Source organism: Blattabacterium cuenoti, from assembly GCF_014252035.1.
Taxonomy (GTDB): Bacteria; Bacteroidota; Bacteroidia; order Flavobacteriales; family Blattabacteriaceae; genus Blattabacterium; species Blattabacterium cuenoti_Z.
On record NZ_CP059207.1, the window covers coordinates 319760 to 377430 of the forward strand.

The 57671-nt window shown below is 26.6% G+C and carries 36 protein-coding genes, 5 tRNA genes, 3 rRNA genes, 3 pseudogenes and 1 other annotated feature (1 of these 48 cut by a window edge); of the genes and pseudogenes, 19 read left to right on the top strand and 28 right to left on the bottom strand.

The features are described 5' to 3' along the window. Positions 1 to 728: pseudogene (locus H0H49_RS01515) on the bottom strand (hypothetical protein); the annotation flags it as partial. Positions 729 to 873: 145 nt separating this feature from the next. On the opposite strand from H0H49_RS01515, the pseudogene H0H49_RS01520 reads away from it, so the two are divergent. The 3 genes and pseudogenes from H0H49_RS01520 to ribB all read left to right on the top strand — a co-directional run bounded on the left by H0H49_RS01520 (position 874) and on the right by ribB (position 4468). Beyond that, positions 874 to 2696, top strand: a pseudogene (locus H0H49_RS01520) (DNA translocase FtsK 4TM domain-containing protein). Next, positions 2689 to 3819 (top strand): LptF/LptG family permease, encoded by a 1131-nt coding sequence (locus H0H49_RS01525; RefSeq protein ID WP_185864225.1) that lies wholly within the window; start codon positions 2689 to 2691, stop codon positions 3817 to 3819. Before H0H49_RS01520 ends, H0H49_RS01525 begins: the two are co-directional and overlap by 8 nt. 7 nt (positions 3820 to 3826) lie before the next feature. After that, complete coding sequence (ribB, locus tag H0H49_RS01530; RefSeq protein WP_238784929.1) at positions 3827 to 4468, top strand: 3,4-dihydroxy-2-butanone-4-phosphate synthase; 642 nt, start codon at positions 3827 to 3829, stop codon at positions 4466 to 4468. Here ribB and H0H49_RS01535 read toward each other — a convergent pair. From H0H49_RS01535 to dnaE, 11 genes are all read right to left on the bottom strand, one after another. Then, positions 4450 to 4523: transfer RNA gene (locus H0H49_RS01535), tRNA-Asp, on the bottom strand. The genes ribB and H0H49_RS01535 overlap by 19 nt on opposite strands. A gap of 16 nt (positions 4524 to 4539) precedes the next feature. Next, entirely contained in the window at positions 4540 to 4857 is a 318-nt protein-coding gene (gene trxA / locus H0H49_RS01540) for a thioredoxin (RefSeq protein WP_185864227.1), read from the bottom strand. A 49-nt stretch (positions 4858 to 4906) separates the two neighbouring features. Then, positions 4907 to 5992, bottom strand: coding sequence for a M20 family metallo-hydrolase (locus H0H49_RS01545; RefSeq protein WP_185864228.1), 1086 nt, complete (start codon positions 5990 to 5992; stop codon positions 4907 to 4909). Beyond that, the gene (argB, locus tag H0H49_RS01550) at positions 5983 to 6771 is read right to left on the bottom strand and encodes an acetylglutamate kinase (protein WP_185864748.1); all 789 of its coding nucleotides are present in this window, start codon (positions 6769 to 6771) and stop codon (positions 5983 to 5985) included. Before argB ends, H0H49_RS01545 begins: the two co-directional genes overlap by 10 nt. Next, positions 6771 to 7727 (bottom strand): Rossmann-fold NAD(P)-binding domain-containing protein, encoded by a 957-nt coding sequence (locus H0H49_RS01555; protein ID WP_185864749.1) that lies wholly within the window; start codon positions 7725 to 7727, stop codon positions 6771 to 6773. The genes argB and H0H49_RS01555 overlap by 1 nt, the downstream gene beginning before the upstream one ends. A 21-nt stretch (positions 7728 to 7748) precedes the next feature. After that, positions 7749 to 10985 carry a carbamoyl-phosphate synthase (glutamine-hydrolyzing) large subunit gene (gene carB / locus H0H49_RS01560; protein WP_185864229.1) on the bottom strand — a complete coding sequence of 1079 codons (3237 nt, stop codon included), beginning with the start codon at positions 10983 to 10985 and terminating at the stop codon, positions 7749 to 7751. A gap of 24 nt (positions 10986 to 11009) precedes the next feature. Then, complete coding sequence (carA, locus tag H0H49_RS01565; RefSeq protein WP_185864230.1) at positions 11010 to 12128, bottom strand: glutamine-hydrolyzing carbamoyl-phosphate synthase small subunit; 1119 nt, start codon at positions 12126 to 12128, stop codon at positions 11010 to 11012. After that, the gene (locus H0H49_RS01570; RefSeq protein ID WP_185864231.1) at positions 12118 to 13266 is read right to left on the bottom strand and encodes an aspartate aminotransferase family protein; all 1149 of its coding nucleotides are present in this window, start codon (positions 13264 to 13266) and stop codon (positions 12118 to 12120) included. Before H0H49_RS01570 ends, carA begins: the two co-directional genes overlap by 11 nt. A 15-nt stretch (positions 13267 to 13281) precedes the next feature. Next, positions 13282 to 14259, bottom strand: a complete 978-nt coding sequence (argC, locus tag H0H49_RS01575) for an N-acetyl-gamma-glutamyl-phosphate reductase (RefSeq protein ID WP_185864232.1) — start codon at positions 14257 to 14259, stop codon at positions 13282 to 13284. Continuing rightward, a complete protein-coding gene (locus H0H49_RS01580) occupies positions 14252 to 16042 on the bottom strand; it encodes an argininosuccinate synthase domain-containing protein (protein WP_185864233.1) in 1791 nt (596 codons plus the stop codon). Before H0H49_RS01580 ends, argC begins: the two co-directional genes overlap by 8 nt. Positions 16043 to 16185: 143 nt before the next feature. Beyond that, a complete protein-coding gene (gene dnaE / locus H0H49_RS01585) occupies positions 16186 to 20523 on the bottom strand; it encodes a DNA polymerase III subunit alpha (RefSeq protein ID WP_185864234.1) in 4338 nt (1445 codons plus the stop codon). A 182-nt stretch (positions 20524 to 20705) separates the two neighbouring features. On the opposite strand from dnaE, the gene rpsA reads away from it, so the two are divergent. Both rpsA and H0H49_RS01595 read left to right on the top strand, forming a co-directional pair. Then, on the top strand, positions 20706 to 22550 hold the full coding sequence (gene rpsA, locus H0H49_RS01590) for a 30S ribosomal protein S1 (protein ID WP_185864235.1): 1845 nt from the start codon (positions 20706 to 20708) through the stop codon (positions 22548 to 22550). A gap of 16 nt (positions 22551 to 22566) precedes the next feature. Further along, complete coding sequence (locus H0H49_RS01595; protein ID WP_185864236.1) at positions 22567 to 24285, top strand: ribonucleoside-diphosphate reductase subunit alpha; 1719 nt, start codon at positions 22567 to 22569, stop codon at positions 24283 to 24285. 9 nt (positions 24286 to 24294) lie between these two features. On the opposite strand, the gene rrf is transcribed toward H0H49_RS01595, so the two are convergent. The 5 genes from rrf to H0H49_RS01620 form a co-directional block, all read right to left on the bottom strand. After that, positions 24295 to 24406: ribosomal RNA gene (gene rrf, locus H0H49_RS01600) — 5S ribosomal RNA — on the bottom strand. Positions 24407 to 24509: 103 nt separating this feature from the next. Continuing rightward, positions 24510 to 27416, bottom strand: a 23S ribosomal RNA gene (locus tag H0H49_RS01605). A 50-nt stretch (positions 27417 to 27466) separates the two neighbouring features. Beyond that, positions 27467 to 27540 (bottom strand) — tRNA-Ala (locus H0H49_RS01610). A 23-nt stretch (positions 27541 to 27563) separates the two neighbouring features. Continuing rightward, a tRNA-Ile gene (locus tag H0H49_RS01615) sits at positions 27564 to 27637 on the bottom strand. 97 nt (positions 27638 to 27734) lie between these two features. Next, positions 27735 to 29271, bottom strand: a 16S ribosomal RNA gene (locus tag H0H49_RS01620). The 16S, 23S and 5S rRNA genes sit together here with 2 tRNA genes alongside, the layout of an rRNA operon. Positions 29272 to 29495: 224 nt before the next feature. On the opposite strand from H0H49_RS01620, the pseudogene queA (H0H49_RS03105) reads away from it, so the two are divergent. From queA (H0H49_RS03105) to topA, 4 genes and pseudogenes are all read left to right on the top strand, one after another. Next, a pseudogene (gene queA, locus H0H49_RS03105) lies at positions 29496 to 30389 on the top strand (tRNA preQ1(34) S-adenosylmethionine ribosyltransferase-isomerase QueA); the annotation flags it as partial. 16 nt (positions 30390 to 30405) lie between these two features. Further along, positions 30406 to 31272: a sequence feature (16S ribosomal RNA rRNA prediction is too short), on the bottom strand. Between the two features lie 224 nt (positions 31273 to 31496). After that, complete coding sequence (gene queA, locus H0H49_RS01630; protein WP_185864237.1) at positions 31497 to 32540, top strand: tRNA preQ1(34) S-adenosylmethionine ribosyltransferase-isomerase QueA; 1044 nt, start codon at positions 31497 to 31499, stop codon at positions 32538 to 32540. 38 nt (positions 32541 to 32578) lie between these two features. Continuing rightward, on the top strand, positions 32579 to 33556 hold the full coding sequence (locus H0H49_RS01635) for a polyprenyl synthetase family protein (protein ID WP_185864238.1): 978 nt from the start codon (positions 32579 to 32581) through the stop codon (positions 33554 to 33556). Positions 33557 to 33562: 6 nt separating this feature from the next. Continuing rightward, positions 33563 to 35689 (top strand): type I DNA topoisomerase, encoded by a 2127-nt coding sequence (gene topA, locus H0H49_RS01640; RefSeq protein WP_238784930.1) that lies wholly within the window; start codon positions 33563 to 33565, stop codon positions 35687 to 35689. Here topA and H0H49_RS01645 read toward each other — a convergent pair. Further along, complete coding sequence (locus H0H49_RS01645; RefSeq protein WP_185864239.1) at positions 35686 to 36108, bottom strand: LvrA C-terminal domain-related protein; 423 nt, start codon at positions 36106 to 36108, stop codon at positions 35686 to 35688. The genes topA and H0H49_RS01645 overlap by 4 nt on opposite strands. A gap of 229 nt (positions 36109 to 36337) precedes the next feature. Here H0H49_RS01645 and rsmI point away from each other — a divergent pair, with 229 nt between their 5' ends. Continuing rightward, the gene (gene rsmI / locus H0H49_RS01650; protein WP_185864240.1) at positions 36338 to 37006 is read left to right on the top strand and encodes a 16S rRNA (cytidine(1402)-2'-O)-methyltransferase; all 669 of its coding nucleotides are present in this window, start codon (positions 36338 to 36340) and stop codon (positions 37004 to 37006) included. A 3-nt stretch (positions 37007 to 37009) separates the two neighbouring features. On the opposite strand, the gene H0H49_RS01655 is transcribed toward rsmI, so the two are convergent. Continuing rightward, positions 37010 to 38005 carry an aspartate-semialdehyde dehydrogenase gene (locus tag H0H49_RS01655; RefSeq protein WP_185864241.1) on the bottom strand — a complete coding sequence of 332 codons (996 nt, stop codon included), beginning with the start codon at positions 38003 to 38005 and terminating at the stop codon, positions 37010 to 37012. 70 nt (positions 38006 to 38075) lie between these two features. Between H0H49_RS01655 and gmk the strand changes: the two genes are divergently transcribed. Next, positions 38076 to 38657 (top strand): guanylate kinase, encoded by a 582-nt coding sequence (gene gmk, locus H0H49_RS01660; protein ID WP_185864242.1) that lies wholly within the window; start codon positions 38076 to 38078, stop codon positions 38655 to 38657. Between the two features lie 29 nt (positions 38658 to 38686). On the opposite strand, the gene H0H49_RS01665 is transcribed toward gmk, so the two are convergent. Beyond that, positions 38687 to 38760, bottom strand: a tRNA-Asn gene (locus tag H0H49_RS01665). A gap of 16 nt (positions 38761 to 38776) precedes the next feature. After that, positions 38777 to 39232, bottom strand: coding sequence for an RpiB/LacA/LacB family sugar-phosphate isomerase (locus H0H49_RS01670; protein WP_185864243.1), 456 nt, complete (start codon positions 39230 to 39232; stop codon positions 38777 to 38779). Positions 39233 to 39349: 117 nt separating this feature from the next. On the opposite strand from H0H49_RS01670, the gene H0H49_RS01675 reads away from it, so the two are divergent. The 5 genes from H0H49_RS01675 to H0H49_RS01695 all read left to right on the top strand — a co-directional run bounded on the left by H0H49_RS01675 (position 39350) and on the right by H0H49_RS01695 (position 42635). Then, positions 39350 to 40558, top strand: coding sequence for a phosphoglycerate kinase (locus H0H49_RS01675; RefSeq protein ID WP_185864244.1), 1209 nt, complete (start codon positions 39350 to 39352; stop codon positions 40556 to 40558). Between the two features lie 70 nt (positions 40559 to 40628). Then, positions 40629 to 41246: a superoxide dismutase gene (locus H0H49_RS01680; RefSeq protein WP_185864245.1), complete on the top strand. Its 618-nt coding sequence runs from the start codon at positions 40629 to 40631 to the stop codon at positions 41244 to 41246. Between the two features lie 33 nt (positions 41247 to 41279). Continuing rightward, positions 41280 to 41639 (top strand): dihydroneopterin aldolase, encoded by a 360-nt coding sequence (gene folB, locus H0H49_RS01685; protein ID WP_185864246.1) that lies wholly within the window; start codon positions 41280 to 41282, stop codon positions 41637 to 41639. 38 nt (positions 41640 to 41677) lie between these two features. Beyond that, positions 41678 to 41748: transfer RNA gene (locus tag H0H49_RS01690), tRNA-Cys, on the top strand. 137 nt (positions 41749 to 41885) lie between these two features. Continuing rightward, on the top strand, positions 41886 to 42635 hold the full coding sequence (locus H0H49_RS01695; protein WP_185864247.1) for a uroporphyrinogen-III synthase: 750 nt from the start codon (positions 41886 to 41888) through the stop codon (positions 42633 to 42635). Between the two features lie 7 nt (positions 42636 to 42642). On the opposite strand, the gene glmS is transcribed toward H0H49_RS01695, so the two are convergent. Next, on the bottom strand, positions 42643 to 44502 hold the full coding sequence (gene glmS, locus H0H49_RS01700) for a glutamine--fructose-6-phosphate transaminase (isomerizing) (protein ID WP_185864248.1): 1860 nt from the start codon (positions 44500 to 44502) through the stop codon (positions 42643 to 42645). 42 nt (positions 44503 to 44544) lie between these two features. Then, positions 44545 to 45366, bottom strand: a complete 822-nt coding sequence (locus H0H49_RS01705; protein WP_185864249.1) for a glycogen/starch synthase — start codon at positions 45364 to 45366, stop codon at positions 44545 to 44547. A 159-nt stretch (positions 45367 to 45525) separates the two neighbouring features. Between H0H49_RS01705 and rnr the strand changes: the two genes are divergently transcribed. Further along, on the top strand, positions 45526 to 47511 hold the full coding sequence (gene rnr / locus H0H49_RS01710) for a ribonuclease R (protein ID WP_185864250.1): 1986 nt from the start codon (positions 45526 to 45528) through the stop codon (positions 47509 to 47511). A gap of 3 nt (positions 47512 to 47514) precedes the next feature. Here the strand turns inward: rnr and coaD are convergent, their stop codons facing one another. Further along, positions 47515 to 48045, bottom strand: coding sequence for a pantetheine-phosphate adenylyltransferase (gene coaD / locus H0H49_RS01715; RefSeq protein WP_185864251.1), 531 nt, complete (start codon positions 48043 to 48045; stop codon positions 47515 to 47517). A 675-nt stretch (positions 48046 to 48720) separates the two neighbouring features. Between coaD and H0H49_RS01720 the strand changes: the two genes are divergently transcribed. After that, positions 48721 to 51039, top strand: a complete 2319-nt coding sequence (locus H0H49_RS01720) for a penicillin-binding protein 1A (RefSeq protein WP_185864252.1) — start codon at positions 48721 to 48723, stop codon at positions 51037 to 51039. A gap of 11 nt (positions 51040 to 51050) precedes the next feature. After that, positions 51051 to 52007: an NAD(P)-dependent oxidoreductase gene (locus H0H49_RS01725; RefSeq protein WP_185864253.1), complete on the top strand. Its 957-nt coding sequence runs from the start codon at positions 51051 to 51053 to the stop codon at positions 52005 to 52007. Here the strand turns inward: H0H49_RS01725 and H0H49_RS01730 are convergent. The 4 genes in view from H0H49_RS01730 to cobA are tightly spaced (at most 17 nt apart) and all read right to left on the bottom strand, a layout consistent with a single transcriptional unit that may run on beyond the window. Continuing rightward, positions 51993 to 53504 carry a TSUP family transporter gene (locus H0H49_RS01730; RefSeq protein ID WP_185864254.1) on the bottom strand — a complete coding sequence of 504 codons (1512 nt, stop codon included), beginning with the start codon at positions 53502 to 53504 and terminating at the stop codon, positions 51993 to 51995. The two genes, H0H49_RS01725 and H0H49_RS01730, sit on opposite strands and share 15 nt — an antisense overlap. Before the next feature lie 17 nt (positions 53505 to 53521). Beyond that, positions 53522 to 55183 carry an NADPH-dependent assimilatory sulfite reductase hemoprotein subunit gene (locus tag H0H49_RS01735; RefSeq protein ID WP_185864255.1) on the bottom strand — a complete coding sequence of 554 codons (1662 nt, stop codon included), beginning with the start codon at positions 55181 to 55183 and terminating at the stop codon, positions 53522 to 53524. A gap of 10 nt (positions 55184 to 55193) precedes the next feature. Then, complete coding sequence (locus tag H0H49_RS01740; RefSeq protein ID WP_238784931.1) at positions 55194 to 56954, bottom strand: diflavin oxidoreductase; 1761 nt, start codon at positions 56952 to 56954, stop codon at positions 55194 to 55196. Continuing rightward, a protein-coding gene (gene cobA / locus H0H49_RS01745; RefSeq protein ID WP_185864256.1) for a uroporphyrinogen-III C-methyltransferase crosses the window boundary here: on the bottom strand, positions 56905 to 57671 show its 3' portion. 31 nt of this gene lie beyond the right edge of the window; only the last 767 of its 798 coding nucleotides appear in the window; its start codon lies beyond the right edge, outside the window; the stop codon is at positions 56905 to 56907. The genes H0H49_RS01740 and cobA overlap by 50 nt, the downstream gene beginning before the upstream one ends.

Sequence of the window (57671 nt, forward strand, 5' to 3'; positions counted from 1 at the left end):
CATTTATCTTTGTCGCATTTATCTTTGTCCCATTTATCTTTGTCCCATTTATCTTCTTCTTCTGTTATGATTAACAACTTTTTATCATCGTTGTTGTTATTATTATTATCGCTGCTGCTACTACTACCCCCACCACCACCACCTACTGTTTCATTCCCATTATTTTTTCCACTCCTATTTCTTCCACTCCTATTATTTCCATTCCTATTTTTTCCACTCCTATTTTTTCCACTCCTATTTTTTCCACTCCTATTTTTTCCACTCCTATTTTTTCCACTCCTATTTTTTCCACTCCTATTTCTTCCATTCCTATTTTTTCCATTCCTATTTTTTCCATTCCTATTTTTTCCATTCCTATTTTTTCCATTCCTATTTTTTCCACTCCTATTTTTTCCATTCCTATTATTTCCATTCCTATTATTTTTCTTCGTTTTACCTACCTTATTCGTTTTACCTACCTTATTCGTTTTACCTACCTTATTCGTTTTACCTACCTTATTCGTTTTACCTACCTTATTCGTTTTACCTACCTTATTCGTTTTACCTATTTTTTTTATTCCTGCTTCTGTTGCTGCTTCTGTTGTTGCTTCTGTTGTTGCTTCTATTGTTGCTTCTGTTGTTGCTTCTGTTGTTGCTTCTGTTGTTGCTTCTGTTGTTGTTGCATAACAACAAAATAATACCAGTAGTAATAATAATACTTTTGTTTTTTTCATTTTTTTAATATTCATAATCTAAACTTAATCTATACTATTTCATAAGATAATAAATTTTCCTTTATAAAAAACTTTTTTAAAAAAAAACAAATCATAGAATAAAAAAATTTTTTTTAAGTTTTATAATAATTTTAACTTAAAAAGTTTACTACAAAACTATATGCAAAAAAATAAAATCATTGAAACCATTTTTGGACTTTTTTTATTAGGCATAAGCATTTTTTTATTTCTTAGTTTTTCATCTTTTTTTTTTCATTGGAAAAAAGATCAAAGTCAATTAATAATTTTTGACAAAGAAATAATAGCAGAAAACTTACTAGGAAAAATTGGAGCTATTGTATCACACTGTTTTATTTACTGTGGAATTGGAATTAGTGCTTTTTTTATACCTATGTTGCTATTTTTTACAGGTATAAAAATACTTTTTGCAAAAAAAAATATATTAGAAGATAATTTTTATCAATCGATAATATATAAATTTATATTCTTCAGTATATGGATACCAATAACTTCTCATATAATATTACCAGATAAAACTGGAATATTTAGTGGAATATTTGGATTTGAAATAGGTAATTTTTTGATTTCTTTGTTTGGAAAAATTGGATTATTTATACTAATCGTGATTAGCATAAGTTTATATTATATAATTATTAAGAAAAGAAAAAAAAAAATAAAATTTTTGATAAAGTAATGAAACTAATGTTACAATTGATAAATATTTCAATTAAACATAAACCAATAAAAAATAATAATAATGATAAAAAAAATAAAATCATAATACATTCTATTCTTAGAAAGAAAGAAGATCATTCCATGATATCGGAAATGAAAAAAAATATTGAAAATAATAAAAAAAAAATAGAACAAATACTGAAACATTATAATATAATAATAGATAAAGTAGAAGCAAATATAGGCCCTTCCATTACTCTATATGAAATATATCCTCATATAGGAACAAGAATATCAAAAATAAAAAATTTAGAAAACGAAATAGCCTTAAGTTTATCCGCTGTATCTATAAGAATTATAGCACCAATACCATCAAAGGGAACCATAGGAATAGAAATTCCTAATCATAAACGTTCTATTGTGTATATGGAAGAAATTCTATTTTCAGAGGAAAGTGATAAAAAAAGTAAAGAAATGGAACTCCCTATTTCTTTAGGAAAAACAATTTTCAATGAAATTTTTATTATGGATCTAGCTAATATGCCACATTTACTGATAGCAGGATCCACTGGTCAAGGAAAATCAGTAGGTTTAAATGCTATAATTATTTTTTTGTTGTTTCAAAAAAAATCTAAAGATATAAAATTTATTTTAATCGACCCAAAAAAAGTAGAATTATCTATATATCAGAATATATCAAAATCTTACTTTGCTACACTTCCTAAGTGTATAAATCCGATTATTACAAATTTATATGATGCAAGAAATATACTGAATTCTCTATGTAAAGAGATGGATAAAAGATATGCAATTCTAGAAAGATATAAAGTTAGAAATATTAAAGAGTATAACTTGAAATTTAAATGCAAAAAAAAATATGATTTTCCTTATATAATAGTAATTATAGATGAATTTGCAGATTTGAGTCTTTCTTTTAAAAAAAAGGAAATAGAAACATATATTATACGTTTAGCACAACTTTCACGTGCAGTAGGTATTCATTTGATTATAGCAACACAACGTCCATCAGTAGATGTCATAACTGGATTAATAAAATCTAATTTTACTGCAAGAATTTCTTTTAGAGTTAGTTCTAAAATAGACTCTAGAACCATATTAGATTGCTCTGGAGCGGAAAATCTGATAGGAAATGGAGATTTATTATTTTCCAATAAAAATGAATTAATTCGATTACAATGTCCATTTATAGAATTATCAACTATTCAAAAATTTATTGAATTATATAAAAAAATTAATGGTAAAAAAAATGAATTTTTTTTACTTCCTGAACCAGATTTAGATGTTTAAAAAAATAGATATATATATAATTCGTTTATTTATAATTCCTTTTTTTTTTACTTTTTCCACAATATTTATCGTTTTTATGATTCAATTTTTTTGGAGTAAAATAGATGAATTAATAGGAAAAGACATTCATATATTGGTAATATTAGAATTGATATTTTACTTTGGAATTACTATTATTCCATTATCTATCCCTATCACAATATTATTATCTTCTATCATGACATTTGGTGAATTATCTGAAAATCAAGAGATTTTAATTATAAAATCTTCTGGTATTTCTATATTTCGCATCATGATGCCCATTTTATTTTTAACTTGTATTATTTCTGTAGTATTATATTTTTTTTCTGACTTTATTGTACCAAAAGCGAAAATAAAAGCTATCGAATTATACGAAATAGCATTATATAATCCTAATTCAAAATTAAAAGAGGGTTATTTTGTTAACTTATTTCCAGATTTTTTCATAAGAATAGATAAAAAACATGGAAAAAATATGTATAATAATGTGTTCATATTATTCTATGGAAAAAATTACGAAATTAACACAATTATTTCCAAAAAAGGAATTATAATTAATAAAAATTATAATTATTTTCAATTAAAATTGAATAATGGTATTTATTATAGAGAAACTTCAAATAAAGTTGAAACTTCCTATCAAATTATAAATTTTGACACTTTAATACAAAAATTAAAAATACCTGTAAAAAAAATCATGATGTTACGTAATCGTGAAAAAAATTTATTTCATATTATGAACACAAAGGAACTAATAGAAAAGATTAATATTATATTAAAACAAAATTATTTCCAAAAAACTTATCTAGCTAAATACCAATTAGAATTACATAAAAAATTTACATTTCCAATAACATGTATCATAATGTTTTTTATAGGTGCATCAATAGGTACTATCATTAAAAAAGGAGGAATAGGTTATCCAACTATTATAGCTATCATTATATTTATCATTTATTACATTTTACTTACTGTAACTCACAATATGGCAGAAAAATGTAAAATAAGTCCGTGGATAGGAGCATGGACTCCAAATTTATTATTTTTACCAATAAGTATATGGATTACTTATAAAACTGTAATGGATGATTTATATTATTAATAAAAAAATGGTGGTCCATTTAGATGGTATTGATGAAGCCATACAAGATGTAAGAAATGGAAAAATTATTATTGTGGTAGATGATAAAAATCGTGAAAATGAAGGGGATTTTGTAGTTTCTGCTGAAAAAATAACTCCTAAAATTGTTAATTTTCTAATAACTCATGGAAGAGGATTACTTTGTGTGTCTTTAACAGAAGAAAAATGCGATCAATTGGAGCTTCCAATGATGGTAAAAAATAATAATACGGATTCTTATTATAGAAAAACTGCTTTTACAATATCTGTAGACTTAATCGGTTATGGAGTTAGTACGGGTATATCAGTATCAGATAGAGCAAAAACTATTTTTGCATTAGTTCATGAAGTAAAACCAGAAGCATTTAATAAACCTGGACACATTTTTCCTATTCGTGCAAAAAAAGGAGGTGTTTTAGAAAGACCTGGACATACGGAAGCTGCTATAGAAATTAGCAAAATGGCAGGATGCATACCTGGAGGTGTACTCGTAGAAATACTGAACGAAAACGGATCTATGGCACGCATTCCAGAACTGATAAAAATATCCAAAAAATTTCATATAAAAATAATATCTATAGAAGATATTATAAAATATAAAAAAATAAAAAGCGGTCTGGACGGGATTTGAACCCGCGACCCCATGCGTGACAGGCATGTATTCTAACCAACTGAACTACCAGACCATTTCATTTTTTACTATTATATTAAATCATTTAATTTCTTTATGATTTCTTCTTTAGATGAAACACCAACATGAATATCTTTTTTTTCTCCATTTTTAAAAAAAATCATGGTAGGAATGCTACGTATACCATATTTAGAAGAAACTTTCGGATTATTATCTACATTTAATTTAAATACCAAAAACTTTGATTTAAATTCTTTATATATTTCTTCCAAAATAACAGATAAAGCTCTACATGGAGCACACCATGGAGCCCAAAAATCTATCAAAATTGGTTTTTTATACTCTGAAATTACCTTATCAAAGGAATCATCGTTTATTTCTTGTAACATATTCTTTTTATTTTAAGAACATCACAAATTTACCTTTTTTGTTGAAATTTCAAAATTTAAAATCCTTCAATAAAGAAATATAAGTATCTATTCCTTTTATTATTTCTGAACAGTAAATATACTCATTAGGTGTGTGAGATCGCATACTATCTCCTACTCCAATTTTAATAGTGGAAAAAGGCATAATGTTTTGATCCGATAGAGTAGGAGAACCATAAATTTTTATGCCTAAGGACTTAGCCTTTTTAACAATAGGATGTAGAGGGTCTATAAAAGAAGAATTTAAATGTGAAGAACGAGATTTTACTTCAGAAGTAATATGACTTTGTATGAATTGAATTAATTCATCATTATGATACAACTCATTAGTCCTAATATCTATCACAAAAGAACAATAATCAGGAATAACATTATGTTGTATCCCACCTTCTATTTGAGTTATATTTAAAGTAGTATAACCTAATAATTCTGATTTTCTATCAAAAGATAAATTTTTTAGAATCTCTATATCTTTCGTTGCTATATAAATAGCATTTATTCCTACATTTCTCGCAGAATGACCAGTTTTTCCTCTTGCTATGCAATCTAGCACTATTAACCCTTTTTCTGCAATGGATAATTGCATTTTTGTCGGTTCCCCCACAATTCCTAAATCAATAGGGCCTAACTCTGATAAAATTGATCTGACACCAAAAGATCCTGAAATTTCTTCCTCAGCGGTAATTGAAAGAACTAATTTATAAGGTAATTCATATAATCCACTTAAATAGATAAAAGTAGATATCAATGAAACGACAGATCCACCAGCATCATTACTTCCTAATCCAACAATTTTATCTTCTTCTTTTATAAAAAATGCATGAAAAGGATTTGTATTCCAATTCTTTCCAGGCTTCACTGTATCATGGTGAGAGTTCAATAATATAGTTTTTATTTTTCCTACTTTTGGATAATTATTATTTTCTACCCATATGTTATTAAATTTCCTATTTACAATAAATCCATATTTTTTAAGATACTTTTCTATCAAAATAGAAACTTGATTTTCTTTTTTAGATATAGAAGGTGTATTAATTAATTTTTTAAGAAGTAGTATTGCTTCTTTCTTTAATTTTTGTAATTCAATCATAGACATAAAACAGTCTTATTAAGATCATGACTTTTTAATATATGCGAAGGGAGACCAATACTTACTTTAGTTACTCCATTTTTCAAAGCAAAAAATGCATTTTCTAATTTTGGAATCATTCCATGATTGATAATTGTATGATCTTTTTTTATTTTCTGAAATAAAGAAAAATTTATCTTTTTGTAAAAAGATTCCGAATCTTTTATATTTCGTAATACACCTTTTTTTTCAAAACAAAAATGTAATTCTACTTTATAATATTTTGATAAAGAAATAGCTATACAAGAAGCTATAGTATCTGCATTTGTATTCAAAAGTATACCTTTTCCATTATGTGTCACAGAGCAGAATACAGGAATAATATCTATTTCTAATAAAAATTTTATTATATCTGTATTGATACTTTTATCTGCTATTATATCTCCAACATAACCATAATCAATATGATCGTCTTTACGAATAAAAGATTTAATACAATTTCCATCAGCTCCACTCAAACCTAAAGCATTACATTGATAAGATTGCAGTTTAGCTACTATATTTTTATTAATAATACCAGCATAAGTCATGACTACAATATCCAAAGTTTCTTTATTTGTAATTCTTCTACCTCGTACAATTTTTTTTTCTATTCCCATCTTATCAGAAAGGTCATTTACTTTTTTCCCTCCTCCATGTATCAGGATCTTATACCCTTTCAATTTGCAAAAACTTTCTAAACAAAAATTCAGAAGATTTTCATCATTAATTAAATGCCCACCAATTTTCACTACGTGAATTTTCATCATAAAGATTCTATAATTTTTTTAAAAACTATTTGTGCAGAATAAATTCTATTTTCCGATTGTTCTAGTACAATAGAATCATCACTATCTAAAACTGAATCTTCTACTACCACATTTCTTCTTACAGGTAAACAATGCATAAATTTTGCTTTATTGGTTCGTTCCATTTTATTTTTAGTTATCATCCAATCATTACTACCTACATCATCATTACATAGTATTTTACCATAATTATAGTAACTACTCCAATTCTTTGCATAGATAAAATCTGCATTTTCAAATGCCTTGTTTTGGTTTTGTATAGTCACAACTCCATCAGAAAATTTTTTGCATAGATTGTATCCTTCTGGACACGTAATAATGAAATTAACTTCCTCTATTTTTGATATCCATTGAGAAAAAGAATTTGGAACAGAATGGGGTAATGGTTTTACATGTGGGGCCCAACTTAGAACAACTTTACATTTTTTTCTAAAAAAAGACGTAAACTCCGCAATGGTGATAACATCTGCTAAAGATTGTAAAGGATGTAAAGTCGCACTTTCCATGTTAACTACCGGAACCCTAGAATAATTTAATATCTTTTTAAAAAGAACTTCATTATAATCATAATCTCTATCTGATAGACTTGGAAAAGTTCTTACTGCAAGAATATCACAATACATACTCATAACAGAAACAGCTTCTTTAATATGTTCTTGTGTTGATTTCATGACTTCTCCATCATTCATTTCAATTTTCCAAGAATCTTTATGAATATCTAAAATCCAAGTATGACATCCTAAATTAAAAGCAGCTTTTTGAGAACTTATTCTTGTCCGTAAAGATGGATTAAAAAAGACTAATCCAATTGTTTTATTATATTTAAAATTGTATGGATTTTTTTTTAAAAAAATAGCTTCTTTAATAAGATCATATACATTAACAATATCTTCTACACTAAAAAATTTTTTCATAAATTTATCATTATTCATCTATTATTTATATTCATCCCAAGATTTTATCATTAGTTTTTCTATAGATAAAGAACAAAATGCTTGTATAAAAGCCTTTGCTAAACGTGTATTAGTCAATAAAGGAATGTTAAAATCTACTGCATAACGTCTAATTGTATAATCATTATCTAATTCTGATCTACTTAAATTTTTTGGTATATTAATAATAAGATCTAATTTTCTATTCTTAATTAATTCAATAACATTTGAATATTTTTTAACATTTGGCCAATGAACTTTGATAGATGGAACGCCATTATCTGATAAAAAACTATTAGTACCTGCTGTTGCAAACAATATATATCCTTTATTATGTAAAAGTTTTATTTCTTCTAAAAGATCTAACTTAGAATCAATTGGACCGCCAGATATTAAAATATTTTTTTTAGGAATAGTATAACCTACAGAAATCATAGATTTTAAAATAGCTTCATCAAAAGTATCCCCTAAACATCCTACTTCTCCTGTAGATGACATATCTACACCCAAAACTGGATCAGCATTTTGTAAACGAGAGAAAGAAAATTGAGAAGCTTTTATTCCCATAAAATTTTTTGTAAAAAAATTAGGTTTTGTTTTTCCTTTTTTCTTTCCAAGAATAACTTGAGTTGCTAAATGAATCATGTTAAAATTAGAAACTTTAGATACGAATGGGAAACTTCTAGATGCTCTTAAATTACATTCAATAACTTTTACTTTATTCTCTTTAGATAGAAATTGAATATTAAAAGGACCTGATATATTAAAATATTTGGATATCTTTTCAGAAATAGAAAGTATTTTTTTTAACGTAGACAAATAAATATTATGTGGAGGATATACTAATGTTGCATCTCCAGAATGTACTCCTGCAAATTCTACATGTTCTGATATAGCATAAAATAATATTTTTCCATTCTGAGACACAGCATCTAATTCAATTTCTTTAGCATTTTTTATAAATTCTGTGATTACTAATGGATATTCTGCAGAAACTGATTCTTGATTTTGATGAAGATAATATTTTAGTTCTTCTTGGTTGGAAATGACATTCATATCCGCGCCTGAAAGAACATAAGAAGGTCTGACTAATATAGGAAAATCAACTTCTTTTACAAATTGATAAATTGTATCAACATTCGATAATTCTTTCCATCTAGGTTGTTCTATACCTAAATAATCCATAGCATTAGAAAATTTATATCTATTTTCTACTTGATCTATAGATAGAGGAGATGTCCCTAAAATTTTCACTTCATTTTCATGAAGTTTTAATACTAAATTATTAGGAATTTGTCCCCCCATAGATACAATTGTTCCCTTTGGTTTTTCTAATTCAACAATATCTAGTACACGTTCTAAAGTTAATTCTTCAAAATATAATCTATCACATATATCAAAATCTGTACTTACTGTTTCCGGATTATAATTAATCATTACTGATCTATAAAATTCTTTTTTTATAGTGTTTAAAGTATTTACACAACACCAATCAAATTCGACACTACTTCCTATTCTGTAAACACCTGAGCCCAATGTTATTACGGATTTTCCATCTAATTCATAAGCAATATCATGTTGAATAGAATGATATGTTAAATATAAATAATTTGTACATGCTGGATATTCAGATGCTGAAGTATCAATTTGTCTTACATAAGGAATTATATTTTTTTCTTTTCTATATTTTCTAATTTTTTTTTCTATATCATAAATATTTTTTTTATTATCACCTGTTTTATCAACAAAAATATTAGCTATTTGTATGTCTGAAAAACCTTCTTTTTTTGCTTTTAGTAATAATTCTTTTGGTATATCTATCCAATGATGAAAATATTCTATTTCTTTTTTTGTTTGAAAAATATTATCAAGTTGATATAAAAACCACGGATCTATTTTTGTTAATTCATGTATTTCTTTAATAGAAAAACCTTCTTCTAAAGCTTCTTCTAAAAAGAAAATTCTTTGGTCGGTTGGTTTTTTGAGGTACTCTTTTAATAGTTCTTTTGATCCAAGTTTTTTTTTATTTACATTTATAAATCCTTGTTTCCCTATATCCAACATACGAATCCCCTTCTGTAATGCTTCTTCAAAAGACCCCCCTATACCCATAACTTCTCCAACACTCTTCATACTACTTCCAATTCTATTGGAAACACCATAAAATTTATTTAGATCCCATCTTGGGATTTTACATACAACATAATCTAAGGAAGGTTCAAAAAAAGCAGAAGTATTTTTAGTCACATAGTTTTTTAATTCATGTAATCCATACCCTACGGATAATTTTGCTGCAACAAAAGCTAATGGATAACCAGTTGCCTTAGAAGCAAGCGCACTAGAACGAGATAGTCGTGCATTGACTTCTATTACACGATAATCTTCCGATTTATAATCTAATGCAAATTGAACGTTACATTCTCCAACTATATTAAAAATTCTAGCTATATGTATAGCTAATTTCCTTAAATTATAATATTCAGAATTTGTTAAAGTTTGCGAAGGAGCGACAACGATGCTCTCTCCTGTATGAATACCTATTGGATCAAAATTTTCCATATTACATACAGAAATACAATTATCATATATATCTCTAACTATTTCATATTCAATTTCTTTCCATCCTTCCAAATATTCCTCTACAATCACTTGAGAAGAATAAGAAAAAGATTTTCCTACTATTCTTTTCAAATCATTAATATTATTAGCTAGTCCACTTCCCAAACCACCGAGGGTGTAAGCTGATCGAACAATGATAGGAAATCCTATTTCTAATGAATAATGAACAGCATCATCTGTTGAATAAACTACAAAACTTTTTGCTGTTTTTATATTAACATCAGTTAATTTATTTCTAAATAGTTTTCTATCTTCACTATCAATAATAGATTGAATAGTAGTTCCTAAAACTTTTATTTGATACTTATTTATAATTCCTTTATTAAAAAGTTGAATTCCACAATTCAATGCTGTCTGGCCACCAAAAGACAATAATATTCCTTGTGGTTTTTCTTTATCAATAACATGTTCAATGAAAAATGAAGTTAATGGAAGAAAATACACTTTATCAGCAATATCTTTTGATGTCTGAACAGTCGCTATATTTGGATTAATTAATATTGTATAAAATCCCTCTTCTTTAAGAGCTTTTAATGCCTGTGTACCAGAATAATCAAATTCCCCTGCTTCTCCTATTTTTAATGCACCTGATCCCAGGACGAGTACTTTTTTTATTTTCATACTAATTTTGGAAAATTCTTTTAATTATTTGTTTTTAACAATTGAATTAATAAAGAAATCGAATAAAAATTCGGTATCTGTAGGCCCTCCTGAAGCTTCTGGATGAAACTGTACCGAAAAAAAAGGTTTATTATCATGAATGATTCCTTCGCAAGTATCATCATTTAAATTTTTAAAAAATATTTTCCATTCATTAGAAATATTTCTAGTATCCAATACATATCCATGATTTTGTGAAGTAATAAAACTCTTTCCAGTTTGTAAGGATATTACTGGTTGATTATGTCCTCTATGTGCATATTTTAATTTGTAAGTATCTCCTCCAGCAGCAATACCTAAAAGTTGATTTCCTAAACATATTCCAAATATAGGACGTTTTTTTTTCATAACTATACGAATATAATGTATAGGTTTTTTATAAATTTTAGGATTACCAGGACCATTAGAAAGAACTAAACCATCATATTCTTCCCTAGTAAAATCATAATCCCAAGGGACCCTTATAATAGTACAGTTTCTTCGTAAAAAACAACGTAAAATATTATTTTTCAATCCAAAATCTACAATTAGTATTTTATATTTTCCATTTCCATAAATAATTTTTTTATTTATAGATACTTTTTCAGAAAGATTATTATCTTCGTTAGGATCATAAAAAGGAATACTATCCACTTTATCCATTAATATTTTTCCTAACATAGATCCTCCATGATCTCTAAGTTTTTTAGCAATACATCTTGTATCTAAACCGTATAATCCAGGAATTCTATTTTTAGATAACCACTCAGATAAGGAAAAATTCATATTCCAATGATATGGATGACTAGAATAATAAGAAATAAGTAGACCAGAAACTTGAATTTTATCTGATTCATAAAATTTTGAAATTCCTTCTTTTTTATCATTATTACAAAAAGAAGAAGAATATGGTGGTATTCCATAATTTCCTATTATTGGATAAGTAAAAGTTAAAATTTGCCCTTTATAAGATGGATCTGTTATACTTTCTGTATAACCAGTCATAGCTGTATTAAAAACAACTTCTCCAGAAGATGATACTGGAGCTCCAAAATGAAAACCTTCATAAGTCGTACCATCTTCTAATACAAGAATCCCACTTCTCATTATTTTTTTATTTTCCATTTTTTTTTATATATGCTAAGGCATTACTTAACTTCTGAATAAATAATTTGACATGATTGATATTGATATTCATTGGAGGTAATAACCGCATTACGTATGGATTATTAGATGTTCCAACAAATACTTTTTCTTTATAAATTAAAATATTTTTTAGATCATGAATAGGAAAATCAAATTCTAATCCTAACATAAGTCCTTTTCCTCTAACTTCCTTAATATTTGGAATAATTCGTAATTTTTGTAATAGTATTTCACCCATTTTTTTTGCATTTTTAATTAAATTTTCTTTTTTGATAATTTCTAAAACAGAAATTGCAGCTGTGCAAGCTAAATGATTTCCACCAAAAGTAGTTCCTAACATTCCATAATATGGTTTAAATTTAGGATGTATTAAAACTCCTCCTATAGGGAATCCATTTCCCATTCCCTTAGCTACAGTAATTAAATCTGGTTGTATAGGGTAAAATTGATGAGAAAAAAAATGACCAGTTCTTCCGTATCCACTTTGGATTTCATCAATAATGAAAATTGTATCATATTTTTTACAAAGAGCCCATACATTACAAAAAAAATCAAATCCTGGATCTATAATACCAGATATACCTTGAATGCCTTCAATGATTAAAGCACAAATATCTCTGTTTTTTAACTTTTTTTCTAAAATATTTAAATCATTATAATCAATAAATATTGTTTCATGTTGTGCATTAAAAGGAGACACTAATTTGTAATTATCTGTAACAGAAACACTACCACTTGTTCTTCCGTGGAAAGCTCCTTTAAACGCAATAACCTTTTTTTTACCAGTATGAAAAGAAGCAATTTTTAATGCGTTTTCATTAGATTCGCTACCAGAATTACATAAGAAAAGAGAATAATTATCATATCCTGATATAGATCCAAGTAAATCAGCTAATTTATTTTTTTGAGAAATAAAAACGCTATTAGAATAATAAGATATTTTATGTATTTGTTCTATTAAAGTTTTCACATAATATGGATGGCAATGACCAACAGAAATTACAGCATGTCCACCATAAAAATCTAGATATTTATTTTCATGTATATCAAAAACATACACTCCATTACCTTTGTTTAATTCTATATCTAGTATAGAATAGACGTCAAATAATTTCATTTTCCTTTTTATTAGTTAAAAACGAACAGACTTTAATCTTAACCCACAATCTTCTTCAAGATTAAACATGATATTCATGTTTTGTATAGCTTGACCAGATGCTCCTTTAATAAGATTGTCTATAATACTTATAATAATTAATTTACTCTTTTCCTTGAAAAGATATAAAATACATTTATTAGTATTGATTACTTGTTTAACATCTATATTGATATCAGAAATATGGACAAATGGATGATTTTTATAATATTTTTTATACATGTAAATAGTTTCATCTAAAGGTGAAACTGAATGAGTATATGCAGTAGATATAATACCTCTAGAGAAATTTCCTCTGTATGGAACAAAATAAATATTTGAAGAAAAATTTTTTTGTACTATACGAATAATTTGTTCTATTTCCTGCAAATGTTGATGTTGGAAAATTTTATAAACAGATATGTTATTATTTCTCCAACTAAAATGGTTAGTATCACTATGTTTTTTACCTGAACCTGTAGACCCTGTAACAGCACTTATGTGAATGTCTTTTTGTAATAGATTATTATTGGCTAATGGTAAAATAGATAGAAGGATAGCTGTAGCAAAACATCCAGGATTTGCAATATTGTCATATTTTTTTATTGAATCTCTTTGTAATTCTGGTAGTCCATAAATAAATTTTCTTCCATTAAAAAATGATTGATCATATATCCTAAAATCTTGATTTAGGTCAATTACTTTTATTTTAGATGGTATATTACTCAATTCTTTTCTAGATCTCCCATGTCCGGAACAAAGAAAAACTACATCAATATTTTTATCTATAACAGGAGAAAATTTCATATTTTCTATTTTTTCTCCTAAAAGATCTTGATGTATCAAATGAATTAATTTTCCTGGACAGCTTCTACTAACTACATTTTTAATGTTAGATTTCGGGTGATGGATGACCAATCTTATTAATTCACCAGCAGTGTATCCAGTTCCTCCTATAATACCTATTTTAATCATTATTTTTTTTATTTAAATTATGATACATTTTCATTTGATTACTTAAAATTTTTGTAAAACCTTTAACATCTTCTGCTGTCCAAGCATGGTTCATTTCACCATATTGGGCCATATTAGGATAAGTCATCAAATCAAATTTTGATTTGATACCAACTAAATGAAATCTATAAGGATAAAGAATTATATCAACAGTTCCAGTTAATCTCTCTTGTGTACTTTTCAAAAATTTTTCAATATCTCGCATAACAGGATCTAAATATTGAGCTTCATGTAATAACATACCATACCAGTTGGATAACTGTTCTTTCCAGTAAAGTTGCCATTTAGTAAGAATATGTTTTTCTAATAAATGATGAGCCTTAATGATAATTATTGCAGCTGAAGCTTCGAAAGCTACTCTTCCTTTTATTCCTAATATTGTATCTCCTATATGTATCCCTCTTCCTATAGCAAATTTAGAAGCTATTTTTTCAATTTTTATTATATTATTTATGGCACTACTTTTTTCTTTATTAACACTTACTAATTCACCTTTTTCAAATTCTAATTTTAGATTTTCACTTTTTTTACTGCTTAATTTTGTAGGATAAGATTCTTCTGGAAAATCATGAGAAGAAGTGAGAGTTTCTTTTCCTCCTATACTAGTCCCCCAAATTCCTTTATTTATAGAATACTTATACCTATCCCAAGAAATGGATATTCCTTTATTTTTCAAATACTCAATTTCTTCTTTTCTAGATATTTTCATATCTCTTATCGGAGATAAAATTATTTTTTTTGGGCAAATTATTTTAAAAGCTACATCAAATCTAATTTGATCATTTCCAGCACCTGTACTTCCATGAGCAATAGCTTTTGCTTGAACAGATGTTGCAAAATTTGCAATTTTTATAGCTTGAAAAATTCTTTCCGAACTTACTGATAGGGGATAAGTATTATTTTTAAGTATATTTCCGAATATAAGATATTTTATACAATTTTGATAATATTCTTCTATTGCATTGATAGAACGATGTGATTTAGAACCAATACTTAAAGCTCTTTTTTCAATCTTTTTCAATTCATCATATTGAAATCCACCAGTATTAATAATAACTGTATGAACTTCGTATCCTTCCTGAATAAGAAATTTTAAACAATAAGAAGTGTCTAAGCCTCCACTATAAGCCAAAACAATTTTATCTCCTAATGATAAATATTTTCTGTATTTATTGCTTACATCATTTTTAATTTCATGATGATGATTATTATTTTTATTATTAGGATTATATAGAAGTCCTGTGCATAAACACATTTTTCTTTTGTTTCTGGTTAAAATATCAAAATTAGCGCAACTACTGCATCCTTTCCAAAATTTTTCTGATTTAGTTAATTCACTAAAAGAAACAGGTTTAAAACCTAATTCTGTATTAATTTTTATAACTGTATTACTCGTTGTAATACTAAATATTTTAGAATTTGGAAATTTTTCTCTAGATAATCTAAATATTTCAATTTTAATAATTTTAGCTAATCCTTTTTTCCTAAATTCGGGAAATACAATTAATCCAGAATTAACAACAAACTCTTCACCTTGAAAAAGATCAAGATAACTGAACCCTGCTAATTTTTCATCATAAAAAGCAATAACAGCATTTCCATGAATCATTTTTGATTTAATATATTCTGGATCCTTTTCTGCAATACCAGTCCCTCTACTTTTCGCTGCTTCTTTGATCTTATTGCAGATGAATGAAGCATACTTTGTATCCTCTTTATGAGATACTCTAACTTGTATTTTCATCTTTGTAAGAAACCACTAACTACTAAAAAAAACGCATAGCATAATAGATTGGAAGTAAAAATCATACTTCATAAGTTTACTTTTTTTTACTTAACTGTATCAAATTGCAAATTTAATAAAGTCTTTTCAATTAATTTGAATTTTTAATTCAAATAAAAATCTAAACCTTTTATATTTTCTAATTTTCTTAAAAATTTTGAATTAATATTGATACCATATTTTTTTGATTCAAAGTTTAAAAGAATACGATTTTCTTTATCGTAAAGAATAATGTATAGTTTTTGATCTCCTACCTCCTGAGAAAAAATTTCATCTATTTTTTTAATAAATACATCATTCAATTCATTAATATTAATTTTCAAAACTAGTTTTTGTATCAACTTTTTTATTACATTTTGTAATTTTTCTATATGTATAATCTTTATTATATTTTCTTTTTTATACCTATTTGATTTATCAATTGATATTGATAAATGTAATAAATTATTAATGCATAATATTGATTCATATTTAACATATTGTTTCCCGTATATTCTGAATTCTATAGAATTACTATAATCCTCTAGTGAAAATACTCCATATTGTACCCCACTTTTTACATACATTTTTTTTTCTATTTTTGATAAAATTCCACATATATAAATTTTCTTTCCAACAAGATCATATTCTTTTTTGTTTATTTTATCTAAAGATGTATTTGTAAGATATTTTATTTCGTAATAATAATCATCTAAAGGATGAGAAGAAATATAAACACCTAATACTTCTTTTTCTTTAGATAAAATATCTATTTTACTCCACATATTTTTTGTTTGAAAAGAAATAGGGTTTTTATCTAATTTTAGTGATTTATTTGTTATTTTTTTCTGTTTTTGATGTTTTGATCCAAACCGAATAATTTTCTCCAAATTACTCAATTTTGTATCACCTTCAATAATAAAATATTGATCTCTTTCTAAATTAAATCGATCCAAAGATCCAGATAATATTAAACTTTCCAAAGTTTTTTTATTCACTACTCGTAAATCAATTCTTTTCACAAAATCATAAATGGAAGCAAATGGACCTTTTTTTCTTTCTCCAAGAATTACTTTAACAGCATTTTCTCCAACTCCTTTAATACCAGTAAGTCCAAATTGAATAGAATTATTACCAGTAACCATAAAATATGAATCACTTTGGTTGATATCCGGGCTAATAACAGATATTTTCATTCTCTTACACTCTTTTATAAAAAGAGTTAATTGTTTAATATTATCCATATTATTACTTAGAACAGAAGCCATATATTCATGTGGAAAATGTGTTTTCAAATAAGCAGTTTGAAAAGCTATATATGCATAACATGTTGCATGAGATTTATTAAAAGCATAACAAGAAAAATGTTCCCAATCTTTCCATATTTTTTCTATAATTTTTTTTGGATACCCTTTTTCTATAGCTTTATGAATAAATTGATTTCTCATTTTATTTAATACGTCTTTTTGTTTTTTCCCCATAGCTTTTCTAAGTAGATCTGCATCTCCCTTACTAAAATCAGCTAGTTTCTGTGCTATTAACATAACTTGTTCCTGATATATTGTAATTCCATAAGTTTCTTCCAAAAATTCTTTCATGTCTGGTAAATCATAAGTGATATTTTCTTTTCCATGTTTTCTAGATATGAAATTAGGAATATACTGTAAAGGTCCAGGTCTGTATAATGCATTCATTGCTACTAAATCATCAAATTTATCAGGTTTTAGTTTTCGTAAGTATCTTTGCATTCCAATAGATTCATATTGAAAAATAGCAATAGTTTCTCCTTTTTGAAAAAGTTTATAAGTTTTTGTATCCTTTAGAGAAAAGGAAAATTTTTTGGTATCTATATTTTTTAATTTCACTATAATATCGATAGCATTTTTTATTATAGTTAAAGTTTTTAAACCTAAAAAATCTATTTTCAGTAAACCAACATGTTCCACCACATTATTATCAAATTGTGTTAATAATAATTCTGATTCTTTCGATACAGATACTGGAACATATTCTTTTATGTCGAATGGACTTATTATAATTCCACAAGCATGTATTCCTGTACTTCTTATCGTCCCTTCTATAATTTTTGCTTGCTGTAATACTTTTCCTTCTAATGTATCCTCATTTTTTGCAATATTTCTCAATTTTTGGATATTATTTAAATCATCTTTACTTAACCTTCCCGATATAATGTGATTCTTATTTGATAATATTGTTTTTAATGAAAACATATTTGGAACCATTTTTGCCATTTTATCTGCTACCTTCAATGGTAAATCTAAAACCCTAGCAGTATCTCTAATAGATGATTTAGCACCCATTGTAGCATATGTTATAATTTGTGCTACTTGATTTTTACCATATTTTTCAACTACCCATTCAATTATCTTATCTCTACCTTTATCGTCGAAGTCAATGTCTATGTCTGGTAAAGAAACTCTATCTGGGTTTAAAAAACGTTCAAAAAGTAAATTATATTTGATAGGATCTATATTTGTTATTCCTAAACAATAAGCTACAGCAGATCCTGCAACAGAACCTCTTCCTGGACCTACAGAAATATTCATTTTTTTAGCTTGAGAAATAAAATTATGAACAATAAGAAAATAACCAGGATATCCAGTTTTTTCTATTGTTTTTAATTCAAATAAAATTCTTTCTTCAATTTCTTTAGTTATCGTTTTATAACGTTTTTTTACTCCTCTGTAAGTTATTGTTTTCAATAAATGATTTTCTCCTCTATTTCCTCCATCAATTTTATCCATTGGATTTTCAAAAGATTTTGGAATTTGAAATTTAGGCAATAATACTTTGTGTGAAATACTATAAGATTCTATTTTTTTTACTAAATCTTCTAAAAAATCAAACGATTCCGGTATATCATGAAATATTTTTTTCATGTCTTGGGGACTTTTGAAATAAAACTCATGATTGGGTAAACCAAATCTATAATTTTTTCCTTTTCCTATAGGAGTTGATTTTTTTTCGACATTTTTTACACAAAGCAAAATATCATGAGCATTCGCTTCTTTTTTATCTAAATAAAAAGTATTATTTTGAGCGATATATTTTACGTTAAATTTTCTGGAAAATTTTAATAGTACATTATTAACATAATTTTCTTCTTCTAGTCCATGACGTAATAATTCTATGTAAAAATCTTCTTTAAAAAGATTTTTCCACCACAGAAAAATTTTTTCGGCCTTTTTTTCTCCAAAATTTAATATGTTATATGGTATTTCTGAATTTAAATCTCCAGTTAAAGCTATTAAATTTTCTTTATATTTTTCAATTAAATCTTTTCCTACTCTAGGAATACCAGCATAAAATCCTTTTATGAAACCTAAAGAACAAAGTTTTGTCAAATTTTGATATCCTTTTTTATTTTTAGATAATAAAACCTGTCTAAATCTTATATCTGGTTCTTCTTTTGTAAATTTTTTTTGTAAATAATTGTCTGATATAAAAATTTCGCAACCAATTATTCCTTTAATGTACTTTTCAGGTGAATATTTTTTATTTACATTGTGAATAGCATTTAAAAAATAATATGATCCCATCATATTTCCATAGTCTGTTATACCTACAGCAGACATATTAAATTCTATAGCTTTATTTACTAAAGATTTTATATCAATGGTTGAATTAAGAATAGAAAAATGAGTGTGATTATGAAGATGATAATACTTTTTTTTATTTAGTTCTGATGAATATTTTTTTTCATTAACTTCTGTGCTACTTTTTTTTATTTTTTCTTTTTTGTAAGAAGGAAAATATTTATCAAAATCTACCATGGAAGAAGATATTTGATAAGAGTTATTATCTTGAAATTTTTTTATTATATCGTATTTTATTCCTATATCTTTATGTGTAATTATTCCAATACGTAAAAGTTCGAAAAAACATCTGGCTGTAGCTTTTACATCGTTTCCTGCATGATGTGCATTTGGAACATTTTCTTTAAATAAAAAATTATATAATTCGGATAAAGTAGGCCATTTGAATTTTTTTTTTCTATTGCTATTATTACTACCTATAGATAACAATTTACAGTGAGGAGCAGAAATTATTTTAGTATCTAATTTTTTTTTTTTTTCAAAAGAAATTTCTATTTTTTGTCTGAAAAACTCACATTCAACAACTTTAATATCAAATTCTAAATTATGTCCAACTATACATTTAGATTTATCGATACTTTTTTTTAATTCATGAAGAACATGATTTATATTTTCTCCATATTTTTCTGCTTTTTCATTAGTTATTCCATGTATTTTAAAAGCATTAAAAGGAATATCGTAATCATTTGGTTTTATAATAAAGTTCTTAAAATCTATAATATTTCCCATTATATCATGAGTTTGCCATGCTAATTGAACTAATCTTGGCCAATTGTTAGTATTAGATATCGGAACCTTATAAGATCTGGGTAAACCAGTTGTTTCAGTATCGAAAATAAAGTACATTTTATTTTAATTAGTAGAAAAAAGTTACTGAAAAATTATTAGTTTTGTATTATCTCTTTTCTTGTAAAGAATTAATAAATAAACAATAATTACTAGTCAAAAATTAATAAAATATTAATTGTATTTTCTATAAGCATTTTTCTTAAGAAATTGTAGAAAATAAAGAAAAAATAATAAATATTATGTCTAATCAAACTGAAGAAATAAAAAAAAATAAATTCCATTTATATGAAAAAAACAATGAAAATTTAATAATAGGAAATGATTATGGAGGGAGTAATAAGAATAGTTTTGATTGGGCAAAATATGAAAATCATTCAAATGATAAAATACAACAAATAGAAAGAAAAAAAATAGAGGAAATATATGTAAAAACTTTACCTGATATTCATGAATTAGAAATATATCAGGGAATTATAACATATATAACAGATAAAAATGTTATTGTAGATATTGGATTTAAAGCAGAAGGTATTATTCCTATCAGTGAGTTTAGAAATTGTAACATTACAATTGGACTAAAAATAGAAGTAATGGTAGTTAAAATAGACTATAAAGGACAATGTATTTTATCATATTTAAAAGCGAAAACATTAAGAAATTGGCAAAAAATAAATCAAACATATGAAAAATCAGAAGTTGTATTGGGATATGTAGCCGCTAGAACTAAGGGAGGTTTAATTATAGAAATATTTGATATAGAATGTTTTTTACCAGGATCACATATTAATGTAAAACCTGTTAGGGATTATGATACATACGTAGGAAAAACAATGGAGGTTAAGGTAGTTAAAATTAACCAAAAAACAAAAAATGTAGTAGTATCACATAAGGTTTTGATAGAAAGAGACATGGAAGAGCAGAGGAAAGAAATGATATCAAAATTGGATAAGGGACAAGTTTTAGAAGGAAAGATAAAAAACATTCTTCCTTATGGTGCTTTTGTTGATTTGGGAGGAGTAGATGCATTACTTCATATTACTGATATGAGTTGGCCACATATAAATCATCCTACAGAAGTTGTTCAATTAGAACAAGAATTAAAATTTGTTGTATTAGGTGTTGATAAAGAAAAAAATAGAGTACAGTTAGGTTTAAAACAATTACAACCGCACCCTTGGAATTCTTTAGATAAAGATTTAAAGGTAGGAAGTCGTGTTAAAGGTAAAGTTACTGTTTTAGCTGATTACGGAGCTTTTGTAGAAATTATACCAGGAGTGGAGGCATTATTGCATATTAGTGAAATGTCTTGGTCTACAGATTTATCTTCTACTCAAGATTTTGTTCAAATAGGAGATGAATTAGAAGCTATCATATTAACAATAGATCGTCAAGAAAGGAAAATGTCTTTAAGTGTTAAACAATTAACGGAAGATCCTTGGACAAATATACAGAATCGGTATACTGTTGGTTCTAAACATATAGGTACCGTTAAGAAATTTACGAATTTTGGTGTTCTTTTGGAGTTAGATAAAGAAATATCTGGTATAGTCTATAATAATGATCTTTCATGGGAAAAAAAGTTGAAGCATTCTTCTGAATTTTGTAATATTAATGATAAATTAGAGATTATTATTCTTTCTATAGATCCTCAAAGTAGAAGGTTAAGTTTAGGACATAAACAACTAAAAGAAAATCCATGGAATTGTTATGAAAAAATATATTATGTTGGAAGTATACATCAAGGAGTTATATCAAATATTTTTGATAAAGGTGCTACTATTCATTTTATAGAAAAAGAAAATAATGGTGGTGGATATATTGAAGCATTTGCTCCTTTACGTTATTTAGAGAAAAAAAATGGTTCCTATCCTAAAAAAGGAGATAAAATGGATTTTAAAATTATTGAATTCAATAAAGATACTAGAAAAATTGTTGTTTCCCATGTATCTGTTTATCGTGATCGTAATAAAGATCAAAGAAAGGAACAACGAAGAGGTAGAAAATTAGAAAGATCTACTCTTGGAGATATAGCTGGATTAGCAAAATTAAAAGAAAAAATAGAAAAAGAAAGCGAAAAAAAATAGTTGCAATATAGAAGAAATGGAAACACACCCTATTGCAGAAAAAGAAGGATGGAAAGTAGATATAGATTTTCCTATTTGGGCTAATAATGAATTGTATTTAACAACAATTAAAGGTGGATATTTATTAGATGGAGAAAATCCATTTGAAGCATATAAAAGATTAGCAAAAAATGCTGCTAGAATACTTAAAAAGCCAAAAATGGAAAATAAATTTTTTAATATTCTTTGGAAAGGATGGTTAATACCATCTACACCAGTAATGGTGAATCTTGGAACAGAAAAAGGCCTTCCTATTAGTTGTTTTTCTGGAAGAATAGGAGATAGTATGTATGAAATTTATCGTAAAAATTTAGAAATGGCAATTTTAAGTAAACATGGAGGTGGCACATCGTATGATTTTAGTCTAATAAGGCCTATAGGAAGTTCTATAAAGAATGGAGCATTGGGATTTTCTGATGGAATTATTCCTTTTATAAAATCATATGATAGTACTATAGTAGCTAGTAAACAGGGAAGGACAAGAAGAGGTGCAGTTGCTATTTATTTAAATGTAGAACATAAAGAATATTCAGATTTTTTGAAAATAAGAGAACCTAAAGGTGATATTAATCGTCAATGTCATAATGTTCATCAAGGTGTTATTATATCTGATTCTTTTATGAAAAAGGTTTTAGAAAAAAATGGGGAAGAAAGAGCTTTGTGGATTAGTACTCTTAAAGAGCGTGTAAAAACTGGAGAACCATATCTATTTTTTATAGATAATGCTAATAAGAATATTCCAGAAAATTGGAAAAAATATGGATTAAAGATACATCATAGCAATCTTTGTTCCGAAATTATGTTACCTACAGATGAAAGTCATACGTTAGTATGTTGTTTATCTTCTTTAAATTTATACAAGTATATTGAATGGAAAAATACAAAAACTGTTTTTTACGCTATTTTGTTTCTTGATGCTGTTTTACAAGAATTTATTGACAAAGGTAAAAATATAAAAGGAATAGAGGATGCTGTTCGGTTTGCAGAAAAAAGTAGAGCTTTGGGGTTGGGAGCATTAGGATGGCATTCTTATTTACAATCTAAAATGATTCCTTTTATATCTGTAGAATCTGAGTTATTATCACATAATATATTTAGAAATATTCAATTAGAATCTATAGAAGCTACTAAATATTTGGCAAAAGAATATGGAGAGCCTGAATGGAATGTAGGAACAGGAAGAAGAAATTTGACTTTAATGGCTATAGCTCCTAATAGGAGTTCTGCAAAACTTGCCGGAGGGCTTTCTCAAGGTGTTGAGCCAATAGCTGCAAATATATACGTAGATGATGATGCGAAAGGTATGCATATACGAAAAAATCCTTATTTGGAAAAAATACTTATAAAAAATGGATATAATCTTCCGGAAGTTTGGGAACAAATAGCGAATGAAAAAGGATCTTGTCTTAGTTTAACATCCGCACTAAATGAAGAACAAAGAAATGTTTTTAAATGTTTCAAAGAAATTAATCAACTAGAGTTAATAAAACAAGCAAGTATACGACAAAAATATATTGATCAAGGACAAAGTATTAATCTTGCTTTTCATCAAAATACTCCTGCAAAATATATAAACAAAGTTCATATTGAAGCTTGGAAAATTGGTCTAAAAAGTCTTTATTATTACAGAAGTGAAAGTGTTATTCGTGCAGATATAAGAAAAAGTAGAGATTTATATTCAGAAAGTTTGTTATAAAATAAAAAAAATGGGCAGCGACTTACTCTTCCAGTATCAAACTAGTACCATCAGCGCTAATATGTTTAACTTCTCTGTTCGGAATGGGAAGAGGTTGTCCCATATTGCTATAACCACCCATTAATAATATAAATATAAAAGTAATAAATAAATATACTAAAAACTAAATTATAAGTTAAGTATTGCTAAAAAAAATACATAATAACCATAATATACATGAGGAATATTAAAAGCCTACGGGTAATTAGTACTACTCAGCTATGACATTACTGTCTTTACACTTATAGCCTATCAACGTTGTCATCTACAACGACCCTTAAAAGAAGCCTAATCTTGTGGTGAGTTTCGCACTTATATGCTTTCAGTGCTTATCTCTTCCGAACTTAGCTACTCAGCGATGCACCTGGCGATACAACTGATACACCAGAGGTTCGTCCAATTCGGTCCTCTCGTACTAGAATCAGCTCCACTCAAGCTTCTAACGCTCGCAATAGATAGAGACCGAACTGTCTCACGACGTTCTGAACCCAGCTCGCGTGCCACTTTAATGGGCGAACAGCCCAACCCTTGGGACCTTCTTCAGCCCCAGGATGTGACGAGCCGACATCGAGGTGCCGAACCTCCCCGTCGATGTGAGCTCTTGGGGGAGACTAGCCTGTTATCCCCGGAGTACCTTTTATCCTTTGAGCGATGGCCCTTCCATACGGAACCACCGGATCACTATGCCCTACTTTCGTACCTGATCGACTTGTATGTCTCACAGTCAAGCACCCTTATGCCATTACACTCTACACACGATTACCAAACGTGTTGAGGGTACCTTTGGGAGCCTCCGTTACCTTTTTGGAGGCGACCACCCCAGTCAAACTACCCACCACGCAATGTTCTTAATTTTTTAACTAAATTAAGTTAGATTTCAACTAAAATAAGGGTGGTATTTCAAGGTTAACTCCACATCTCCTAGCGAAGACGTTTCAAAGTTTCCCACCTATCCTACACATATTCTAATCAAAATCAATACGAAGCTATAGTAAAGGTTCACAGGGTCTTTTCGTCCCATTGCGAGTAATCGGCATCTTCACCGATATTACAATTTCACCGAGCTCACGGCTGAGACAGTTTCCAGATCGTTACACCATTCGTGCAGGTCGGAACTTACCCGACAAGGAATTTCGCTACCTTAGGACCGTTATAGTTACGGCCGCCGTTTACTGGGGCTTCAGTTAAAAGCTTTGCCGAAGCTAACTTTCTTCTTTAACCTTCCAGTACTGGGCAGGTGTCAGACCCTATACATCATTTTTCAATTTAGCAGAGTCCTATGTTTTTGATAAACAGTCGTCTGGAACTCTTCGCTGCGGCCTTCCTTAAAAAGGAAGGCTACCTTTATCCCGAAGTTACAGGTTCATTTTGCCTAGTTCCTTAGCCGTGATTCACTCGAGCACCTTAGGATACTCTCCTTAACTACCTGTGTCGGTTTTGGTACGGCTTACTCTCATCTGAAGCTTAGAGGATTTTCTTGGAAGCCCTTACCTACACTATCCACTTTCCCGAAGGATTGTGGTACTATCATAGATTAGCAAAATATACGGATTTTCCTATATATTTTATACCTAACTATTTTAACGTACACTTCCGTCCGTACGCGGTAGTTTCATTACTCCGTCCCCCCTATCGCAATAAGAGCAAGTACCGGAATATTAACCGGTTATCCATCGACTACACCTTTCGGTATCATCTTAGGAGCCGACTAACCCTCAGCTGATTAACATAGCTGAGGAATCCTTAGTTTTTCGGTGTGCAGGTTTTATGCCTGCATTATCGTTACTTATACCTACATTTTCTTTTGTAATAACTCCACTATATCTTTCGATATAACTTCTACGCTATTACAATGCTCCCCTACCAATTTATTTATCAATAAATAAATTCCATAGTTTCGGCGATATATTTATGCCCGATTATTATCCACGCTTAATCACTCGACTAGTGAGCTGTTACGCACTCTTTAAATGAATAGCTGCTTCCAAGCTAACATCCTAGCTGTCTAAGTAACTAAACTTCGTTAGATCAACTTAATATATACTTTGGGGCCTTAACTGATGGTCTGGGTTGTTCCCCTCTCGGACATGGACCTTAGCACCCATGCCCTCACTACCGTGAAACATAATAACAGCATTCGGAGTTTGTCAGGAATTAGTAGGCGATGAAGCCCCTTCATCCAATCAGTAGCTCTACCTCTGTATTACTTAACACGATGCTGCACCTAAATGCATTTCGGGGAGTACGAGCTATCTCCGAGTTTGATTGGCCTTTCACCCCTACCCACAAGTCATCCGAAAACTTTTCAACGTCAACCGGTTCGGTCCTCCACTATGTGTTACCATAGCTTCAACCTGCTCATGGGTAGATCACTCGGTTTCGCGTCTAATTCCTCCGACTATACGCCCTATTCAGACTCGCTTTCGCTACGGCTCCGTAGCAAAACTACTTAACCTTGCCGAAAAAATTAACTCGTAGGTTCATTATGCAAAAGGCACGTCGTCACTTTACTAGAAAGCTCCGACAGATTGTAAGCGTATGGTTTCAGGATCTATTTCACCCTTCTATTCGAAGTACTTTTCACCTTTCCCTCACGGTACTAGTTCACTATCGGTCTCTGAGTAGTATTTAGCCTTACCGGATGGTCCCGGTAGATTCAGACAAGATTTCACGTGTCCCGTCCTAATCAGGTTACTACATAAGGTAATTTTTCTATTTCGCGTACAGGACTATCACCTTCTATGGTAAAACTTTCCAGTTTTTTCTACTATAAAAAAATAATCCTTAATATATTGTAGACCTACTACCCCATTATAGCCTAAACTATAACGGTTTGGGCTGTTCCGATTTCGCTCGCCACTACTAACGGAATCACTATTTGTTTTCTTTTCCTCTAGGTACTTAGATGTTTCAGTTCCCTAGGTTTGCCTTACTTATGTAATATCATATGGTTAAATATGATAGGTTTCCCCATTCGGAAATCTGCGAATCAATTTGTATGTGCCAATCCTCGCAGCTTATCGCAGCTTATCACGTCCTTCTTCGCCTCTCAGAGCCAAGGCATCCACCATACGCCCTTTATTAGCTTTTTTTATTCCTCATTTTATGTATATTATGTATGTCAAAGAACTTATAAAAATTGTGGAGAATATCGGAATCGAACCGATGACCTCCTGTGTGCAAAACAGGTGCTCTAGCCAGCTGAGCTAATTCCCCTCTACATCCTCATCCTCATTATGTAGTCTCGCGCGGAATTGAACCGCGGACCTCTACATTATCAGTGTAGCGCTCTAACCGTCTGAGCTACGAGACTGATAATAATAATCAATCTCAATTTTATTTTATTAAATATATAAAAGCTTCTAGCTAATAACTCGAAATATCTTATAAATTAAGAAAAATACTCTAAAAAAAGAGATGTTCCAGCCGCACCTTCCGGTACGGCTACCTTGTTACGACTTAGCCCCAGTTATCAATTTTACCTTAAGCAGCTCCTTTTACGGTCACCGATTTCAGGTACCACCGACTTCCATGGCTTGACGGGCGGTGTGTACAAGGCCCGGGAACATATTCACCGCATCATGGCTGATATGCGATTACTAGCGATTCCAACTTCATAGAGTCGAGTTGCAGACTCCAATCCGAACTGAGATCGGCTTTTAGAGATTAGCTTCTGATCACCCAGTAGCAACCCTTTGTACCGACCATTGTAGCACGTGTGTGGCCCAAGGTATAAGAGCCGTGATGATTTGACGTTATCCCCACCTTCCTCTCGACTTGCGTCGGCAGTCTTGTTAGAGTCCCCGACATTATTCGATGGCAACTAACAACAAGGGTTGCGCTCGTTAAGGGACTTAACCCAACACCTCACGGCACGAGCTGACGACAACCATGCAGCATCTTGTACTCCGTCCGAAGACTAAACTGTTTCTAGCTTATTCGTAGTACATTTAAACCTTGGTAAGGTTCCTCGCGTATCATCGAATTAAACCACATGCTCCACCGCTTGTGCGGGCCCCCGTCAATTCCTTTGAGTTTCAGCCTTGCGGCCGTACTCCCCAGGTGGATCACTTATCACTTTCGCTTAGCCACTGAAAAAAATCCAACAACTAGTGATCATCGTTTACGGCGTGGACTACCAGGGTATCTAATCCTGTTTGCTCCCCACGCTTTCGTGCCTCAGCGTCAGTATAGACTTAGTAACCTGCTTTCGCGATTGGTGTTCTGTGTGATATCTATGCATTTCACCGCTACACCACACATTCCAGCTACTCCAGTCTCACTCAAGTCTACCAGTATCAATAGCAATTTTAACAGTTAAGCTGTAACATTTCACTACTGACTTAATAAACCGCCTACGCACCCTTTAAACCCAATAAATCCGGATAACGCTTGTGTCCTCCGTATTACCGCGGCTGCTGGCACGGAGTTTGCCGACACTTATTCGTATAGTACATTCAAAATTTCTATCACGTAGAAATCTTTATTCCTAAACAAAAGCAGTTTACAACCCATAAGGCATTCTTCCTGCACGCGGCGTGGCTGGTTCAGAGTTTCCTCCATTGACCAATATTCCTCACTGCTGCCTCCCGTAGGAGTCTGGTCCGTGTCTCAGTACCAGTGTGGGGGATCACCCTCTCAGGCCCCCTACCGATCATAGTCTTGGTAAGCTTTTACCCCACCAACTAACTAATCGGGCGCACGCCCATCTTTTGCCACATTACTGCTTTAATAATTAAACCATGCGGTTTAATTATACTATAGAATATTAATCCGAGTTTCCTCAGGCTATTTTCTAGCAAAAGGTAGGTTACGTACGTGTTACGCACCCGTACGCCGGTCGCCATCAAAATTTATGTTTCCATAAATCTTATGCTGCCCCTCGACTTGCATGTGTTAAGCCCGCCGCTAGCGTTCATCCTGAGCCAGGATCAAACTCTTCGTTGTAAAATAATAATATCAAAAAAATATCTTAATTATAAAAAACGAAGTTATCAGTACTAGAAGCTTTTTTAATCAAAGAACAATCAAGATTGCAATTATACATCTTTTTTTTATAAAAAAAAAGTTTTTATAAAAATTAAATAATAAATCATATTTAGTTTGGAAAAAAAATAATCTATTTTTATAAAAATTTTATTTAATGTGAAAAATTACATATTTATTTTTGTATGAGAACTTCAGACTTTGATTTTAACTTTTCTTCAAATATTCTTGCTAAATACCCGTCATCAGAAAGAGATGAATCTAAATTAATGATTATTAATAGAAATAACAAAAAAATTGAACATAAACTATTCAAAGATCTACACCAATATTTTGAAGAAGGTGATACTATAATTTTAAACAATACTAAAGTTTTTCCAGCTAGATTATTCGGAAATAAAGAAAAAACAGAAGCCAAAATAGAAGTTTTTTTACTAAGAGAATTAGATAAAAAAGATAGAACATGGGATGTTTTGGTAGATCCAGCGAGAAAAGTACGAGTTGGAAATAAATTAAATTTCGGGTATGGACTAACTGGAGAAGTGATAGATAATACAACTTCTAGAGGAAGAATATTACAATTACATTTTAATGGAACTCATGAAGAATTTATAAAAAAGATAAAAGAAATAGGTAAAACTCCATTACCAAAATATATTAATAGACCAACAGAAAAAAATGATGAACTACGTTATCAAACCATATATGCAAAAAAAGAAGGATCAGTTGCTGCACCAACAGCTGGATTACATTTTTCTAAGCATTTGTTAAAAAAACTAGAAATAAAAGGAATCAATATAGTGGAAATAACTCTTCACCTAGGATTAGGCAGTTTTTTACCTGTAGAAGTGGAAGATATCTCTAAACATAAAATGGATTCTGAAAAATGTTTAATAGATGAAAAAACATGTAGTATAGTAAACAATACTATACAAAAAAAAAAACGTATTTGTGCAGTTGGAACTTCATCTATGAGAGCTATAGAAAGTTCAGTTTCTTCAAATAAAAATTTGAATCCATTTATAGGATGGACTAATAAATTTATTTTTCCACCTTATAATTTTAGTATAGCTAATTCTATGATTACAAATTTTCATATGCCAAAATCTACATTACTAATGATGACTGCTGCTTTTGTTTACGGCGTGGACTACCAGGGTATCTAATCCTGTTTGCTCCCCACGCTTTCGTGCCTCAGCGTCAGTATAGACTTAGTAACCTGCTTTCGCGATTGGTGTTCTGTGTGATATCTATGCATTTCACCGCTACACCACACATTCCAGCTACTCCAGTCTCACTCAAGTCTACCAGTATCAATAGCAATTTTAACAGTTAAGCTGTAACATTTCACTACTGACTTAATAAACCGCCTACGCACCCTTTAAACCCAATAAATCCGGATAACGCTTGTGTCCTCCGTATTACCGCGGCTGCTGGCACGGAGTTTGCCGACACTTATTCGTATAGTACATTCAAAATTTCTATCACGTAGAAATCTTTATTCCTAAACAAAAGCAGTTTACAACCCATAAGGCATTCTTCCTGCACGCGGCGTGGCTGGTTCAGAGTTTCCTCCATTGACCAATATTCCTCACTGCTGCCTCCCGTAGGAGTCTGGTCCGTGTCTCAGTACCAGTGTGGGGGATCACCCTCTCAGGCCCCCTACCGATCATAGTCTTGGTAAGCTTTTACCCCACCAACTAACTAATCGGGCGCACGCCCATCTTTTGCCACATTACTGCTTTAATAATTAAACCATGCGGTTTAATTATACTATAGAATATTAATCCGAGTTTCCTCAGGCTATTTTCTAGCAAAAGGTAGGTTACGTACGTGTTACGCACCCGTACGCCGGTCGCCATCAAAATTTATGTTTCCATAAATCTTATGCTGCCCCTCGACTTGCATGTGTTAAGCCCGCCGCTAGCGTTCATCCTGAGCCAGGATCAAACTCTTCGTTGTAAAATAATAATATCAAAAAAATATCTTAATTATAAAAAACGAAGTTATCAGTACTAGAAGCTTTTTTAATCAAAGAACAATCAAGATTGCAATTATACATCTTTTTTTTATAAAAAAAAAGTTTTTATAAAAATTAAATAATAAATCATATTTAGTTTGGAAAAAAAATAATCTATTTTTATAAAAATTTTATTTAATGTGAAAAATTACATATTTATTTTTGTATGAGAACTTCAGACTTTGATTTTAACTTTTCTTCAAATATTCTTGCTAAATACCCGTCATCAGAAAGAGATGAATCTAAATTAATGATTATTAATAGAAATAACAAAAAAATTGAACATAAACTATTCAAAGATCTACACCAATATTTTGAAGAAGGTGATACTATAATTTTAAACAATACTAAAGTTTTTCCAGCTAGATTATTCGGAAATAAAGAAAAAACAGAAGCCAAAATAGAAGTTTTTTTACTAAGAGAATTAGATAAAAAAGATAGAACATGGGATGTTTTGGTAGATCCAGCGAGAAAAGTACGAGTTGGAAATAAATTAAATTTCGGGTATGGACTAACTGGAGAAGTGATAGATAATACAACTTCTAGAGGAAGAATATTACAATTACATTTTAATGGAACTCATGAAGAATTTATAAAAAAGATAAAAGAAATAGGTAAAACTCCATTACCAAAATATATTAATAGACCAACAGAAAAAAATGATGAACTACGTTATCAAACCATATATGCAAAAAAAGAAGGATCAGTTGCTGCACCAACAGCTGGATTACATTTTTCTAAGCATTTGTTAAAAAAACTAGAAATAAAAGGAATCAATATAGTGGAAATAACTCTTCACCTAGGATTAGGCAGTTTTTTACCTGTAGAAGTGGAAGATATCTCTAAACATAAAATGGATTCTGAAAAATGTTTAATAGATGAAAAAACATGTAGTATAGTAAACAATACTATACAAAAAAAAAAACGTATTTGTGCAGTTGGAACTTCATCTATGAGAGCTATAGAAAGTTCAGTTTCTTCAAATAAAAATTTGAATCCATTTATAGGATGGACTAATAAATTTATTTTTCCACCTTATAATTTTAGTATAGCTAATTCTATGATTACAAATTTTCATATGCCAAAATCTACATTACTAATGATGACTGCTGCTTTTGCAGGATTTGATTTACTGATGGAAGCATATAAAATAGCTATACAAGAAAAGTATAGATTTTATTCATATGGAGATGCAATGTTAATTTTATAAATAAAAATTATTACTTAGCATAGTATATTTTATAATATATGAAATTAGTTTTGGAAAAAATAAAAAGTACAATAAAAGAAGAAATAAAAGAATTTGAAAATCAATTTTTTAATCTTATAAAAAGTAACGTTACACTTATAGATAAAATAACACATTATATTATTCATAAAAAAGGAAAAAGAATTAGACCAATATTTGTATTTCTAATAGCTAAAATGTTAGGAAAAATACAAAAAAAAACATATCATACTGCTTGTATAATTGAATTAATACATACAGCCACACTTGTACATGATGATGTAATTGATAATAGTTTTTTTCGTCGTGGATCTTCTTCTATTAATGCTATTTGGAAAAATAAAATAGCTGTTTTAATAGGAGATTATTTTTTATCTAAAAGTCTTTTATTAGCTACTAATAATAATTATTATGATTTACTAAAAATTATTTGTAAAACAATTAAAAACATGAGTGAAGTTGAATTATTACAAATGGAAAAATCTACTATATTGAACATCAATGAAAATATTTATAATAAAATCATTTATCATAAAACAGCTAGTTTAATTGCTGATTCTTGTGAAGGCGGGGCTCGTTCAGTAAATGTAGATGAAAAAACAGCATTAAGAATGAGAAGATTGGGTGCATTTACAGGAATAGCTTTTCAAATAAAAGATGATTTATTTGACTATCAAAATCAAAAAGAAAATTTTACAGGAAAACCTGTTGGAATTGATCTTAGAGAAAAAAAAATTACACTTCCATTAATATACAGTATTCAAAAATCTACTAAAAAAGAAAAAGAATGGATATTAAATTCTATAAAAAATTATAATGAAAATAAAAGAGATGAAATAATAGCATATGTTAAAAAATATGGAGGATTAGAGTATGCAACTAAAAAAATGATTTTATTTCGTAATCATGCATTGAAAATATTAGAATTTTATCCAGAAGGAGAGATTAAAAAAACTTTGAGAATCATGATCAACTTTATCATTGATAGAGATCAATAATAATGAATGAAGAATAATTTAATGAAAAAAGAAACAAAAGAAAATTTAGTCATTGTTGAATCACCTACAAAGGCTAAAACTATACAAACTTTTTTAGGAGAAAATTATCAAGTAATACCAAGCTATGGCCATATTGTAGATTTACCGGAAAAAAAAATTGGAATTAATATAAAAGATAATTTCAAACCAAATTATATTGTTTTACCTAAAAAAAGAAAAATAGTTAAATATTTAGAGAAATTAATAAAAAATTATAATAATATTTGGTTAGCTTCTGACGAAGATCGTGAAGGAGAAGCTATTGCATATCAAATATATAAAAAATTTAATATAAAAAAATATAAAAGAATTGTTTTTCATGAAATTACTAAAAAATCAATTCTTTTTGCTATTAATCATCCAAGAACATTAAATTATGATTTAATATATGCCCAACAAGCAAGACGGATTTTAGATAGATTAGTCGGATTTCAATTATCTCCTATTTTATGGAAAAAAATTTGTAAAGGATTATCGGCTGGAAGAGTACAATCTGCAGCTTTAAGATTAATAGTAGAAAAAGAAAAAGAAATAACAGATAGGGAAAAACTTTCTTTAAAACATTTCCATATATATGGAATTTTTGAATGTAAAAAAAATGTATTTACAACGAAAATACAAAATAAAATAGATAATGAAGAAAAAATGAAAAATATTTTATTATTGTCTATTAATGCTAATTTTAGCATTCAAAAAATTGTTTCAAAATTAGAAGAAATGGCTCCATCATTACCTTTTACTACTGCTTCTTTACAACAACAATCTTTTACTAGTTTAAATTTTTCTATATCAAAAACCATGTTATTAGCACAAAAATTGTATGAAAAAGGATACATTACGTATCATCGTACAGATAGCACAAGAATCTCTGATAATATTTTATTAGAAATAGAAAAATTTATATTACGTTCATATGGGAAAAAATATTTTTTTTTGAGAAAAAATAAGTTTTCCAAAGGAAAATTTTTGCAAGAAGCACATGAATCTATACGTCCAACAACAATCATCAATATTGATAAACATTATTTAGACACATTAGAATCTGATCAAAGATCCCTTTATCAACTTATATGGAATCGTACAATTTCATCACAAATGTCCAATTCTATCATAAATAAAAAAAACATTTTTATTCAATCTTCTAATTTCAAAGAATTATTCACTTATACAATAAAAACCATTATTTTTGATGGTTTTATGGCAATAAATTCTAAAAAAGATAAAAAAGAAAAAGATTTTTTAGAAAAAATAAAAAAAGGTGATATTTTAAATAAAAAAGAAATTATATCTAAGCAAATTGTAAAAACTAGCGTTTATAGATATAGTGAAGCTTCTTTAGTAAAAGATTTAGAAAAATTAGGAATAGGTAGGCCATCTACTTACGTTCCTATAATAAATACTTTGCAAAAAAGAAACTATATCATTAAGAAAAAATTAACAAATAAAATAATAAAACAAAAAGTATTTTTTATTGATAAAAATAATATTATTGAAAAAGAGAATGAAATAGTTAAAACAGAAAAAAATAAATTTTTTCCTACAGATATAGGTACTTTAACTACTGAATTTTTAAAAATTAATTTTCAAGAAATAGCAGATTATCAGTTTACAGCAAAAATGGAAAAAGACTTAGATGATATATCAGTAGGAAAAAAATCTTGGATTATTACTATCCAAAATTTTTATGAAAAATTTATAAAAAAAATACAATATGTTGAAAAAAATGTAAAAAAAATGAATAGAGAACGATTTCTTGGCATAGATCCTATTTCTAAAAAAAAAATTTTTGTTAAAATAGCTAGGTTTGGTCCTATTATTCAAATAGGAGAATTTTATGAAAAGGAAAAACCTAAATTTTATCCTTTATTAAACTTACAAAAAATGGAAAATATTTCTCTTCAACAAGCTATTAAAATTTCAGAATTACCAAAATCATTAGGATTTTTTAATAAAGAAGAAATTTTTTTAATGATAAATAAAAAAGGTATTTATATTAAATATAAAAATATTTCAATTTCAATTGATGAAAAAATTTTTTATGAAAATTTGAATTTAGAGAAAGCTATTCATATTATCAAAAATAAATTAGATTAGCTATCAAAATATCTCTGATTCAAATAAGTAGTAGGATAAGCTTGATCATGACCTGTTCGTTTTACATGATCTAAATATTTTGGTATATATGATAAAGCTTTAACTCTATCAGATAGCGACATCCTATTCCATATATTTTCAGCCATTCTTTTTTTTCCTACTTTATATTTATAATCTGTCCAAAATCTATTAAAAGATAAATCTGCAGGTACTTCTTCTATAGAAAATGCAGCTTTTGAACTCTTCATTTTATTTATAACAGATTCGTTATAAGGTAAATATTTACCTATCCACATATAATGTGATAAAGAAAGTTTTTTAGGAAAAACAATTTCCCTTAAAAATCCATTTAAATCATATTTAAATATGATTTCTCCGGAAACTAAACGACTTCTAAATATATATTGTTTACCTATCATTCTTTACTTATTCTTATTTATTTCATCAGAGCTAATTTTTTAATCTATAATTATGAATAAAATTATTAATTATTTTATAATGAGATTTTGTAAATGTTTATTTATTATAATAATCTATGAATGAGTTATCAGTTATCATATAACAAAATAATTTATATAGATTTTTTATTAAAAATAGTATATTAACACTAAATATTTGGTTATTTATATTATTTAATAATTTAGTACAATGTTATTGTATGTAGTTCCTACTCCCATAGGGAATTTAGAAGATTTTACTTTCAGATCCTTACGAATTTTAAATGAGGTAGATTTAATTTTAACAGAAAATTATAAAATATCCAGAAAATTATTAGATTTTTACAAGATAAAAACTTGTATAAAACCTTATCATATTCACAATGAATATTATGTTGTTCATTCCATTATAAATAAATTAAAAATAGGAAGTAAAATAGCATTAATATCAAGTGCAGGAACTCCTGGTATATCTGATCCAGGTTACTTACTTATTAAACACTGTATAAATGAATCTATACCTGTAGAATGTTTACCTGGAGCAACAGCTTTGATCCCTGCTTTAGTAAGTTCTGGATTGTCTATTAATGAATTTACTTTTATTGGTTTTCTACCAAAAAAGAAAAGAAAAAAAAAACTAAAAATTTTATCTAAAGAAAATAGAACAATAGTCCTATATGAATCCCCTCATAGATTATTGAAAACATTAAATGATTTAGAATTATTTTTTGGATTTGAAAGAAATATTGCTGTATGTAAAGAAATATCAAAAATTTTTCAGAAAATAATAAGAGGAAAAATAAAAGAAATTATATTATTATACCAAAAAAAAAAAGAAAAAATTATTGGAGAATACACCATTATTATTGATAAAAAATAATATTTAATTAACGTAATTATTTTTTGTTAAATATTCTGCAATTTGAATGGCATTAGTTGCTGCACCCTTACGTAAATTATCTGCAACTATCCAAATATTTATAGATTTGGGATGTGAGTAGTCTTTACGTATTCTTCCAACAAAAACTTCATCTTTTCCTTGAGATAATATTGGCATAGGATAAATATTTTTTTTAGGTTCATCTAAAACAACTACACCTTTTGTTTTGGATAAAATTTTATGAATCATATTTATGTCAGGATTATTTTTAAATGTGATATTTACACTTTCAGAGTGTCCTCCAATAACAGGGACACGTGCAGCAGTAGCTGTTATATTTATTTTATCATCATTCATTATTTTTCTTGTTTCTTTCATTAGTTTTATTTCTTCCAAAGTATAGTTATCTTCTGAAAAAGAATCACAATGAGGTATAACATTTTTGTAAATAGAGTGTGGATATACTTTTTCTTTCACATTTTTATTATTTTCTTCTTTATTTAACTGATCTAAAGCTTTTTTACCAGTACCCGTAACTGATTGATATGTAGAAACTATTACTCTAGATACTACATATTTTATATGTAATGGATACAAAATCATAACTAATTGTATTGTGGAACAATTTGGATTAGCTATAATTTTATCTTTTTCATTAAGAGAAAAAGAATTTATTTCCGGAACTACTAATTTTTTAGTAGGATCCATTCTCCATGCAGAAGAATTATCTATAACGGTAGATCCTATTTTCTCAAATTCTGGTGCGTATTTTTTTGAAATAGTAGATCCTGCTGAAAATAAAACAATATTAGGTTTTTCCAATAAAAGATCTTCTATGCTAATTACTTTATGTTTTTTCCTATTAAAAATAAATTCTTTTCCTACAGACTTTTCTGAAGAAGAAATACATAATTTATTCAACGGAAAATTTCTTTTATCCAAAAGATCCATCATAACACGTCCTACCATCCCTGTAACACCAACTATACCTAGTTTCATAGAATTTTATAAAAATTGAATATTTCATAAATATGAAATGACAAATTTAAGAAATTAATTAAAAATAATAATGAAAAAAAAAAAAATGATCATTTTATCAGGACCTTCTGGTTCTGGTAAAACTACAATTTCAAATTATTTATTATCAAAAATACCGGACTTAAAATTTTCTATATCATGTACTACCAGAAATATTCGAAATAAAGAAAAGCATGGAAAAGATTATTATTTTATTTCTGTAAAAACATTTATTTCTAAAATAAAAAAATCCCAATTCGTAGAATGGGAAGAAGTTTATCCTAGAGTTTTTTATGGAACTTTAAAAAGTGAAATATATAGAATATGGAAAGAAAATAAACATATACTATTTGATATAGATGTTAAAGGAGGGTTGAAATTAAAACAACAATTTCCTAACAATTCTTTATCCATATTTATAATGGTTAATTCTATAAAAAAATTAAGAAAAAGATTAATTTTTAGAAATTCTGAAAATGAAGAAAAAATTAATTTACGTTTAAATAAAGCAAAAAAAGAACAAGAATATGCAAAAAAATTCGATTTTGTTATTTTAAATATTGATTTATTAAAAGCAAAAAAACAAGTTACAAAACTTGTATCTAAATTTATCCATCATAATAATAATGAATAAACAAATAATAATGCACTTAAATTTGTTTGCTCCTCAGGCTGGATTCGAACCAGCGACACCCTGATTAACAGTCAGGTGCTCTAACCAACTGAGCTACTGAGGATTATTTTTATTTAATTTTATTTTATAGGAATCTTTTCTATTCTTATTTTATGCCTTCCTCCATCAAATTTTGTTGAAATAAACGTTTCTATTATTTCTAAAACATCATTTTTACTTACAAATCTTACTGGTAAGCTAATTATGTTAGCATTATTATGTTTTTTAGCTAAAAAAGCAATTTCTTTTTTCCAAACTAATGCTGCACGAATTTTATTATATTTATTTGCTGTCATAGCAGCTCCATTACCACTACCACACATAATAATTCCAAAATTTGCCTTACCTTTTTCTATAAATTTTGCTGTAGGATGAATGAAATCTGGATAGTCTACTTTTTTTAAAACAGACTCACATTTATCAGATGGTCTATAAAATCCAAAATCTTTAATAAGATATCCTTTTTTTTCTAGAAAGTTAATAATTAAATCTTTATAAAATAATCCTGTATGATCAGACCCTATTGCTACTAACATTGTATTTTGAAAAAATAATTATCATTTGATCAATCAAATATAATACATTATTTATATAAATAAATAACAATATTATTTATGACGATAAATATATGATAAAAATTTATTTTTGTATTTATGAAAATAATAAAAACTGTTAAAGATTTTAATTTTAAAAATAAAAAAACTTTACTAAGAGTAGATTTTAATGTTCCTATAGACAAAAATCATCGAATAATAGATGATACACGTATTCAATATAGTATTCCTACTATTAAAAAAATTATTTCCGATCAAGGAAAAGTAATACTTATTACTCATTTTGGAAGACCAAAAGGAAAAAATTTAAAAAGTTTATCTCTTAATTTTTTAGTTCATATTCTATCGAAGAAATTGAAAACTCACATAAAATTTCATGATAATTGTATAGGAGATGAAACTGAAAAAAAAGTAAATGAGCTAAAAAAAGGTGAAATTTTGTTACTAGAGAATCTTAGATTTTATAAAGAAGAAGAAGAAGAAAATGAACAATTTGCTAAAAAATTAGCAAAATTAGGTGAATTTTATGTGAATGATGCTTTTTCTGTATCTCATCGTTCACATACTTCTATTAGTTTACTTCCAAAATTATTTAATAATAATAAATGTATAGGAATGCTCATGGAAAAAGAAATATTGTTTTTAAATAAATTTTTATCAGGAAAAGGTAAAAAACCAATAACCGTTTTATTAGGAGGTGCAAAAATTTATTCTAAAATAAAAGTTATTGAAAATATGATAAATTTTTCTGATTATTTAATAATAGGTGGAGGTATATCTTATCCTTTTATTAAAATAAAAGGTGGAAAAGTTGGAAATTCTATAATAAAGGATGATCAAACTATTGATCATAGATTAATACACTCTATCTTAAGTAAAGATAATAGAAATATAATTCATTTTCCAAATGATGTTATTATTGCAGATTCTTTTAATAATTCAGCAAATACAAAAATATGTAATATATATTCTATTCCAGATAAATGGATAGGATTGGATATAGGACCTAATTCTATTAAACACTTTTGTCATATTATAAAAAAATCTAAAACCATTTTATGGAATGGTCCTATGGGAGTTTTTGAATTCAAAAAATTTTCTACTGGAACTAAATCAATCGCAAAAGCAATAGCAAAATCAACAACTGAAAATGAATCATTTTCTTTAGTTGGAGGAGGCGATTCTATTGCTGCATTGAAAACAGAAGGATATGACAAAAAAATAAGTTATTTATCTACTGGAGGAGGAGCTATGTTAGAATATTTAAAAAATAAAAGTAGTATAGGTATTCAATCTATAATTATGTAATTAATTAATAACTGTAGGTATACAATATTTTTAATTATATTTGTTAAAAATAAATATACGAAGAAAAATTATGCCTTTTAAACTCCCAAAATTACCTTATTCTTATCAAGAATTAGAGCCTTATATAGATAAAAGAACTATGGATATTCATTATAATAAACACCATGGAACGTACACAAATAATTTAAATAAATCTATTGCTGGCACAAATATGGTAGATTTACCTATAGAAGAAATATTAAAACAAGAAGCTAAAAATAATATTACAATACGAAATAATGGTGGGGGTTTTTATAATCACAATATTTTTTGGGAAATATTAATACCTCATTCAAAATTCACACCTCCAAGTACTTATTTAAATGAAGTTTTTAAAAAAAATTTCCAATCTTTTCATCATTTAAAAAATGAATTTTCTAATGTAGCGTTAAAACATTTTGGATCAGGGTGGATTTGGTTATGTATAAAAGAATACAAATTAACTATTTGTTCTACAATGAATCAAGATTCTCCTATTATGTGTGGTATAGGATGCTGCGAAGGTATTCCAATCTTAGGACTAGATGTTTGGGAACATGCTTACTACTTAAATTATCAAAATCGCCGTATCGATTATATATCATCTTTTTGGAAGATTATAAATTGGAAAAAAGTAGAAGATAATTATAAAAAATTAATAATAAAATAAAGTATTATTATTTTTTATTATTATGGGATTATTATGGGTAGGATTATTTTGGAAAATATAAAACTATTTGGTTTTCATGGTTGTATGCCAGAAGAAAAATATGTAGGATCAAATTATACAATTAACATTGAAATAGAATTGGATATTTATGATGCTTCTATTACAGATGATCTATCAAAAACTATAAATTATGTTCATTTATACTCTATTATTAAAGAGGAAATGAAAATTAATTCTAAACTAATAGAAAATGTAGCTAAAAGAATAATTGATAAAATTAATTTTAAGTTTCATAAAATGATTAAATATTCCAAAATCAAATTATGTAAAGAAAATCCACCATTAAATAATAATGTAGATAGAGTATGTATTATTATAGAAAATTTTACATAATTATTAATTAAATTATTAATATTTAAAAAAAATAAACTGGCACTGTGGCCGAATGGAAAGGCAGAGGTCTGCAAAACCTTTTATAGCGGTTCGATTCCGCTCAGTGCCTTATTGAATATTATAGAATGAATAATAAATTTAGAATAAATAAAAAAAATACTAATCAAAAATTAAAATAAAATTTTACTTATATATATTTTCTATATACATTTGTGTATTAATATGTAAATCTCTTTTATATTCTTAATGAAGATAAATCATATTCTTATTTCACAAACTATTTCTGTAGGATCTAGTTCTCCATATATAGAACTTTGTAAAAATAAAAATGTGAAAATAGACTTTCGATCCTTTATAGAAATAAAAGGTGCTTCATGCAGTGAAGTTAGAAAACAAAAAATAAATTTTTCTGATTTTACTGTAGTTATTTTTATAAGTAAAAAATCTGTAGACCACTATTTTAGATTAGCTAAATCTATGAAATTCAAAGTCCCATTAACTATGAAATATATATGTCAAAATGAGGCTATCGCATACTATTTACATAAATATATCGTTTACAGAAAAAGAAAAGTTTATATTGGTAAAAAATCATTTAAAGATATAATACCTTATATAAAAAAACATCCAAAAGAAAAATTTTTTTTACCATCTTCTGATATATTAAAATCAGACATACTTCATATGTTAAATGAAGTAAATGTTTTTTGGAAAAGAGGTATTTTATACAAAACTTATTCCAGTGATTTATCAGACTTAAATATATATTATGATATATTAGTTTTTTTCAGTCCAGCAGAAATTAAATCACTGTTTGATAACTTTCCAAATTTTCATCAAAAAAATGTAAAAATAGCTACTTTTGGTAAAAATACTTTAGATGCAGCATCTAAAGCAGGATTAAAAATAGAAATTAAAGTTCCAACTCCAGAATTTCCCTCTATGGCTATGGCACTAAATAAATATATAAAAGAATCAAATAAAATAACTATTTAATTAATTATTATTCTACCGTTACAGATTTTGCTAAATTTCTTGGTTGGTCAACATTTTTTCCTCGAATACAAGCAATTTGATAAGCTAATAATTGTAATGGTATTACAGTTAATAACGGACTCAATTCTTCGGAAATTTCTGGAATTTTTATCACATAATCTGACATAATACTTGCTTGAATATCTCCTTCATTAACTATTGCAATGATTTTACCTTTTCTAGCTTTAATTTCTTGTATATTTCCTATAATTTTTTCATAACATCCCTTTTTTGTAGCTATAATAACAACAGGCATATTCTCATCAACTAAAGCTATAGGTCCATGTTTCATCTCAGCTGCAGGATATCCTTCCGCATGAATATAAGATATTTCTTTCAATTTCAAAGCTCCTTCTAAAGCTACTGGAAAATTAATCCCCCTACCGAGATAAAGAAAATTATTAACATTATGAAATACTTTTGATATATTTTTTATAATATGGATATGTCTATCTATTTTTAGAATATTATCCATTTTTTTTGGAATATTTGTAAGTTCATTCAATAATGAATGATATTTATTTTCATTTACTGTGGATCTATATTTTGCTAGTTTTAGAGATAATAAAATTAATACAGCAATTTGTGCTGTAAAAGCTTTTGTAGAGGCTACACCGATTTCTGGACCTGCATGTGTATAAATTCCTGCATTTACATTACGTGCAATGGATGATCCAACTACATTACAAATTCCAAAAACAAAAGCTCCTTTTTTTTTTGCTAATTTTAATGCAGCTAAAGTATCTGCAGTTTCTCCTGACTGTGATATTACAATGATCAAATCATTTTTATCTATAATAGGATTTCTATATCTAAATTCAGATGCATACTCAACTTCTACTGGAATTCTAGCTAGCTGTTCTAATAAGTATTCTCCAATCAAAGCAGCATGCCATGATGTTCCACATGCTACTATTGTTATAGATTTTGCATTGATAAAAATATCCTTATTAATTTCAATTCCATTGACACAAATAATTTTATCCGAAATTATTAATCTACCACGTAGAGTATATGAAATAGTTTTTGGCTGTTCATATATTTCTTTTAACATAAAATATTTATATTCGCCTTTTTCTATTTCTTTTAAATTAATTTTCAATTTATTAATAATTGGACTAAGTTTGTAATTATCTCTAATTTTTCTGAGGTCTAATTCTTTATTTTTTCTGAGAATCGCCATTTCTCCATCTTTTAGATAGATAGCATTTTTAGTATAATTAATAAAAGGAATTGGATCTGATGCTATAAAAAATTCTTTTTTATTAATTCCTAAAGCAAGAGGACTTCCCAATTTTGCTATGATAATTGTTTCTGGTTGTGACTTATCCACTATAGCAATAGAATAAGCACCTATTATTTCATTTAGTGAAATTCGTACAGCTTCTTCTAAAGATAATTTGTTTTCTTTTTTTATGTATTCTATAAGATTAACTAATACTTCTGTATCTGTTTTACTTTTGAAAGTAAAACCGTTTTCTAATAAAATAACTTTAATTGCATGATAATTTTCTATAATTCCGTTATGTATCATAATTAGTTCACTAGAATTAGATACATGCGGATGTGCATTTAAATCATTTGGAACACCATGAGTTGCCCACCTAGTATGACCTATTCCGGTAGTCCCCTTTATTTTTTTTTTATAGGAAGAAATTTTCTTTTCTAATTCATCAACTTTTCCTTTAGTTTTATATAAACTGTATCCATTTTTACAAAAAATGGCAATACCGGAACTATCATATCCTCTATATTCCAATTTTTTTAAACCATTTATAAGAATAGGATAAGCTTGTCTATCTCCTAAATAACCAATTATTCCACACATTATGTTTAAACTGATGAATTAATTATAAGTTTTTATAAATTTTTATATATCAATCTGTTCTAAAACAGTTTTTTTATAAAACTTCTCATAAACAGTTTCTATTTGTTCTATAGGATAATATTTTAATACCAAGAACTTATTTATATTTAATAAATCTTCTATTTCTTTAGGAAGAGAAATATCTCCTTTAATCATAGCATCTGAAAAATAGATACATAATTTTATAATATTAAAGTAATTAGGATTCTCTAATAATTTTAATTTATTCGTTTTAATTCCATCATTTTTTATCTTGTTCAGAATATCTTTATTTAAATAACCTTTAAATGGTTTGTTATAAATAGATACAATAATTTTTGAATTTTGATATAAAAGATCATTTTTATAAAAATTTTTTATATATAACGGAATAAAACAAGTAATCCATCCATATATATGGATAATATCAGGTTTCCAATTCAATTTCTTTACAGTTTCTAAAACTCCTTTTGTAAAAAATAAAGTTCTTTCGTCGTTATCAGTGAAAAAATTTCCGCTTTCATCTTCATATATAGCTTTTCTTTTAAAATATTCTTCATTGTCTATGAAATAGACTTGCAATCTAGCATTAGGAACAGAAGCTACTTTTATCAATAATGGTTGATCTATCTCATTAATAGTTAAATTTATACCAGATAAACGAATTACTTCATGTAACTGGTGTTTTCGTTCATTTATTACTCCAAAACGAGGCATAAATATACGTACATCATTTCCTATTGACTGCATAAATTTGGCAGCTTTTAAAACTGATAAAGATATTATATTCTCTGAAGAAAATGGAAATAAATCCGAAGAAACATATAATATACGTTTGCCTGTCATCTTAAGAGTTATTTAATATGTTGCAAAAAAAACGGATCATTGCAAAGATAATGAATAATATCCAATACCTGAACTTAAATATAAAAATATTAAATCATTTATTTTAAAAATAAAATCTTGTAGATTGTAAATTTTATTGATATGTCTTTTCATTAACTTATGAAATCAGAAAATAGAAAAAAGAAACATTCTTTTAAAAAAATTAAAAAACATAATAATTTCCTTACTGGAATTATTAATATTACACATCAAGGATTTGCTTTTGTGAAAACAAAAGAATATAAAAAAGAAATTTATATATCTAAATATAAAATAAACAAATCTCTAGAAGGAGATCTAGTAAAAATAAAATTAAAAAAATATCGTAAAAATAAACTGGAAGGAGAAGTTATAAAAATAATAAAAAGAAAAACAAATAATTTTATTGGAATACTAAAATTAAACTTTCAGTCAAAATATAATTATGGATCAGTTACTGTACATAAATTACACGTAGATATTTTAATAAAAACTAATTTAAAAAAAGAATATCACGATAATAAAGTTTTGGTTAAAATAATATCTTGGCCAAATAATTCTGAAAAACCTTTAGGAAAAATAATAAAAATATTTGGAAAACCTGGAGAATATAAAACAGAAATACAATCTTTATTAGAAGAATATGGAATCCCTACAGGATTTCCTAAAGAAGTAGAAAATGAAGCAAATAAAATATTTTTAAAAAGTAAAAATGATAATGCATCATCTATTATTAGAAAAGATATGAGAAATGTTACTACTTTTACTATAGATCCTATAGATGCAAAAGATTTTGATGATGCTATTTCAGTCAGAAAAATTAATTCTAATATTTGGGAAATAGGAATTCATATTTCCGATGTAACACATTATGTAAAAGAAGGAAGTATTTTAGACAGAGAAGCGTATTATAGAGCAACTTCTATTTATTTTGTGGGGAAAGTTATTCCAATGCTTCCAAAAATATTATCCAATAATATTTGTTCTTTACAACCAAAAGAAGAAAAATTAAGTTTTTCATTTATTTTCAATATAAATGATAAAGGAGAAATATTAAAAAATTGGTTTGGAAAAACTATTATACAATCTGATAAAAGATTTACATATGATGAAGTTCAAAAAATTATAGATGAAAAAAAAGGAGATTTTCATGAAGAAATTTATACTTTATTTCGCATATCTAAAATGTTAACAAAAAATAGGCTAAAAAATGGAGCAATTTTTCTTGAAAAAGAAGAAGTAAAATTTTGTTTAGATGAGAATAAAAATCCTATATCTTTATATTTAGAAAAATGTAATGAATCTCATAGATTAATAGAAGAATTTATGTTATTGACAAACAAAAAAATTTGTGAATTTGTGAGTAAAAATAAAAAAAATTCTACAAAAATTCCATACATCTATAGAGTCCATGATAAACCTGATTATGAAAAAATTTTTTTTCTAAAAAAAATTATCAAACCTTTAGGTTATTCTTTTGATTCAAAAAATTTAAAGAATTCTATTAATTTATTATTGAAACAATCTAAAGGTAAACCAGAACAAAATATGATAGAAAATTTAGTTTTACGCACTATGAGTAAAGCTAAATATTCTACAAATAATATAGGCCATTATGGTTTATCTTTTCTTTATTATACTCATTTTACTTCTCCTATTAGGAGGTATTCTGATATTATTGCTCATCGTTTATTATATTCATTTTTAAAAATAAGAAATAATAAAAAAAATGAAAAAAACAAAATTAAAACAACAGATTTTTATGAAAAACAGTCACAACATTGTAGTAATAGAGAGCGTTTAGCTATAGATATTGAAAGAGAATTTTCTAAATATTTGCAAGTAAAATATTTAAAAAAATTTTTAGGTAAAGAATTTGATGGAATTATAACAGGATTTACAGATTGGAGTGTATACATTGATTTATTATCTTTTCAAACAGAAGGAATGGTAAAATTACGTAATATTAAAGGAGATCATTATACTTTATCAAATACTAATTATAGTATAGTTGGGAAAAAAAACAAAAAAACTTATCAACTAGGAGATAAAATAAAAGTAAGATTATTAGATGTAAATATTGAAAAAAAACAAATTATACTTGATTGGATAGAAAAAAAATTTTAAAAATCAATTAATTCTCACAGCGTGTGGAACAAATATTGTGTAATTTCCTCTATTTTTTATAATTTCCCTTACAAAAGATGAACTAATATAAGATTTATCATAAGATGATAATAAGTAAATAGTTTCAATAAAATACGAATTCATTTTTGATAGTTTTTTGTTTATAAAGAATAAATTTTTCTCAAATTCAAAATCTAGTTGATTTCTTATTCCTCTTAATAAAAATTTTACTTTTTTTTTCATGCAAAAAGGAATCATTAAGCCATTAAATGAGTCTATTTCTATATTATTAGAATAATATTTTTCGTTAAAAGATGGACTTAAAAAAGTTTCTTTTAACCATTGTTTCCTTTTATAAAGAGGAAACATGTATTTTTTTTTAAAATTATTTCCAATAGCTATTATTATTTTATCAAATAAATTTAAAGATCTTATAATAATATCATAATGACCAATAGTTATTGGATCAAAAGATCCAGGAAATATAGCTATTTTTTTTCTATTATTTTTCACTTTATCTAAATCTAAAATCATAAATAATATAAAAAAATTTTATTTTTGTCTTTTTTTAAGAAAAATGTAAAAATCATTTTTTAATAATAATAAAAAATGTAACCTTGTATAATTGCAATTTAAAATTGATACATAAAAATATTTTCTATGAATTGTAATTGAAAAAAAACAACATTGGTTAATAGTAAAATCAAAAATATGTAGTATTAATATGTTGTAGATATACAAGGTAAAATAAAAAAATTTTTAATATATAATATCAAGTATATGAGAAAAAAGTTCGTATTACGAAATGAAATAACAATAATACATCATACATAAAAACTACGATACAAAAAAAAATTAACTAAACTGTAATTAAAATGTTGGTCTAATTATGATGAATTATATACATATTTATGTTCCCGATTTTATATTAGTAATAATGGTACTTCATATATACTAAAAAAAAGGAATTGTTGAATATATGAAAATTGATACATTTAAAAAATGTAATTTTTACATTATTTAATAATCCTAAATAAATACGAAATAAATAATAAACAAAATCATTGAAAATAATAATTAATAAAAATAAAATATATTATCTTTTATTAGAAGAATTATCAATACGAAATTATATTCAAAAAATAGAGATAATATTTTTATCTATAAAAATAATCAACTTATTGTTTTTTTATTATAAAAAAATTATACGTGCATAAAAAAGTAAATTTTTTTCGTATACTTATATTTTATTTTTGGTTTCCATTTTTTTTAGGAATTATTACTATTTTTTTAATTTTTTATGCAGCTTTTAAAGGTTATTTAGGTCCTTTACCTAACACTAAAGATATTGAAAATCCTACAATGGAAATAGGATCAGAAGTTTATGATACAAATGGTATTTTGCTAGGTAGATTTTTTTCTGAAAATAGAACTTTAGTAACTTATAATCAACTACCTAAAAATTTAATAAATGCTTTAATAGCTAAAGAAGATATTCGTTTTCATCACCATTCTGGAATTGATATAAAATCTTTTCTTAGAGCAATATTTTCATTAGGAAAAAAAGGAGGAGGTAGTACAATATCTCAACAATTAGCAAAGCTTCTATTTACAGGAGAATCAGCAAAAAATAAATTGCAAAGAATACATCAAAAACTTTTAGAATGGGTAATGGCAATTGAATTAGAAAAACGTTATACAAAAGAAGAGATTATTGCTATGTATTATAATAAATTTGATTTTTTGTATAATGCAAAAGGAGTTGAAACAGCTGCTCATACTTATTTCAATAAAAAATCATCTGACCTTGATCTTGGAGAATGTGCTACATTAGTAGGAATGTTAGAAAATCCTTCTTTATATAATCCAAAAAATTATCCTGAAAGAGCAAAAAAACAAAGAAATTTGGTTCTTTCTCAAATGAGAAAGTATAATTTTTTAAATAAACGTCAATATAAAGAACAATTAAATAAACCTATACAAATAAATTTTAAAATACAGAAAAAAGATTTTGAATTACTTACTTATTACAGTGAATTTTTAAAAAAAGAAATTCAGGATTCATTAGATGAATATGAAATAAAAACAGGAAAAAAACTAAATCTTTATTCTAGTGGATTAAAAATATATATATCTATTGATTCAAGAATGCAATATTATGCAGAAAAATCTGTGAAAAAACATCTTAGAAGTTTGCAAGTTTTATTCGATATTTCTCAAAAAAGAAATAAAAATGCGCCTTTTTCAAATATATCTAAAGAAAAAACTCAAAGAATTCTTATATCTGCTATGCATCGAACACAATTATATCAAGATTTAAAACAAAAAGGTTTTACGGAAAAATTAATTATAGAAGAATTTAAAAAACCACGATTAATAAAATTATTTACTTGGAATGGTTCAAAAAAAGTATTAATTTCTCCATGGAATTTTATTCGATATCAAAAAAGCATTATGCAAGCAGGACTTTTATCGATAGAACCATCCACTGGATATATAAAAGCATGGGTAGGTGGTATAGATTTTAATTATTTTCAATATGATCATGTTGCACAAACACAACGTCAAGTTGGTTCTGTTTTTAAACCTATATTATATGCAGCTGCAATTAATGAATTACATTATAATCCTTGTACGAAAATTTCGAATGAAAAATTTCATTTAGGAAAATGGAATCCTAGAAATTCTAATGGAAAATACGGAGGGTTCCTTACATTAAAAGATGGATTAGCTTTATCTGTTAATACTATATCTGCTCGTCTTATATCACAAATAACTCCAAAGCCAGTAATTAGATTAGCAAAAAAAATGGGAATAAAATCTTTTATACCTGAACATCCATCCATAGCATTAGGTTCGGCAGATATAACATTATATGAAATGACAGGTGCATTTAATACATTTACAAATTATGGATTTTATGTAAAACCTAGTCTTCTTTTAAAAATAGAAGATAAAAATGGAAATATTATTAAGGATAATTTTTATTATATAAATAAAAGAAAAGTTCTTAACGAAGAAGTTGCATATATCATGTTAAAAATAATGCAAGGAGTTGTTAAATATGGAACGGCTAGAAGATTACAAAGATATAATTTAATAGGAGAAATAGCAGGTAAAACAGGAACCACTAATGAAAATTCAGATGGATGGTTTATAGGAATGATACCTAATTTAACTACTGGAGTATGGGTAGGATGGGAGGATAGATTTTCTCATTTTAATAATATAAAATTAGGTCAAGGTGCTAATATGGCACTTCCAATATGGGCATATTATATGAATCATATATATAAAAACATCAAATTAATATATCACAATAAATTATTATTTCATAAACCAAAAAATTATAACAATTATTGGGATAAATGCGAAGAAATAAATGTCGAAAATAAAGAAAATAATTACATTCTAAATGAAGAAAACAAAAAAAAGGAAATTGATGAATCTTATTCAGAAAATTCAGAAGAAAATGATAATTTAGAAAATATTATAGATATTGAAAGTAATTCCGATTCAGAAAAATAAATTATAATTATATGATAAAAAGAATATTAATTTTAGAAAAAGGTCATTCTTTTATTATATATAAATTAAAAAAGAAAGGTTTTATTTGTGATGAAAATTTTTATTCTTCTCCAAAAGAAATAAATTTATCTGTATATGATGGTGTTATCTTAAGAAGTAGAATAAAAATAGATAAATATTTTATTAATAAAGCAATAAAACTAAAATTTATAGCTCGTATAGGTTCTGGAATAGAAAATATAGATATAAAATATATTAATAAAAAAGGAATTACTTTAATATCTTCTCCAGAAGGTAACAAAGATGCCGTAGCAGAACATGCTATAGGAATGCTTTTATGTATAATGAATAATATTATTGTTTCTAATAGAGAAATATTAAAAGGTAAATGGAACAGAGAAAAAAATAGAGGTACGGAAATTATGGGAAAAACAGTAGGTATTATTGGATATGGAAATACAGGTAAATCATTCGCAAAAAAAATATCAGGTTTTGATACTAAAGAAACATTGTGTTATGATATTTTACCAAATGTAGGAAATATATATGCAAAACAAGTAAATATGAATATAATATTTAAAAAATCTGATATATTAAGTTTACATGTTCCATATACTCCCATGACAAAATATATGATAAATTATAATTTCATAAAAAAATTTAATAAACCTTTTTATCTGATAAATACATCTCGTGGGAAATGCTTAATTACTAATCATATTATAAAAGCATTAAAAAATGGTAAAATATATGGGGCATGTTTAGATGTTTTAGAATATGAAAATTTTTCTTTTGAAAATATTTTTTATGAAAAAAAATACAGAAAAGATATCTTTTATCTTATTAATTCTAAAAAAATTATATTAACACCTCATATTGCCGGATATACAAAAGAATCAAAATATAAAATGGATAAAAAAATAATAGAAAAAATCATTTTTTTAAATGATAAATTAAAAAAATATTAATATAATTGAATGATATAAAATTTTTATACTCCATATTATAACCAATATTCCTATAAAAAAACATATTGTTGTTATAGGAAGCTTTCCTGATATTCTAGCAGCTATAGGAGCAGCAAATATACCTCCAAATACTAATCCGAAAACAATTTTCCAATAATTTATACCTAATAAAGAAAAAAAAGTTAAAGTACTTGAAAGTGTAACAAAAAATTCCGATAAACTTACTGATCCTATCACATATTTCGGAGTCCTACCTTTTGAAATTAAAGTACTAGTAACAAAAGGACCCCACCCACCACCTGCAAAAGAATCAAAAAAACCTCCCAAACCTGCTAAATATCCTATTTTTTTTATTTTTTTATTATTTTTATTCCAATTACATGTTCTTAATAATATTTTTATTCCTAAAAAAAAAGTATAAATAGCTAACATTGGTTTAATATAAAAAGCATAATTATCACCAAATTTAGAAAGTAAAAAGGCCCCAATAATAGAACCTAAAATACCAGGTATTAAGAGTATTTTAAATAATTTATTATTAACATTTCCCATTCTATAATGACTTAATCCAGATATTCCGCTAGAAAATATTTCTGCAGTATGTATACTAGCACTAATAGTAGATAACGGTATTCCAAAAGACATTAATATAGTTGTACAAGTAAGCCCATATCCCATCCCTATTGCTCCATCAACAAGTTGAGCAAAAAAACCAGTGAATATTAAATACAAAAAATTTTGATTAAAAAAGTATAAAAAAATAAACCGAAAATCAGTACTACTTACATTTATAAATAATGTATGTAAAAAATAACTAACTATGTTAATTAACGTAATTATAACTAATAAATAACTTACTAAGTTTTTATTTTCTAAATTTTTATTAATATATTTATTATTATTTTCTATTAACCAATTTTCAGTTATTGAATGTAATACTTTTACTTTGTGCTCAAAATCACCTTTTAATCGATTTCTAATATCATGCATGTTTATTAATATATCGTCTATTTCATTTGGTAATACATACAAAAAAAATTCTTTCAATTTTTTAGCTATAATAGGGGATTTACCATTAGTAGAAATAGCTATTTTTATATTTCCTTTTTGTACAATAGACCCCATATAAAAATCACAAAGTTCAGGAGTATCAACTACGTTTATTATTTTATGCATTTTTTTTGCATCTTTTTTTATTTTTTTACTTAAAATAGGATTATTCACAGCTACAATAACTACATCAATATTTTCTAAATCAAGGTGTCCATAAAATTTTTTAGTAATCTTTATATCATTAAATAGTTTAGCTAATTGATAAATTTTTTTATCTATATGTGATGCAATAAGATTTATTTTTGTATCCGGATTATTTATTAATACAGTATTAAGCTTTTCTAAAGCTGTTTTTCCTCCACCAATAATCAGAAAAGATAGTCTTTCTAAATGCAAAAAAATAGGTAATAATCTATTTTCTTCCTTACTATTATTATCATTCATAAAAATGAATTATCTTATCATAATACTGTTAACTTTTTTCTAAAAGAAAAATCACCAAAACTTTCTCCTACTAATTTTTCTTTTTTAAAAAAATTAAAAAGATGATCTAATTCATTTAGAATAGAAGATTCGTCCATATTTTTTTTATAAATTTTATTTAATCGAGTACCTTCTTTATTAGAACCTAAATAAAGATTATATCTTCCATAAGATAATCCAACTAACCCTATTTCAGATAAATAAGGTCTAGAACAACCGTTAGGACATCCAGTCATACGAATAATAATATTTTCTTTTTGTAGTTGATATTTATTTAAAATAATTTCTATTTTATCTATTAATTTTGGAAGATAACGTTGTCCTTCCGCTAAAGCTAGTGGACAAGTATTTAGCGCAACACAAGCCATAGAATTTTTCCTTATAGAAGAAATACTATTCATATAATCATGAATTCCATATTTTAATAAAATAGATTCTATTATTTTTTTATTTTCATTATTAATATCAATGATCATTAAATTTTGATTACAAGTAAATAAAAAATTACATGCAGAATTTTTTGCTATTTCTAATAATGTAGATTTAATTTTTATTTTTTTGTCAGAAATCAATCCATTTTCTATAAAAAATGTATACCTCCATAATCCTTCATCATCTTTGATCCATCCAAAATCATCACCTCTTTTTGTAAAAGAAAAAGGTTTTTCTTTTTCTAACGAAAATCCTATCCTATCTTCTAACTTTTTTTTAAACCAAGAAATCCCATAATTATCTATAGTATATTTTAATCGAGCTAATTTACGGTTAGTTCTATTTCCATAATCACGTTGAATTGTTAAAACCTCATATATTATTTTCAAAATATGATGTTTTTTTAAATTATAAAAACCAATTACTGTACCTAATCTGGAATAGGTTTTATCGTTACCATGAGTTGTAGACAATCCACCTCCAACTGTTATATTAAAACCATTTATTTTGTTTTTTTCTTTATCTAAAATAGCTATTAACCCTAAATCATTTGCAAATACATCTACATCATTATTAGGAGGAACTGATAAAGCTATTTTAAATTTTCTAGGTAAATAACTATCTCTATACAGAGGATCTCTTTCCTCTTTTTTTTCAAATATTTTATCTTCATCTAACCATATTTCATAATATGATCTTGTTTTAGGCAATAACATCCTGCTAATATTATTAGCATATTCAAAAATGATTTTTCGTATAGATTTTTTTACATATGTGCTACATATAACATTTCTGTTTATATCTCCACATGTAGCAATAGAATCTAACTTATTAAGATGAAAATATTTAATAGTAGGTTTAATCTTAGATTTAATAATTCCATGTAATTGAATAGTTTGCCTAGTAGTTATTTTGATTACTCCAGTGGAATTATTTTCTGAAATATTATGAATAGATAACCACTGTTTACAATTGATTAATCCACCTGGAATTCGAAGACGTATCATAAAAGAATATGATTTATCTAATTTTTTTTTAGATCTTACTTCTCTAATATCTCTATCGTCTTGTTGATATAATCCATGGAATTTAACAATTATTTGATCTTCATCATGCAATTTTCCATATAGTTGATCTTTTAAACTATCTATAATAGTTCCTCTAAGACCTCTACTTTTCTTTTTTATTCTCTCTTCTTTTGTCAACATATTTTAATTTTTAGTAGACATCTTTTAAATATCTTCCATTTTTTTTCATTTCATTTATGAATAAAACTGGATCTAATTTTCCAACTTTTTCTATAACTTTTAAAATCATATTCTCAACATCTATGCTCATTGGTTTCCTTTTTCCACAAACATATACGTATGCACCATTATTAATCCATGAAAAAAATTCTAAACGATTTTCCCATATTTTATCTTGTACATATATTTTTCTTTCTTGATCTCTTGAAAAAGAAAGACTAACATAATGAAGAACCCCCTTTTTTTTCCAATCTTGTATCTCTGTTTGGTATAAAAAATCTGTATTAAAATGTTGATCCCCAAAAAATAACCAATTTTTTCCTGTAGATTCTGTAAATTCTCTTTCATATAAAAAAGAACGAAAAGGCGCAATACCAGTTCCTGGACCAATAAGAATTATATCTTTTTCTTTAGATGGAAGTTTAAATAAATGATTTTTATGGATAAAAAAATATATTTTATCTCCTTTTTTTAATTTTGATAAAAAATTGGAACAATGACCATATATAACTCTTCCATTTGATTGAAAATAATGACGAGATACAGTAATATGTATTTCATTATTATGTACTTTTGGAGAAGAACAAATAGAATAAAATCTAGGTTTGATATTTTCCATAATATCCACTAATTCTTTTAATGTATTTCTTATGGGAAATTTTTTTAACAAATCAATAATACTATAATTTTTGTACTTTTTAATAAATACATCTTTTTCAATAGAAAAATTTTTTTTATGTGAAAAGAAAAAATATTTTTCTAGAAAATTTTCAGATACATTAGAAATATTTACATTTTCTTCCAATATTTTTAATATATTATTTTTTTCATTTTCTTTTAGTTTATTTTTTTTAAAAAATTCAAATATTTCTAAAATTTCATATTTATGATTTTTTGGATATATTCCTATAGAATCTCCTGGAAGATATTCCACTTCGTTATTAGCTAATATTTCAATATGATATACTTCTTTATTAGAACCTCTTTCTTTGTCAGACAATAAAATATTATTTAATATATTTCCACATTTTATCCTATTTTTATTATTCTTTTTTAAAGAAGATTTTTCATATATTATTTTTTTTTTAAAAAAGTTTAAAATATTAAAAAGCCATTTTTTAGATTCTACTTCATAATCTGTATCACATTTAAACAATGGAACAATTCTTGTTCCACCAATTTTATATAAACGTTTATCTATATCTTCTCCTGCTTTACAAAAAAAAGGATAAGACTTATCACCTAATGCTAAAACACTATATTTTAATTTACTTATATTAAGATCATTTTTTTTATGAATAAAATCAAAAAAAGATTTTGCGGAAGAAGGTGGTTCTCCATCTCCATGCGTACTAATTATTAGTAATAAATAATCTTCCTTTTCTAAATCTGATAAACGATATTGATCGATGCTAATTACTTTGAATATTATATTTTTTTTTCTAGCTTCCTGATAAATACTAAAAGCTAAGTTTTTTGCATTTCCAGTTTCCGTACCATAAACTAATGGTATTATTTTTTTTTCTTCCTTATCTTTTTTCTTTTTTTGTAAGGAAAGAAATCCACAAATATATCCAGACATCCATATAATTTCTTCTGTAGAGGATTCTTTCATTAATTTAAGAAAAATCTGATTATTTGATTCAGGTAACATTTTTTTCAGTTTTATTAAATAATAAAAATTATGAAAAACGATAATTATGAAAATAATTACTCCTATTTTTGCTTTCATTAAACCATTTAAAATAATGATATAATGATACAGTTTTCCCCATTATTATGATGGATGGAGATAAAAAAGAAACTTTATTTCTAAATTTTTTTATATCGGAAAGATTAACTATATATGTTTTTTGCATAGGAGTTGTAGCTTGTTCTATGATTGCCATCAACTTTTCGTTTATAAAATATTTTCTTTTTTTAATAAGTTTATCAAATATATTATGTATATTTTTTGAACACATATAAAAAACTAAAGTATCCTTAGTTCTTATGAAATCTATCCACTGATTAGAATCAATAGAATCTAAATCATGAAGAGTGATAAATCGTACTGAAGATGCATATCCTCTTGCAGTTAGTGGAATTCCTGAATAAGAAGATGCCCCAATAGCAGAAGTAACACCTGGAATTATTTCATAAGAAATATTATATTTTTTTAATTCTGTTAGCTCATCAATAATATTAGAAAAAATTGAACAATCTCCTCCTTTTAACCTAATTACATATTTACCTTTTAATGCATATTGAACTATTAATTTATTAATTTCATATTGGTTAAATGATTGATTATTTGAATAATTTTTTCCAACAAAAATAAATTCATTTTTTGAATGAGAATACTTTTTTATTAATTCTGGACTAACTAGGCGATCAACTAATACAATTTCTGATTTTTTTAAATGATTAACTGCTTTAATTGTTATTAATTCAGGATCTCCTGGACCAG

Coding starts and splice junctions, on each gene's coding strand:
- H0H49_RS01525 (WP_185864225.1), top strand. CDS start 2,689: ATGTTTAAAAAAATAGATATATATATAATTCGTTTATTTATAATTCCT.
- ribB (WP_238784929.1), top strand. CDS start 3,827: ATGGTGGTCCATTTAGATGGTATTGATGAAGCCATACAAGATGTAAGA.
- trxA (WP_185864227.1), bottom strand. CDS start 4,857: ATGTTACAAGAAATAAACGATGATTCCTTTGATAAGGTAATTTCAGAG.
- H0H49_RS01545 (WP_185864228.1), bottom strand. CDS start 5,992: ATGTCTATGATTGAATTACAAAAATTAAAGAAAGAAGCAATACTACTT.
- argB (WP_185864748.1), bottom strand. CDS start 6,771: ATGAAAATTCACGTAGTGAAAATTGGTGGGCATTTAATTAATGATGAA.
- H0H49_RS01555 (WP_185864749.1), bottom strand. CDS start 7,727: ATGAAAAAATTTTTTAGTGTAGAAGATATTGTTAATGTATATGATCTT.
- carB (WP_185864229.1), bottom strand. CDS start 10,985: ATGAAAATAAAAAAAGTACTCGTCCTGGGATCAGGTGCATTAAAAATA.
- carA (WP_185864230.1), bottom strand. CDS start 12,128: ATGGAAAATAAAAAAATAATGAGAAGTGGGATTCTTGTATTAGAAGAT.
- H0H49_RS01570 (WP_185864231.1), bottom strand. CDS start 13,266: ATGAAATTATTTGACGTCTATTCTATACTAGATATAGAATTAAACAAA.
- argC (WP_185864232.1), bottom strand. CDS start 14,259: ATGATTAAAATAGGTATTATAGGAGGAACTGGATACACTGCTGGTGAA.
- H0H49_RS01580 (WP_185864233.1), bottom strand. CDS start 16,042: ATGAAAATACAAGTTAGAGTATCTCATAAAGAGGATACAAAGTATGCT.
- dnaE (WP_185864234.1), bottom strand. CDS start 20,523: ATGTACTTTATTTTCGATACTGAAACAACTGGTTTACCCAGATCTTAT.
- rpsA (WP_185864235.1), top strand. CDS start 20,706: ATGTCTAATCAAACTGAAGAAATAAAAAAAAATAAATTCCATTTATAT.
- H0H49_RS01595 (WP_185864236.1), top strand. CDS start 22,567: ATGGAAACACACCCTATTGCAGAAAAAGAAGGATGGAAAGTAGATATA.
- queA (WP_185864237.1), top strand. CDS start 31,497: ATGAGAACTTCAGACTTTGATTTTAACTTTTCTTCAAATATTCTTGCT.
- H0H49_RS01635 (WP_185864238.1), top strand. CDS start 32,579: ATGAAATTAGTTTTGGAAAAAATAAAAAGTACAATAAAAGAAGAAATA.
- topA (WP_238784930.1), top strand. CDS start 33,563: ATGAAGAATAATTTAATGAAAAAAGAAACAAAAGAAAATTTAGTCATT.
- H0H49_RS01645 (WP_185864239.1), bottom strand. CDS start 36,108: ATGATAGGTAAACAATATATATTTAGAAGTCGTTTAGTTTCCGGAGAA.
- rsmI (WP_185864240.1), top strand. CDS start 36,338: ATGTTATTGTATGTAGTTCCTACTCCCATAGGGAATTTAGAAGATTTT.
- H0H49_RS01655 (WP_185864241.1), bottom strand. CDS start 38,005: ATGAAACTAGGTATAGTTGGTGTTACAGGGATGGTAGGACGTGTTATG.
- gmk (WP_185864242.1), top strand. CDS start 38,076: ATGAAAAAAAAAAAAATGATCATTTTATCAGGACCTTCTGGTTCTGGT.
- H0H49_RS01670 (WP_185864243.1), bottom strand. CDS start 39,232: ATGTTAGTAGCAATAGGGTCTGATCATACAGGATTATTTTATAAAGAT.
- H0H49_RS01675 (WP_185864244.1), top strand. CDS start 39,350: ATGAAAATAATAAAAACTGTTAAAGATTTTAATTTTAAAAATAAAAAA.
- H0H49_RS01680 (WP_185864245.1), top strand. CDS start 40,629: ATGCCTTTTAAACTCCCAAAATTACCTTATTCTTATCAAGAATTAGAG.
- folB (WP_185864246.1), top strand. CDS start 41,280: ATGGGTAGGATTATTTTGGAAAATATAAAACTATTTGGTTTTCATGGT.
- H0H49_RS01695 (WP_185864247.1), top strand. CDS start 41,886: ATGAAGATAAATCATATTCTTATTTCACAAACTATTTCTGTAGGATCT.
- glmS (WP_185864248.1), bottom strand. CDS start 44,502: ATGTGTGGAATAATTGGTTATTTAGGAGATAGACAAGCTTATCCTATT.
- H0H49_RS01705 (WP_185864249.1), bottom strand. CDS start 45,366: ATGACAGGCAAACGTATATTATATGTTTCTTCGGATTTATTTCCATTT.
- rnr (WP_185864250.1), top strand. CDS start 45,526: ATGAAATCAGAAAATAGAAAAAAGAAACATTCTTTTAAAAAAATTAAA.
- coaD (WP_185864251.1), bottom strand. CDS start 48,045: ATGATTTTAGATTTAGATAAAGTGAAAAATAATAGAAAAAAAATAGCT.
- H0H49_RS01725 (WP_185864253.1), top strand. CDS start 51,051: ATGATAAAAAGAATATTAATTTTAGAAAAAGGTCATTCTTTTATTATA.
- H0H49_RS01730 (WP_185864254.1), bottom strand. CDS start 53,504: ATGAATGATAATAATAGTAAGGAAGAAAATAGATTATTACCTATTTTT.
- H0H49_RS01735 (WP_185864255.1), bottom strand. CDS start 55,183: ATGTTGACAAAAGAAGAGAGAATAAAAAAGAAAAGTAGAGGTCTTAGA.
- H0H49_RS01740 (WP_238784931.1), bottom strand. CDS start 56,954: ATGAAAGCAAAAATAGGAGTAATTATTTTCATAATTATCGTTTTTCAT.